Origin of the sequence: Thalassotalea algicola (genome assembly GCF_012932965.1) — a bacterium.
Classification (GTDB): domain Bacteria; phylum Pseudomonadota; class Gammaproteobacteria; order Enterobacterales; family Alteromonadaceae; genus Thalassotalea_F; species Thalassotalea_F algicola.
Genome location: NZ_JABBXH010000007.1, coordinates 115,344 through 157,241, shown reverse-complemented (window position 1 = coordinate 157,241; position 41,898 = coordinate 115,344). Strand labels below are relative to the sequence as shown.

50 protein-coding genes (1 of these 50 cut by a window edge) are annotated in these 41,898 nt (G+C 37.9%); 24 read left to right on the top strand and 26 right to left on the bottom strand.

Features of this window, described 5'->3' with window-relative positions:
* Nucleotides 1-329 precede the first annotated feature (329 nt).
* From HII17_RS19410 to HII17_RS17365, 6 genes are all read right to left on the bottom strand, one after another.
* The gene (locus tag HII17_RS19410; RefSeq protein ID WP_169076644.1) at nucleotides 330-446 is read right to left on the bottom strand and encodes an acyloxyacyl hydrolase; all 117 of its coding nucleotides are present in this window, start codon (nucleotides 444-446) and stop codon (nucleotides 330-332) included.
* A gap of 396 nt (nucleotides 447-842) precedes the next feature.
* Nucleotides 843-1,247 (bottom strand): ExbD/TolR family protein, encoded by a 405-nt coding sequence (locus HII17_RS17385; protein WP_169076643.1) that lies wholly within the window; start codon nucleotides 1,245-1,247, stop codon nucleotides 843-845.
* A 154-nt stretch (nucleotides 1,248-1,401) separates the two neighbouring features.
* Complete coding sequence (locus HII17_RS17380; protein WP_169076642.1) at nucleotides 1,402-2,199, bottom strand: YggN family protein; 798 nt, start codon at nucleotides 2,197-2,199, stop codon at nucleotides 1,402-1,404.
* A gap of 15 nt (nucleotides 2,200-2,214) precedes the next feature.
* Entirely contained in the window at nucleotides 2,215-3,906 is a 1,692-nt protein-coding gene (locus HII17_RS17375; RefSeq protein ID WP_169076641.1) for a DUF342 domain-containing protein, read from the bottom strand.
* A 40-nt stretch (nucleotides 3,907-3,946) separates the two neighbouring features.
* Nucleotides 3,947-4,273, bottom strand: a complete 327-nt coding sequence (locus HII17_RS17370; protein ID WP_169076640.1) for a hypothetical protein — start codon at nucleotides 4,271-4,273, stop codon at nucleotides 3,947-3,949.
* 160 nt (nucleotides 4,274-4,433) lie between these two features.
* Nucleotides 4,434-5,720, bottom strand: a complete 1,287-nt coding sequence (locus HII17_RS17365; protein ID WP_169076639.1) for a CinA family nicotinamide mononucleotide deamidase-related protein — start codon at nucleotides 5,718-5,720, stop codon at nucleotides 4,434-4,436.
* Nucleotides 5,721-5,810: 90 nt separating this feature from the next.
* Here HII17_RS17365 and HII17_RS17360 point away from each other — a divergent pair, with 90 nt between their 5' ends.
* The 4 genes from HII17_RS17360 to dapA all read left to right on the top strand — a co-directional run bounded on the left by HII17_RS17360 (nucleotide 5,811) and on the right by dapA (nucleotide 8,791).
* On the top strand, nucleotides 5,811-6,572 hold the full coding sequence (locus HII17_RS17360; protein ID WP_169076638.1) for a DUF4097 family beta strand repeat-containing protein: 762 nt from the start codon (nucleotides 5,811-5,813) through the stop codon (nucleotides 6,570-6,572).
* 111 nt (nucleotides 6,573-6,683) lie between these two features.
* The gene (locus HII17_RS17355) at nucleotides 6,684-7,427 is read left to right on the top strand and encodes a type 2 periplasmic-binding domain-containing protein (RefSeq protein WP_169076637.1); all 744 of its coding nucleotides are present in this window, start codon (nucleotides 6,684-6,686) and stop codon (nucleotides 7,425-7,427) included.
* 4 nt (nucleotides 7,428-7,431) lie between these two features.
* A complete protein-coding gene (locus tag HII17_RS17350; protein WP_328824566.1) occupies nucleotides 7,432-7,815 on the top strand; it encodes a hypothetical protein in 384 nt (127 codons plus the stop codon).
* A gap of 67 nt (nucleotides 7,816-7,882) precedes the next feature.
* Nucleotides 7,883-8,791, top strand: coding sequence for a 4-hydroxy-tetrahydrodipicolinate synthase (gene dapA, locus HII17_RS17345; protein WP_169076636.1), 909 nt, complete (start codon nucleotides 7,883-7,885; stop codon nucleotides 8,789-8,791).
* Here the strand turns inward: dapA and HII17_RS17340 are convergent.
* Nucleotides 8,775-9,659, bottom strand: coding sequence for an RluA family pseudouridine synthase (locus HII17_RS17340; protein WP_211185404.1), 885 nt, complete (start codon nucleotides 9,657-9,659; stop codon nucleotides 8,775-8,777). The genes dapA and HII17_RS17340 overlap by 17 nt on opposite strands.
* Nucleotides 9,660-9,743: 84 nt before the next feature.
* Between HII17_RS17340 and HII17_RS17335 the strand changes: the two genes are divergently transcribed.
* The 3 genes from HII17_RS17335 to HII17_RS17325 are packed head-to-tail and all read left to right on the top strand — an operon-like array spanning nucleotide 9,744 to nucleotide 10,892.
* The gene (locus HII17_RS17335; RefSeq protein ID WP_169076634.1) at nucleotides 9,744-10,085 is read left to right on the top strand and encodes a ribonuclease E inhibitor RraB; all 342 of its coding nucleotides are present in this window, start codon (nucleotides 9,744-9,746) and stop codon (nucleotides 10,083-10,085) included.
* Between the two features lie 2 nt (nucleotides 10,086-10,087).
* A complete protein-coding gene (locus tag HII17_RS17330) occupies nucleotides 10,088-10,297 on the top strand; it encodes a hypothetical protein (RefSeq protein WP_169076633.1) in 210 nt (69 codons plus the stop codon).
* 7 nt (nucleotides 10,298-10,304) lie between these two features.
* On the top strand, nucleotides 10,305-10,892 hold the full coding sequence (locus HII17_RS17325) for an acyl carrier protein phosphodiesterase (protein ID WP_169076632.1): 588 nt from the start codon (nucleotides 10,305-10,307) through the stop codon (nucleotides 10,890-10,892).
* On the opposite strand, the gene HII17_RS17320 is transcribed toward HII17_RS17325, so the two are convergent.
* The 9 genes from HII17_RS17320 to lolB form a co-directional block, all read right to left on the bottom strand.
* Nucleotides 10,887-11,561, bottom strand: coding sequence for a nitroreductase family protein (locus tag HII17_RS17320; RefSeq protein ID WP_169076631.1), 675 nt, complete (start codon nucleotides 11,559-11,561; stop codon nucleotides 10,887-10,889). The two genes, HII17_RS17325 and HII17_RS17320, sit on opposite strands and share 6 nt — an antisense overlap.
* 67 nt (nucleotides 11,562-11,628) lie before the next feature.
* Nucleotides 11,629-12,402, bottom strand: a complete 774-nt coding sequence (locus tag HII17_RS17315; RefSeq protein ID WP_169076630.1) for a substrate-binding periplasmic protein — start codon at nucleotides 12,400-12,402, stop codon at nucleotides 11,629-11,631.
* Between the two features lie 213 nt (nucleotides 12,403-12,615).
* Complete coding sequence (locus tag HII17_RS17310) at nucleotides 12,616-13,038, bottom strand: GNAT family N-acetyltransferase (protein ID WP_169076629.1); 423 nt, start codon at nucleotides 13,036-13,038, stop codon at nucleotides 12,616-12,618.
* A 20-nt stretch (nucleotides 13,039-13,058) separates the two neighbouring features.
* Nucleotides 13,059-13,505, bottom strand: coding sequence for a YaiI/YqxD family protein (locus tag HII17_RS17305; RefSeq protein ID WP_169076628.1), 447 nt, complete (start codon nucleotides 13,503-13,505; stop codon nucleotides 13,059-13,061).
* A 15-nt stretch (nucleotides 13,506-13,520) separates the two neighbouring features.
* Nucleotides 13,521-13,892, bottom strand: coding sequence for a DUF3224 domain-containing protein (locus tag HII17_RS17300; protein WP_169076627.1), 372 nt, complete (start codon nucleotides 13,890-13,892; stop codon nucleotides 13,521-13,523).
* A gap of 105 nt (nucleotides 13,893-13,997) precedes the next feature.
* On the bottom strand, nucleotides 13,998-15,155 hold the full coding sequence (locus HII17_RS17295) for a methyl-accepting chemotaxis protein (protein WP_169076626.1): 1,158 nt from the start codon (nucleotides 15,153-15,155) through the stop codon (nucleotides 13,998-14,000).
* 327 nt (nucleotides 15,156-15,482) lie between these two features.
* A complete protein-coding gene (locus HII17_RS17290) occupies nucleotides 15,483-16,433 on the bottom strand; it encodes a ribose-phosphate pyrophosphokinase (RefSeq protein ID WP_169076659.1) in 951 nt (316 codons plus the stop codon).
* A gap of 76 nt (nucleotides 16,434-16,509) precedes the next feature.
* Nucleotides 16,510-17,376 carry a 4-(cytidine 5'-diphospho)-2-C-methyl-D-erythritol kinase gene (gene ispE, locus HII17_RS17285; protein ID WP_169076625.1) on the bottom strand — a complete coding sequence of 289 codons (867 nt, stop codon included), beginning with the start codon at nucleotides 17,374-17,376 and terminating at the stop codon, nucleotides 16,510-16,512.
* A 14-nt stretch (nucleotides 17,377-17,390) separates the two neighbouring features.
* Nucleotides 17,391-18,029 (bottom strand): lipoprotein insertase outer membrane protein LolB, encoded by a 639-nt coding sequence (gene lolB / locus HII17_RS17280; protein ID WP_169076624.1) that lies wholly within the window; start codon nucleotides 18,027-18,029, stop codon nucleotides 17,391-17,393.
* 191 nt (nucleotides 18,030-18,220) lie between these two features.
* On the opposite strand from lolB, the gene hemA reads away from it, so the two are divergent.
* The 7 genes from hemA to kdsA all read left to right on the top strand — a co-directional run bounded on the left by hemA (nucleotide 18,221) and on the right by kdsA (nucleotide 24,938).
* Nucleotides 18,221-19,492 carry a glutamyl-tRNA reductase gene (gene hemA / locus HII17_RS17275; RefSeq protein WP_169076658.1) on the top strand — a complete coding sequence of 424 codons (1,272 nt, stop codon included), beginning with the start codon at nucleotides 18,221-18,223 and terminating at the stop codon, nucleotides 19,490-19,492.
* A gap of 74 nt (nucleotides 19,493-19,566) precedes the next feature.
* Nucleotides 19,567-20,655: a peptide chain release factor 1 gene (gene prfA, locus HII17_RS17270; protein WP_169076623.1), complete on the top strand. Its 1,089-nt coding sequence runs from the start codon at nucleotides 19,567-19,569 to the stop codon at nucleotides 20,653-20,655.
* A gap of 8 nt (nucleotides 20,656-20,663) precedes the next feature.
* Nucleotides 20,664-21,524 carry a peptide chain release factor N(5)-glutamine methyltransferase gene (prmC, locus tag HII17_RS17265; protein WP_328824565.1) on the top strand — a complete coding sequence of 287 codons (861 nt, stop codon included), beginning with the start codon at nucleotides 20,664-20,666 and terminating at the stop codon, nucleotides 21,522-21,524.
* A 17-nt stretch (nucleotides 21,525-21,541) separates the two neighbouring features.
* Nucleotides 21,542-21,904, top strand: a complete 363-nt coding sequence (locus tag HII17_RS17260; RefSeq protein WP_169076622.1) for a SirB2 family protein — start codon at nucleotides 21,542-21,544, stop codon at nucleotides 21,902-21,904.
* Nucleotides 21,905-22,016: 112 nt separating this feature from the next.
* A complete protein-coding gene (locus HII17_RS17255; protein ID WP_169076621.1) occupies nucleotides 22,017-22,814 on the top strand; it encodes a SirB1 family protein in 798 nt (265 codons plus the stop codon).
* Between the two features lie 14 nt (nucleotides 22,815-22,828).
* Entirely contained in the window at nucleotides 22,829-24,076 is a 1,248-nt protein-coding gene (locus HII17_RS17250; RefSeq protein WP_169076620.1) for a DUF819 family protein, read from the top strand.
* A gap of 16 nt (nucleotides 24,077-24,092) precedes the next feature.
* On the top strand, nucleotides 24,093-24,938 hold the full coding sequence (gene kdsA, locus HII17_RS17245; RefSeq protein WP_169076619.1) for a 3-deoxy-8-phosphooctulonate synthase: 846 nt from the start codon (nucleotides 24,093-24,095) through the stop codon (nucleotides 24,936-24,938).
* Nucleotides 24,939-25,019: 81 nt separating this feature from the next.
* Here kdsA and HII17_RS17240 read toward each other — a convergent pair whose 3' ends face one another.
* A complete protein-coding gene (locus tag HII17_RS17240; RefSeq protein WP_169076618.1) occupies nucleotides 25,020-25,298 on the bottom strand; it encodes a hypothetical protein in 279 nt (92 codons plus the stop codon).
* 283 nt (nucleotides 25,299-25,581) lie between these two features.
* On the opposite strand from HII17_RS17240, the gene HII17_RS17235 reads away from it, so the two are divergent.
* Genes HII17_RS17235 through rlmM form a run of 4 tightly spaced genes read left to right on the top strand, consistent with a single transcriptional unit; the run spans nucleotide 25,582 to nucleotide 28,643 of the window.
* Nucleotides 25,582-26,499, top strand: coding sequence for a transcriptional regulator GcvA (locus tag HII17_RS17235; RefSeq protein ID WP_169076617.1), 918 nt, complete (start codon nucleotides 25,582-25,584; stop codon nucleotides 26,497-26,499).
* Nucleotides 26,496-27,161, top strand: a complete 666-nt coding sequence (locus HII17_RS17230) for an alpha/beta family hydrolase (protein WP_169076616.1) — start codon at nucleotides 26,496-26,498, stop codon at nucleotides 27,159-27,161. The genes HII17_RS17235 and HII17_RS17230 overlap by 4 nt, the downstream gene beginning before the upstream one ends.
* A complete protein-coding gene (locus tag HII17_RS17225; protein WP_169076615.1) occupies nucleotides 27,151-27,555 on the top strand; it encodes a DUF423 domain-containing protein in 405 nt (134 codons plus the stop codon). Before HII17_RS17230 ends, HII17_RS17225 begins: the two co-directional genes overlap by 11 nt.
* The gene (gene rlmM, locus HII17_RS17220) at nucleotides 27,552-28,643 is read left to right on the top strand and encodes a 23S rRNA (cytidine(2498)-2'-O)-methyltransferase RlmM (RefSeq protein ID WP_169076614.1); all 1,092 of its coding nucleotides are present in this window, start codon (nucleotides 27,552-27,554) and stop codon (nucleotides 28,641-28,643) included. The genes HII17_RS17225 and rlmM overlap by 4 nt, the downstream gene beginning before the upstream one ends.
* 107 nt (nucleotides 28,644-28,750) lie before the next feature.
* Here the strand turns inward: rlmM and HII17_RS17215 are convergent, their stop codons facing one another.
* From HII17_RS17215 to HII17_RS17195, 5 genes are all read right to left on the bottom strand, one after another.
* Nucleotides 28,751-29,758 (bottom strand): isocitrate dehydrogenase, encoded by a 1,008-nt coding sequence (locus HII17_RS17215; protein WP_169076613.1) that lies wholly within the window; start codon nucleotides 29,756-29,758, stop codon nucleotides 28,751-28,753.
* A gap of 205 nt (nucleotides 29,759-29,963) precedes the next feature.
* Nucleotides 29,964-30,341: a DUF3192 domain-containing protein gene (locus HII17_RS17210; protein WP_169076612.1), complete on the bottom strand. Its 378-nt coding sequence runs from the start codon at nucleotides 30,339-30,341 to the stop codon at nucleotides 29,964-29,966.
* Nucleotides 30,342-30,442: 101 nt separating this feature from the next.
* A complete protein-coding gene (gene xni, locus HII17_RS17205) occupies nucleotides 30,443-31,240 on the bottom strand; it encodes a flap endonuclease Xni (RefSeq protein ID WP_169076611.1) in 798 nt (265 codons plus the stop codon).
* Entirely contained in the window at nucleotides 31,241-32,605 is a 1,365-nt protein-coding gene (gene ppnN / locus HII17_RS17200) for a nucleotide 5'-monophosphate nucleosidase PpnN (protein ID WP_169076610.1), read from the bottom strand.
* Between the two features lie 45 nt (nucleotides 32,606-32,650).
* Nucleotides 32,651-34,246: a GGDEF domain-containing protein gene (locus HII17_RS17195; RefSeq protein ID WP_169076609.1), complete on the bottom strand. Its 1,596-nt coding sequence runs from the start codon at nucleotides 34,244-34,246 to the stop codon at nucleotides 32,651-32,653.
* 235 nt (nucleotides 34,247-34,481) lie between these two features.
* Between HII17_RS17195 and HII17_RS17190 the strand changes: the two genes are divergently transcribed.
* A complete protein-coding gene (locus HII17_RS17190) occupies nucleotides 34,482-36,275 on the top strand; it encodes a M61 family metallopeptidase (RefSeq protein WP_169076608.1) in 1,794 nt (597 codons plus the stop codon).
* Between the two features lie 49 nt (nucleotides 36,276-36,324).
* On the opposite strand, the gene queF is transcribed toward HII17_RS17190, so the two are convergent.
* Nucleotides 36,325-37,176 (bottom strand): NADPH-dependent 7-cyano-7-deazaguanine reductase QueF, encoded by an 852-nt coding sequence (gene queF, locus HII17_RS17185; RefSeq protein ID WP_169076607.1) that lies wholly within the window; start codon nucleotides 37,174-37,176, stop codon nucleotides 36,325-36,327.
* Nucleotides 37,177-37,230: 54 nt separating this feature from the next.
* On the opposite strand from queF, the gene syd reads away from it, so the two are divergent.
* Nucleotides 37,231-37,794 carry a SecY-interacting protein gene (gene syd / locus HII17_RS17180; protein WP_169076606.1) on the top strand — a complete coding sequence of 188 codons (564 nt, stop codon included), beginning with the start codon at nucleotides 37,231-37,233 and terminating at the stop codon, nucleotides 37,792-37,794.
* Here the strand turns inward: syd and HII17_RS17175 are convergent.
* Entirely contained in the window at nucleotides 37,791-38,099 is a 309-nt protein-coding gene (locus tag HII17_RS17175) for a DNA-binding protein (RefSeq protein WP_169076605.1), read from the bottom strand. The two genes, syd and HII17_RS17175, sit on opposite strands and share 4 nt — an antisense overlap.
* A 170-nt stretch (nucleotides 38,100-38,269) precedes the next feature.
* On the opposite strand from HII17_RS17175, the gene HII17_RS17170 reads away from it, so the two are divergent.
* Nucleotides 38,270-38,638 (top strand): DUF3192 domain-containing protein, encoded by a 369-nt coding sequence (locus HII17_RS17170; RefSeq protein ID WP_169076604.1) that lies wholly within the window; start codon nucleotides 38,270-38,272, stop codon nucleotides 38,636-38,638.
* Between the two features lie 51 nt (nucleotides 38,639-38,689).
* Here HII17_RS17170 and HII17_RS17165 read toward each other — a convergent pair whose 3' ends face one another.
* Nucleotides 38,690-38,923, bottom strand: coding sequence for a DUF2789 domain-containing protein (locus HII17_RS17165; RefSeq protein ID WP_169076603.1), 234 nt, complete (start codon nucleotides 38,921-38,923; stop codon nucleotides 38,690-38,692).
* Between the two features lie 176 nt (nucleotides 38,924-39,099).
* Here HII17_RS17165 and HII17_RS17160 point away from each other — a divergent pair, with 176 nt between their 5' ends.
* Together HII17_RS17160 and HII17_RS17155 are read left to right on the top strand one after the other, a co-directional pair.
* On the top strand, nucleotides 39,100-39,753 hold the full coding sequence (locus tag HII17_RS17160; protein WP_169076602.1) for a GNAT family N-acetyltransferase: 654 nt from the start codon (nucleotides 39,100-39,102) through the stop codon (nucleotides 39,751-39,753).
* Nucleotides 39,746-40,051 (top strand): DUF962 domain-containing protein, encoded by a 306-nt coding sequence (locus HII17_RS17155; protein WP_169076601.1) that lies wholly within the window; start codon nucleotides 39,746-39,748, stop codon nucleotides 40,049-40,051. Before HII17_RS17160 ends, HII17_RS17155 begins: the two co-directional genes overlap by 8 nt.
* A gap of 594 nt (nucleotides 40,052-40,645) precedes the next feature.
* Here HII17_RS17155 and HII17_RS17150 read toward each other — a convergent pair.
* Entirely contained in the window at nucleotides 40,646-41,248 is a 603-nt protein-coding gene (locus HII17_RS17150) for a hypothetical protein (RefSeq protein WP_169076600.1), read from the bottom strand.
* A 147-nt stretch (nucleotides 41,249-41,395) separates the two neighbouring features.
* Between HII17_RS17150 and HII17_RS17145 the strand changes: the two genes are divergently transcribed.
* On the top strand, nucleotides 41,396-41,898 hold the 5' end (the start) of the coding sequence (locus tag HII17_RS17145) for an MATE family efflux transporter (RefSeq protein ID WP_169076599.1). 859 nt of this gene lie beyond the right edge of the window; the window shows 503 of its 1,362 coding nt (coding positions 1-503); its start codon is at nucleotides 41,396-41,398; the stop codon falls past the right edge of the window.

The following is a 41,898-nucleotide window of genomic DNA, read 5'->3' as shown; positions in this document are numbered from 1 at the left end:
ACTGCGCCGATGGTAGTGTGGGAGTTCCCATGTGAGAGTAGGACATTGCTAGGCACCTATTACTGAAAAGCCCGCTCTATTGAGCGGGCTTTTTGTTTTATACGCATAAGTAATTATTGTCTTACTCTCGGACGCTCCTTGCCATCTTTAGCAACACGACATTAGTGAGTCCATTCACGTCAGTAGAGAGTATACGTTGTTAAGAAAAGCCAATACTTTGGCTTAGTTCTCGTTTGTCGAATGAGCCCTGCGAATTCGTGGGCCATGCAAGTTACCTGTTATTGAAAAGCCTGCTCATTTGAGCGGGCTTTTTGCATTTCAACGTATACTCACCATGCAATACTATACTCCAATGACACGATATTAGTGCCGTCGTTATCCGAGTTAGTCGCTGCATTTGAATAATGAGATAATGAGAGCGCAAGCGCGTGATTGTTAAGCGGCAAAAACCGACTGTCAATTTATTTTCAAATATCCAGTTATCACCTAAATCTCTATTTCCCAACGCGTTTGATTTATATGAGCGAGACTATAGATAAGCCATTATACTCATTACCTATTTAATTATTGGTAGGCAATGCCTCCTAGAGATTAGTTAAGCAGTTTATACTGGCGACAAGGGTAGTGAATTAATTTTAAAAATAAAGGTTGCTTGGGGCTTTTAATGGCGTTGGTTTTTATCATGCTTATCTAGTAAGCGTAAGAGTGGCTTTCAAATAGGAAAGTTAGGTAAGGCTATTTACCTGGTTAAATAATAAAAAAGCCTATTCAAAAGAATAGGCTTTCGTTAAACAGCTATTATGGTTCACATTTATATACGTGAATTTTAGCTAAGTACTTGATTAAGACTTACTCTTACCAAAAGCGATGGTAAGTTGATCAAATTGTTTTATTTGATCAATTACTAGCACAACATCTTCGTGGCGCGTATCTGAAGAAGGAAGAATAATTGCCGTAGAAGTAATATTAGCAGCTAAAAAGTTTTCAATACGAGCAGGTAAACGCTCAATATCAACTCTTTTACCGTTGAAGCTAACAATTCCTGTATCCGATATGCTAACAACAATAGAAGGATCGTTGTTAGATTGTGTGCTATTTGACTTAGGTTTAGTCACTTCTAAGCCAAGCTCTTTAACGAATGATGTGGTAACAATAAAGAATATGAGTAGGATAAATACAATATCTAGCATAGGTGTCATATCTACGTCTGCTTCATTACCTTCTTCTGTCTTTCTTCTTCTACTCATTGGGAACCCTTGAATTTGTTATATTTTTACGATGCCTTTCGTAATATTAAACTAATTTAAACTAAAAAAGCTAACGAAAGGATATTAATTTTACTAAATAGTATCACAATCTGTAATCTGATGTAGACAGAAAAATGTGCTTCATCTTTCTCTTTTACTCGTGCAGTTTCCGTTCTGAAGAGATTAAGTTGTAATCTGCTAATTTCGGAATGGTTATCTGAATTTCTGTCTCTATTTGGTCTAAATCAGATAAAGCTTGGCAGAACTGCTGCGCTCGTTCTTCCAATTGGTGGGCTTTAGTGCCAATCTCAAGTTTTAAATCTTCACCCATACTTTCAATTCTGTCATCAAAAGTGTCTACACGTTGTTCTATTGTTTCTTCATCTCTATTGGCCATAGCTTCTCCGACGGCCATTAGGATTGTACCTATTGATTCTGACACTATTTCTTCAATTTCTTGCTCGAATTCACCAGCAAATATCTCATCAAAGTCGTCAAAATCTTGAGGAGCAATATAATAGTTTTCGTTACTATGGTTAAACTTCTTACGCAATCGCATTTGCATTTCATCAAACTTCTCTTGAAGCTTACGATGCGTAGCACTATTTTCGCCAGTAAGGCCACCGATAACTTTATTTACAGCCTTTAAGCCTATTTCAACACCCTCAATTGCAATTGAAACAATTTGAGGTACTTGGTCACGTATACCTTGGCTATAAGAATTAATTATGGTTTGTTGTTGCTCATTTAGAACTATTTCTCTTCCGCCGATAAATAGTTGCTCATTATTAGTGATTTGCACGTAAGTTTGACCGTGATTGAGAATTCTTACATGGCTAGGATCTATAATTACACCGTAGTTAAAATTTACATTACAGTGCTCAGCATTTACTGGAGTCGAAATTACACTAGCCGCTATCAGGCCTGCCAATATATAAATATTCGATTTCAAATCTTACCCTTTTAATTAACTAACAATGGGGTCAATAATAATCTTGCGCTCTTTATAACGCATTTTACTTGGTGGGTATTCTCGTTTAGTCCTTTCCTGAAAGTCTCCTACCGTAGTTTCAACACTTTGGTAGAATTTTTCAGTTGCCTCAACATAAACAGAGGCCATGAACTCTTGCTGCTTAAGCTCCACCGATTCTTTCTCTGCTAGTATCTCACCCATTCGTTTAGCATGGAACTGGTAAGTCGTAACAACTTTTTGCAGCATTGCTTTTGTTTTTGGGTCAGGAGGGAGTTTTTTTAATTTGTTACTTGCCGCTTGCAGTTCTGACGTCTTTTCATCTTCAACGGCCAATCTTTCATCAATTTCTGCGATTTGCTTTCTAAATACTTCTATTGGTTTATCAAAGTTTATTAATGTTTTACTACCTGCAGTTGCACCTATTATGCCTGCATGTACAGAAGAAGATGCATTCACTAATCCGCCAATTAATTTACCATTCGCGCTTTCTTCGGAACCAATCCATAGTGTCTCACCCACATCGATTAAGCTATGCATTAATTGATTTTCCATTCGGATATTGCCGCTACAGGTTATATCTGCGTATTGACAATATTTAGCAAAAAGATTTCCTTTTGCTTTTATTACAGCGCTCATTTGAAAGTCACGAATGTCACAATTTATATCTTCAACGTCTTGTTTCTTGCCTATGATACCGCTAGTAATGGTGATGTCGCCTCCAGCTTCTATGCGTGCAGACTCAACAAAGCCGCCTATAGTAATATCGCCACTAGCAACAACTCTCATTCCTTCACTGACATCACCCTCTATGATGACACTGCCTTGAAAGTCAATATGTCCTGTGCTGACGTCTACATTTTTTATCTTGTAGACCTCATCTACTTCCATACCGTTGTCAATTATTTTGGGTAGGCCGACCTTAGTAGAAATTAGTACATTTTCATTCTTTGGACTAATAGTGGTACCTTCACCCGGCACTAAACTAGTATCTTCACCAGGTTCTGGTGTTAAAGGGGTTGCGGTGACGGTATATCCTTTTATGCCTGGAGTTAACGGTATTTTTTTAGCTAAAGGGTCGCCTTCTTTAACACAAATGATATCGCCTAGATCTCGCATATCTACGCTACCATCTTCTCTTTCTTTTGGCTTTAATATTCGCTCTTGAGCACTTTGCACTAAGGGTTTGATTTTGGCGTCTTGGCCATTAATTGCTTCTTTACCTAGTGCAATTTTATGCTTAACAATAGTACCTGATTCCGCTTTAGCTGCCATATGAGCAACTCTAATTAAGTCATCCTTGCTGAAGCCTTTTTTGACTCCATAGGTTTTAGCGGTATCTAGAATTGCCTTAGCACTTAAATGAGCGCCACCCATAGCAGTGGTAATTTCAGCTTCAGCTGACATTTCATCTTTGTCGATATTAATTTTAACGGTTGCGTCTTTTCTAATTAAAATCTCATAGCGTACTTCTTTCCCTGTTTTACCTGCTTGTAGAGGTTTAAGTACATTATTGAGCTCTGCTACTGCATTTTTAATATTTGAAGTGTTTACGAATAAATCGGTATATTCAGACTCACTTATCATCTGGTCTATAGATGCATCAGTGATCGAATCGCCACCTTTTATAGGCTCTAAAAGTAAGTCTATATTATTCTTATCATTGGCTAATAAACTTGCTTTGGTCATTTGTATACCTAATTACTACTATGTCTATACAGATAATTGTTTATATATAATTGTCTTGATGTATTTTAATAAAATTTGGAGTTTCTTCTTTGGTGTAATCGATTTTATACTCTTTATTATCTAACGCTTGAACAAAGAGTAATTTTTTCTCTTCGCCAAAGACATCGATAGAGCCTAAATCAATTACTTCTTGATACGCTTTTTTAGCTTCAGACTTCTTGCGAGGTATCGGTCCATTATAGACGCCAATTCCACGATGACTGACAATTACTGTTTTATGAGGACCGTTAAGAATAATCAAGTCCATCTTTCTAATTTTGTGGATAATAGTGTTACGTCCACTCGTAATATAGTTTTTATCGATCAAAACGTTTCCCCATGTACATTCATACCTTTATCAATGATGATTATCAGAACATCTTAGTCAAAAAATTGCTCACGATGTTAAAAGTATAAGTTTGCTTTCCTTGAATATATTAATTTTTGTTAAAACACGCAAATTTTAAGCGAGTTATTTGTTGTATTTATTAAGCTTTTTGACGTTCTATCAAATATTTTGGTATTTCATTACTGTTTATTAACATTCTACGGACTAAATCTAGACTTATTGCAGTAACATAATGCTGAAAATAGTAGCGGTTACCAGGTATATACAAACAAGTAGTATTGAGGTTTTCCTTTTCTCCCCAAGCAATCCAAACGGTACCTACTGGTTTTTCGTCACTACCTCCAGTTGGACCCGCAACTCCTGATACTGATACAACAAGATTTGCTTGTGTTCGATCAAGTGCTCCCATCGCCATTTCAATGACTGTTTCTTTCGATACTGCACCATATTTTTCTAACGTTTGAGGAGAAACATTCACTATATTTTGTTTCATTAGGTTCGAGTATGTGACGAAGCTTGCGTCAAATACCTCAGATGCGCCAGAAATTCGTGTCATGGCACTTGCTAACATTCCGCCAGTACATGATTCAGCAAATGTAATTTTTTTATTTTGCGCTCTTAATAAATGTTGAATATGTTCACCAAAAGATTTCGGTTTATCGGTAATTTCACCAACGATATGATCGCCAATAAGTGCCCGAATCTTATCTAACCATTTAGCCTTGTTTAGCTTTGCCAGAGCCGTTTTAGAGGTTAATTTCAGTTCAAGTATTGGCATTGAAGCTCTAAAGCCTAATTCAATATCTTCGGGCCAATCAGGTAATTGTTCATCGACTAGTTTTTGCAAGCTTGATTCACCAATGCCAAATACTTGATAGCGAGATACATGGTGATGGCTAACAGTTGGCAACTGGCTTTCTACTGAAGGTATTATTTGTTCTGCAAGCATAAGTTTTAACTCAACAGGAACGCCAGGCGTGCAATATACGTCACATTGATTGATGTTAAGTTTAAAACCAACTGCACTGCCGATAGCATTGGGAACTACTTCACAACCATTTGGTAGCATGGTTTGTTTTAAGTTAGGTTCGTTTAACTTAAAGTTGCGTTTTTCACACCAGTCAGTTAAATGAGCCAAGGCCTCAGGGTGTTGAACAATTTCCAGTTTAGCTACTTCTGCTAAAGCAACCGCCGTTAAATCGTCGACTGTTGGGCCTAAGCCACCATTTATAATTAATAAGTCTGCTTGCTGACTCATTAGCTCGATTTCTGATACGAGATCGGAAAACTCGTCAGACACAGTAACTTTTCTTTTAATTGCTACCCCAATTTCTGCGAGGTTTTGTGCGATCATCGCAGAGTTACTATCGACAATGTCCCCAGACATTAACTCATTTCCTGTTAGCAATAATTGCACATTCAACATTTTTTCATCCTTAATTTAAACCTTTTGAGTTATTGATGACGTCTACCTATTTAACACATTAAAATCATAACAAATGAATGGGACAATAAAATGGAAAAATTCAATTTAAATATAGCGAGCCTAATTGTTGCTTCTTCACTTTTTGCTACTACAACACAAGCTGAAGAAACAAAAGTCATTGAAAAAAGTTTTATAGTAGAAAGTGGCGCTTCATTTTCGATAGAGAATATTAATGGTCGCGTTGAAATAGAGAAAGCTTCGGGTAATGAAATCGAAGTTATTGCAACGATAACGGCAAAAAATGCTGATGATATGGAACGAATTGCCGTTTTAATGGAGCAATCAGGCAGTGATGTTACGGTAGAAACGAAATATAAGGATTCTACCTGGGGGAACAATCACAGTTCAGGCAGTGTGGCGTATAAGGTTAAATTACCTGTTAGTGTAGCCGACAGTGAAGTTGATCTAGTAAATGGTTCGCTACTTCTTGATGAAGTGAGCGGCAAACTAGACGTAGATTTAGTTAACGGTTCCATTGAAGCCAATAACCTTTCAGGTAACAGTGAGCTTAACTCTGTAAATGGTAGCGTTATTGTTTCTTATTCTGAGCTTAACTCTGTAAATAAAATAGATGTGGATACTGTTAATGGCAGCATAAAGGTTTATCTACCTGTTGATGCGAATATTAAAGTCGATGCGGAAACTATGCATGGCAGTATAAAAAGTGATTTTGGTTTGTCGGTTGAGAAAAAGCTATTCGCTGGTAAATATATGAAAGGTAGTGTTGGCAATGCATCTACCAAGCTTTCTCTAGAAAGTGTAAATGGCAGTATAAAAGTGCTTACAAAATAAAATGTCACAAAAGAAAAACCGTACTTTCATTATTAAGTACGGTTTTTTGCGCTAGATCTTACTCTATCAGCTACAATAAAACTGATAATATTCACATCGTTATTAAGTTTTATGTCGCCGAAGCTAACAATATTTTTAATTTCCATTTTTTTTTCTCAAGCTGTTCTGGCAGAGAAAAAAGTATTTTTGGTAGGAGTTGAAGATGTAGATTACTACCCATTGTTTAGCTTTGATAGCAAAGGTCCTATCAGGCCAAGTTTTGCTCATGATGTATTAAAGGCGTTTTTTGACCATCATAATTTACCTTTCAAATTTGTCCCATTACCAATTAAGCGTTTCGATAAATGGTATTTAGAACATAATATCGATTTTAAATTTCCTGATAATTTCAGGTGGCGGAATGATTTCTCAAATAAACTTGGAATAACTTTTTCAGAACCCTTGTTAAAGCTCATGGCTGGTACCTATGTGCTTAAAAGCAATGCTGGTTTAAATAGAAGGGACATCACATCTATTTCAACAGTACGAGGTTTCTTTCCAACCTTATGGCTTAAAGAAGTTACGGATAAAAAAGTTCACCTTATAGAAGAATCAAAGCCGTTGGCTGTTGTTAGACATGTTATTGATGGAAACTCTTTAGCAACTAACATAGATCTTAATGTGATAAACAATTACTTGCGAGCAATAGGAAAGGAAGGGGAAATAATTTTAGCTGATGGCATTTACCACCAAGAATATCATTACCATTTTTCTTCTATTCAATATCCCGAGATAATAAAAAAATTTAATCAATTTCTTGTCAATCAAAAGGTTTTAGTTGATAAAATAAAACGCAAATATCACCTTAAAGAATAATAGTGTGAAAAATTTTGAACGACAGCTCTTGATCGGGCGATGGATTAGAAATTGCCATGATGAAGAGGGTAACCCTTTTGTCGAACAAGCAGATTTCTACCTCGATGGCAGTTTTGAATTTTGCTTTATGACTATGTCTAAAGATGGAATGATTAAAGAGCAAGTAATTGAATTAGGTGATTGGGGATTAGTGGGGGATATGCATTTTACTATCACTAAAAATGAAGTAATTGACGAAAAACTCTATGCCGCCGATTTATCAAATGAAGATAATTATCACGTTTATAGAGTAGTAAACTTGAATGCAGATAGTTTTGAATACCAACATATTGTCTCGAAAGAATCCTTTATCCTCAAACGGGTTATTGATAACATCGGTCATTGCTAACTTTTCATCTTAAGTTTAGAAAGTTCACAAGCGTAAATTCAATAACAAAACCCTTTAAGAGAGCCCGATGAAACCTATCATGCAAGCGAGTCTAATTACCGCAATAAAAACACCATTTGATCAACACGGTGAAATTGATTTGGCTGTTTATGATCAGCTTGTTGAACGCCAGATAAAATCTGGAGTAGATGGCATTATTGTTGGCGGCACAACCGGTGAAGGACATTTGCTTAGTTGGGAAGAGCACTTAATGCTGATTGCTCACAGTGCTCATAAATATAGTGAAAAACTGATAATCGTCGGGAATACTGGCAGTAATAACACACGAGAAGCAATTAAGGCGACAGAAAATGGATTTGCTACAGGTATGCATGCTGCGCTTCAAATTAATCCATACTATGGCCGCACTTCAACTGCAGGGGTAATTGAGCACTTTAATAAAGTGCTGGATATCGGGCCTGCCTTTATTTACAACGTGCCAGGGCGTACAGGACAAGATTTAACACCTAATATTATTGAAGCAATTGCTGATAGAGATAACTTTATTGGTGTAAAAGAATGTGCTGGTAATGAACGTATTGATTATTACGAACAACGCGGTATTGCATGTTGGTCGGGCAATGACGATGAAAGTTTTACCGGACGACATAAATTTAAGTCACATGGTGTGATCTCTGTTACGTCGAATATAGTACCAGAATTAATGCGTAGCCTGATGGATAGTGATAAACCTGAATTAAATGATCAATTACAAGGGTTAATGAAGTGGCTATTCTGTGAACCTAACCCTATTGCCATTAATACTGCTTTAATGATGACAGGCGCTGTTAATCCCAACTTTCGCTTGCCATACCAAGCATTAACTCAAACACAGCGAGAAGAAGGCTTTGCATTACTTAAACAATTTGAACAAGCTCATTTAGTTGGTGATGGTTTATCAATACTTGATGACCAACTGTTCAATTACTGTTGCTAGTAATCGCGTTTTGTTCTGCTGTTTGGATAGATAGATCAAGCGCTTTAGGTAATCGATAGTCTTTTGGCTGTCCAGATAAAGGGCAGCCGAATGCTAACCTGACTGCACATAGTTGCAAGTTTACCGGGTAATTTTGGTTAATAGAGTCCTCGCCATAAAGCCTATCACCAACAATCGGGCTACCTAGCCACTTGGCATGTTGTCTTATTTGATGCTTTCTTCCCGTTTCGATAGTGACTTCGTATAAACTAAGTGTTTGCGCTATGTTGGTCGCTAATTGTTTGAAGTGACTTACTGCATGTTTGTCGTTTACCGGCTCTGACACTGAAACTTCAAATGGTAATTTGTCGATATTTCCCGCTAACACAGCATGATAGCTTTTAGTTAATTCATGTTGTTCAAACAACTTGCTAAAGGCTCTAGCGGCATTTTTAGTGTGTGCAATTATTATCAGGCCAGAAGTAGCTCTATCTAAGCGGTGAACTAGGAAGCAAGCACGTTCATTGGGGAGATGTAATTGTGCCCACCTAGTGATAGTACAATGGTCACTCCATTTCGAGCCTTGAGATAGCATTCCATACGGTTTATACCAAACTGAGTATGATTGTTGATCATCAATTAATTTTGCTTCTGGGGGGGCTTGGCTGAGCACATCTTCATTGTAGTAAAAATGAAGTGTCTCATTGGTGTTTATGAGCTTTTTAACTCTTCTAAGGCGCTGAACAGACTTGCCTTTTTCTAGCCATAACGCACCTTTAGCAATTGCTGACTTCAATTCGGCATTGTTAAGGGAAGTTCTAGATTGAAGTAAGGTTAACGCCGACATTGGCAGTTCTGAATTTGTTATATGGATTTCAAAAGTGGACACAAAAATATCAGCTGTTTAAGGTTTAAAAATGGCTATAATGCCCAATAATAACATGTAAGAGAGTTTTCCAAAGAAAGATTGCACATGAGAGATAAAGAGTTATTCCCAGAAGATGAAATCGGTAACGCATTGTGGCAACTAAATGAGCAAGGTGTAACGCTTGATAAAGAGCATGAAGTGGCTTTTTCGGTAATTTTCCCTAGCCAAGAACAAGCGTTGAAGTTTGGACATTTGTTGTTAGAAAATGGGCAAAAACTTTCTTTCTGTAGCTATGAAGGAAACCCAGAGCTACCTTGGGAAATTACAGCTTACCCATTTATGCCGCTAAGCTACGAAAATATAATTGCTTATCAAGCGCTACTTCAAGAGCATTGCCCTGTTTTTGGGGGACAATATGATGGCTGGTATTGTCAGTCAGTGGTGTAAATATGGAATTGTCATCATTAGCGCATTTACAAAAACAGAGTAAAAAATCGTTTAATGATCAAAAAACGCTCATTAAAAAAGTGTTAGCCGGCAAAGAAGTTAAGTGCAGACATTGTCAACAATTGCTGCAATTTGAACTTAAGACTGAAGCAGTAACGGCAAAAGTCTATTGCCAAAAAGGCTGTACTGATATTGAATTAGATATTAGCTAGTTTCAATATGAACTATTTAGCTCACTTATTATTATCGCCGAATATATCTGCAGTACGAATTGGCAATTTAATGGGGGACTTTATAAAAGGGAATCAGTTAGGTCACTTGCCTGAACAGGTCCTTATTGGTATTCATTTGCATCGTGCAATTGATAAATTTACAGATAACCATGAGCAGGTTAGGGCGCTAAAATTGTTATTATCTTCGCGTAGAAAACGTTTTTCAGGAATTATTTCTGATATCGTTTTTGATCATTTATTAGCAAAGAATTGGCAAGCATATTCAGATATTTCGTTGGAAACATTTGCCAACCAGTGTTATCACGAGCTTAGTGTCAGTCATCAATTGATGCCAGAAAGAATGGCCAATGTCGTCTCAAAAATGACCGCGCAAAATTGGCTGCTCGCGTATCAATCTAGCCAATCAATCTCTGGCGCGATTAATGGTGTTAGTCGAAGAATTCGTTTTGAAAATAATTTGCTAGGTGCGGCTGATGAAGTAATGCCTGTTTTAGATGAGTATCAACAGGCATTTTTAACTTTTTTTCCTGAACTACAACGTTTTGTGGAACAGAAAATCGACGAGCTATTATAGGAAAGTAGCAATATCTTTAAGTGATTTTTTTACTTGTGCGTGTGCTGGAATTGTCGCATCTTCTGCTGGGTAGCCAGCAATCAAAAGCATGTAGGCCCGATCGTTGTCGCTACGCTGGCAAATTTTATTCAAAAATGACATAGGTTTAGGTGTATGTGTTAATGTAGCTAAGCCTGCGTTGTGTAGCGCTGTGATAAGCATACCTGTAGCGATTCCGACCGACTCATGTACATAATAATTATTATTTTTTTCTTCTTTAGTGATTCCGCCTTTTTTCTCACTAAAGATAGCGATTAGCCAAGGGGCAATTTCTAAATAAGGTTTTTCTGAGTCAGTACCTAAAGGTTTTAGTGCATCTAGCCATTCATCTCCTGCTCTACCTTCATAAAAACCGCGCTCATGATTTTCTGCTTGCTCTCTCACTTGACGTTTAATGTCAGCGTCTTGGATCGCCACAAACTGCCAGGGTTGGTGATTTGCACCACTTGGTGCCGTGCCTGCAGCTTTTATACAATTTTCAATGATTTCTTTAGCAACAGGTTTATCGCTAAATTTACGAATACTATGGCGGCGCTTTAAATCTTCATAAAATGCACTTGAACGTAACAACATTTCTTCTGGAGAATATTCAATAAAGTCAGCTAACGGTGAACAGTCGTGTGATTGCATTTATATTCCTTATTTATTATTTTTAACTGCATTGAGTATCAAATTTATAAGGTGATTATGCAAGTGGTCAAGGCGTATTTTTTGTTAAGTAAGTTTTTATAATGTCGTGATATTTAAACGTATTTTTCAAATTGATAAGCGCTTCATTGAAAGGCTGAGCTTGCGAGCCGTAACGACCTTTTTTGGCAAAGGCGAGATGTAAACTAGCCTCATATAAAGGCGGGCTCAAAATGGTAACTTTATAGGCTTTTTCTCCGCCCAGTTTATTAATATAGTATGGCAATACGTTGGTATCTAGAATGGCTAATGGAAATCTCCCAGCCAATAGCATTTTGACTTGTGTTTCTTCATTGGGTAATTCGATCGTATTTAAATTTGATGAACTATACGCTTCACCATAATAATAGCCCGCAATACCGGCAACATCATAATTTGAAAGTGTTGATAGGTCACCCGAAAACTCTATATTGAAAGCAGTCGTTGAAACAAAATTCATGCGTTCCATAATTAGCGGTTGTTCAACAAAATTTAAGTAATTTTGTCGCTCAGAATTCTTGTTGATGGGCATAATGGCATCGATATCACCTTTATTAGCTAATTCAAACATTCTTTTCCATGGCATGACGACGTAATTCACTTCGACATTTCCCATGAGTCTTGTTGTCGCTGCAATGATATCGGGGAGCAGTCCTTTAACTTCGCCGTTTTCTAACCAATGATAGGGAGGGTATGCTTGTTCAGGTTTAGCAATATTTAATGTGATAACACTAGCCTGTTCAGCCTTAAGGTTGACTGAATAAAAGGAAAAGAATATCAATAAGAGCGCTAGAGCAAACTTCAAAGCTAATCATATTTACTAGAATATAAGACAGTTTCAATTTAACATTTTTAATGGCTTAAAAGAAGGTACTATTTAGATAAAAACTTAATAAAGCCAAGGTGTTAGCGAGATTTATCTACTAAGTGATTAGTAGATAAAGTGCTCATGCTTAGTGTGTTTTATTAATATTAAATGGTTACAGGCAACGAAGTGTGTCGTTGAATATATAAATGTTCAAAAGGTAGTGTTTGAAAAATGATGGCTGGCAATATTAAATCCAGCGTTTAAATAGAAGCGATGGGCTGCAAAGCGCTGAACACCTGAGTCTAAATGAATTTGCTGGCAGTCATTGTCAATGGCGTAACGCTTTAACCAATCTAGCATTATTGAACCAACGCCTGTTCCACGTGCGTGCTCATCGGTTACTAGATCATCAATATACATGTGCTTTTGCCAAGCGAGCTTTTCACTTATAACAAAACCAGCAACACAGACTACTTGCTTTGCTTTTTCTATGTAAGCGACTTGGTAACCATTTTCTTGCTGTTTTTCAATTTGCTCAACAAGTTGAGATATTGAATATTGCGGCCTTAATTGGCAAAGGATCGGAGCAACTTTTTTTAATTCGTCGGCGCTATTAGCCAATTGAATATTCATACGAAACCTTTAGAGATGGGTTAACGTGCTTTAGTTAAAATTTTGTCGAGATTATCGGCAAACGCTTTTTTATCTTGCTGGTTTAATGCTGGGGGACCACCGGTATTAACTCCACTTGCTCGCATGGTATCCATAAAGTCTCGAATATTTAATCGAGATTTTATATTTGATTTTGTATATAGCTCTCCTCGAGGACTTAATGCTTGTCCTGACTTTTCAATTACTTCTGCCGCTAGCGGTATATCGCTGGTGATGACAAGATCTTCTGCATTAAGGCGTTTAACAATTTCGTTGTCCGCAACGTCAAACCCGGAAGAAACACGTAGCATTTTGATAAATGGTGAAGGTGGAATACGCATACCGTGATTTGCGACCAAAGTGGTTTCAATTTTAGTTCTATCTGCGGCACGAAAAATAATTTCTTTTATTACAGCGGGACAGGCATCAGCATCAACCCAGATTTTCATTTTATAAACCAATTATTAAAGTTGATAATGTAAAGTGTAGAAATGTACACCGTCTTTTTGTTCTATTTCACAATTACCAGAAATACTACTAAGTTGGCCTGTGCCGGAAGTTGGCATTATTTCAATGGACAATGACTGACCATCTGGGTTCATTAAACCTTTATGTAGTAGTGTAAAAGTGCCTGATTTGCCATCGATGGTAGCGGTAACTTCTTCTATTGCAAAATAAACAGCATGACCATTTTCAATGCGCTTGCTAACCATTTGCCCAACACCTGAACCTATAACGTCACCGTGATAAGTTTTATTAATGAGCATGCGCCCTGCAGGAGCTGAATCATCTTTTTGTGGTGTGAGTGATACATCAAATGTTCCCGTTGCCGTCATATTTATCGCCTTGTTGTTTGCATAGAGTGCACATGAAAATAATAGGGCCACAGCAACTACAAGTAAATAAATGATTTTTTGCATAATAATAAACCGATATTAGCTTTATGATTGGACAAACTTGGCTAAACGATTCTTCGTTTCCGAGGTTTCGTGCTGAAGCTCGATAGACTTGCCACTTATATTAGTCATTTGACTTTGTACTTGCTCGCTTATATTGGCAATTGACTCAACTACACTATGAGTTTGTTGATATAAGTCGTTGAGTTGATGAACGCTTTGGCAAATATCACCTAATTTTTGTGTATTTTGCTCATATTCGCCGACCATTTGATTAAAGTCTTGTTTTGCCTTATTTATTTCATCTAGCGTAGAGTCTGATTGTTTAATTAATTGTTCTGACTTGGTGTGAGTGGTGTTGACTAGGCTGTCCATATCATTGATAAAATTCGTGATCTTTTGAGTCGCATCGGCAACTTTACTTGATAATGAACGTACTTCATCTGCTACTACGGCAAAACCTCTTCCTGCATCACCTGCACGCGCTGCTTCGATAGCGGCATTTAAGGCTAATAAATTTGTTTGGTCGGCAAACTCTTCAACCATTTTTAATATATCGCGAATATTTGAAGCGTTTTCTTGTAAACCTGAAATAGTTGCGCCGAAATGGGTTAGCATATCGCTGGTAACGATAATTTGCTGATTGATTTGTTCAATTCCACTATTGGCCTGGTGGGCAATGGTCAAGTTTTCTTTATTTTGCACCAAAACGATATCAGAAGTTTCTGTGATCTGACTTAATTGATGATTCACTTGGTCGCTACCAGAAAATATATCGTCAGCTAGCTTTCGTTGCTGATCAGCACTTTGGTTAGTTTCTTTTACCGAATTTGTTACGTCAACATTGGCGCTGCTCGCTTTATCAGCATGTTGATAAATTCCCTTTAACAAGTCAGAAAGGTTTTGCGATAAAGCGTTATATTCTTCTGACAATTGTCTAAATTCATCATGGGTAAACGCTGGTAGTCGACTAGAAAGATCGGCTTCTGCCCCATTTATATTTTGAAAGCCCGATAGCAAAGCCTTTATTGGTCTGACAAATAAGTAATGTAAATAAAACAGAGTAAAAGCAAAACCAAGCACAGACAAAACTGCTAAAGCATTAATGGCAAATGCAAGAGAGTTATTTTCATCAGGTACACTATCAAGCATTTGATAGAGTAAATAAAAAGAACCTAGTTGGAACAAAAAGAGAAACGCCATATTTCCCCAAATTTTTCGACTCAATGTAAAGAAAAAAGTTTGTTCAATCTGTGTGTATAAGGCTTTAAAAATTTCCAAAGTCATCACCGTAAAATTCATGTAAAGCAATTGGTTATAAAAAGAAAAGTAGAGTTAATCTTTTGATTAGGTGTAAAAATAGCACAATCACTATTTTTTTTATATAAGAGTAATAAAGTGGGGGTAACTCTTTAGTAAATATTTATCGACTTGATAACACTTACCCAAATAAATTATTTGATACTAAAAAATAAAAAGCCCACTAGTACGTGGGCTTTTTAATTATTTGAGCTGTTGAGCTTAGAAGTATTAAGCTTCAAACATAGCAGAAATAGACTCTTCGTTGCTTACACGACGAATTGCTTCTGACAACATGCCACTTAGCGTAAGTTGTCTTACTCGGCTACCTAATGCTTTAATTTCATCAGATAATGGAATCGAGTCTGTAACGATCACTTCATCAATGACAGATTCTTTAAGGTTTTGTGCTGCATTACCTGAAAGTACTGGATGAGTTGCATATGCATAAACGTTTTTCGCGCCATGCTCTTTAAGTGCTGCTGCCGCTTTAGCTAAAGTGCCACCTGTATCAATCATGTCATCAACAATAATACAGTCGCGACCTTCAACGTCACCAATGATATGCATAACTTGTGCTACGTTCGCTTTAGGACGACGCTTATCGATAATCGCTAAGTCAGCGTCATCTAATAATTTAGCTACAGCGCGAGCACGAACAACACCGCCAATGTCAGGTGATACAACCACAGGGTTTTCTAAATTCTTCTCTTGCATATCTTCAAGTAAAATAGGCGTACCAAAGACATTGTCTACCGGTACGTCAAAGAAACCCTGAATTTGCTCAGCGTGAAGGTCAACAGTTAATACACGGTCAACACCTACACTTGAAAGAAAATCTGCAACTACTTTGGCTGTAATTGGAACACGTGCACTACGAACACGACGATCTTGGCGTGCATATCCGAAGTAAGGCATTACAGCAGTAATACGACCCGCAGAAGCGCGACGAAGAGCGTCAACCATGACGATAAGTTCCATTAAATTGTTATTTGTTGGAGCGCAAGTTGATTGGATAATAAATACGTCGGCACCACGTACGTTTTCAGTGATTTCAACACTGATTTCGCCATCGCTAAAGCTACCTACTTTTGCTTCGCCTAAACCAATATATAAACGATCTGCAATTTTCTTAGCCAGTTCAGGGGTGGCGTTACCCGCAAAAATCTTCATGTCAGGCACTGTCAGTTCCTCAGAAACTTGTGACATTAAAAGTTCACACTGATGAGTTAAGGTGTATTAACTATCAGCAAATTATTCATTTTTCGCCAGTTACCTGCGTAAGTTTTTCTAACGCTTGATGAACAGGCGATTGGTTGACACCTTTTGCGACAAACGTCTCAATATCTTTTGGCAGTTGAGATTGTATGTGGCGAGCCTCTTTTTCTGAGTTAAATGGCGTAAAAATACATGCGCCTGTACCCGTCATTCGAGACGGCGCGTATTCTACCAATGTCGCTAATAGGTTGGCAACCTCAGGATAATGTTTTGTTACTACATCTTCACAGTCATTTTGGCTATGCTTAGTATCCAAGTTTTCGGCCAAAATTTTAGGAGTATTACGTGGTAATTCATCACTTTGAAAAACCGCTTGGGTGGAAATATGAACTTCTGGTTTGCTTACTAAATACCAGCATTCCTCTGGGCTGGCAGGCATTAGCTTTTCCCCAACACCGTCAGCGAATGCGGCAAATCCGCTAACAAATATAGGTACGTCTGCACCTAAGGTTAAACCTAGTTTTGCTAGCTCAGGAAGTGGCAAGTTTATTTTCCATAATTTATTCAGTGCTAATAATATAGTTGCTGCATTAGAAGAGCCACCGCCTAAGCCACCGCCCATAGGTAGACGCTTATCGATGCTAATTTCAATACCTTGATGCGTCTTGTTCAATGGCAATAAAATTTTTGCAGCTTTTACAATTAAATTGTCTTCATGCTTAACCCCTTTTACAGGGGTTAATAATTTTATTTCTTTTGTTTGATTAAGTCTTAAGGTTATTTCATCGCCATAGGCTAAAAATTGGAACAAGGTTTGAAGTTCATGATACCCATCTTCGCGTCGACCATTGACGTGTAAGAACAAGTTGAGTTTCGCTGGCGATAATAAAGTTATTGTCTGGGTCATTTTTGTTGATTTAATTAGTTGAACTGCCAATGTCTAATCGCAAGTTTAATGGTAAAACCGTCTTGTTGAACGGTTAGTGATGTTGGTAAATCAATACCTTTGAATTGTTTGTAATTCTTGTATTGTATTTGCCATTGTCGGTTATTGTAATAGCTAGTTAGTTGTTTTGGCAGTGCAGTATTCTGATCGAGTTTAATTTGATCTTGTGGTGAAAATGGCACGCCTTTTATCCAATAAGGTAATGCTTGGCTAGGAAATAATAGACCAGTAAGTTGCCAAATCAATCTATCTAAATCATCTGAGTGATAGGTTTTACCATCCACTTCAAGTGTATGAATACCATCGGTCGTTTCTAAATTTAAAACATTAATTCCAAGGTAGGTGGTTAAATTTAACGTTTGATTATTATATTTTTTATGCCAATTTAAACTGGCTTTTTGGCGTTTGTTTTGTTGTAAGAAAGCAATTTGACCTTTTATTTGCCAGCTTTCCATTCCATTTACAATTTTTGCTCTGTTTGTAACATTGACTTTTTGCGGTGCTTGGGAATCCGGTAATTGCGTACAGCCCTGCAATAACAAAAGGATCAGCGTTGAAAGTTGTGTTTTAAAGCTATGCTTATAGAGAAAAGTGGGAGATAAATATTTGTACACAGACAAGCCTTAACTTTGAACTACATCATTAAATTGGGTTTTATATTTGAACACAGTCACTAAGCTACTTTCAATCATTGAGAATATTACGTAAAATTACCCACACTATTTATCAGAGAATATGCTGCTGATGTTTATATATTTGCATGAAGCGAATGTGTAAAGACATCGAAATTAGCTTAAATTACGAAATGTCCATTGTTGCTGTTGGTATAAATCATAAAACTGCTCCTGTTGCTGTTAGGGAAAAAATCTCTTTTAATCCGGATCAGTTAAGTCATGCCCTTCAAGAAATGCTCACTGCAGTACAATGTAAAGAAGCAGCAATTTTATCTACTTGTAACCGAACTGAACTCTATCTAGTTCAAGACGACAATGTAGAGGCAACTCAAGCTAGGGTTGTTAATTGGTTAGAGCAATACCATAGTGTTCCATCTTCTTCTATTACTCCAAGTCTCTATTGGCATACTGATAAACAAGCTGTAAATCATATGATGCGTGTAGCTTGTGGTTTGGACTCTTTAGTATTAGGTGAACCGCAGATATTAGGGCAAATGAAACAGGCTTATTCGCAAGCTAAAGCTGCTGGTTCTATGGCACTAATCATGGATCGCTTATTTCAGCGTACCTTTGGGGTAGCCAAACAAGTTCGTACAGAGACTGAAATTGGCGAAAGCGCAGTATCGGTAGCCTTTGCCGCAGTAAATCTAGCTAAGCATATCTTTGCAAGTCTATCCAAAGCACGTGTATTGTTGGTAGGAGCGGGTGAGACTATCGAGCTAGTTGCTAAACACCTCTATGATAATAATGTTGGTAGCATTACCGTTGCCAATAGAACTATTTCACGTGCAGAAGCAATGGCTGAGCAAATCGGTGCTGACGTAATAACATTGGCACAAATACCAGATCATCTTGCGAGAGCTGATATTGTCATTAGCTCGACTGGAAGTACTTTACCTATTATTGGTAAAGGTATGGTTGAAACTGCGCTTTTACAACGTAAACATCAGCCTATTTTTATGGTGGACTTAGCTGTTCCGCGAGACATTGAAGAGCAAGTAACGGAGCTTGAAGATGTTTTCTTATATACCGTAGATGACTTACAAAGCATTATTGCTCAAAATCTAGAAAACCGCCGTAAAGCAGCAGTGCAAGCCGAAGGTATTGTTGTCGAACAGTCTGATGTCTTTATGTCATGGCTTCGTGGTTTAAATACTCAAGATGCGGTGTTAAGTTACCGGCAGCAATGCATGAGTGAACGTGATGTGTTGATTGAAAGAGCATTGTCACAACTGGGTAATAGTAAAAATCCTGAAGCTGTGGTTGCAGAATTAGCCACGAAACTCACCAACAAATTAATGCATGCACCGACTAGGGCACTGCAATCAGCCGCTCAAGGCGGTGAACTCGATAAACTCATATATTTACGCGATATATTTGATCTTGATAAATCAGATAACTAAAACCTAAAATTAATACCTAAAATTTCGCTTTTAGTATAAAATCGCCGCCATTATAAATAAGACGACTTATTTTCATGAAAGAATCTGTATATAGAAAACTTGAAGGCTTAGTGGAGCGCTTCGAAGAAGTGCAGGCATTACTCTCTGATCCTGAAACCATTTCTGATCAAGACAAATTTAAAGCACTTTCAAAAGAATTTTCTCAGTTGGAAGGTACTACCAAAGTATTCCAACAATTCCAAGGCGCACAAGACGATCTTGAAATGGCAAATGAAATGCTAAAAGACAGTGATCCTGATATGCGCGAAATGGCGCAAGAAGAGCATAAAGCAGCCAAACAAGCGATTGAAGAATTAGAACAAGAACTACAAATTTTATTACTGCCAACAGATCCAAACGATAATAACAACTGTTTTGTTGAGATTAGAGCGGGTGCTGGTGGTGATGAAGCCGCTATTTTCGTTGGTGATATTTTCCGCATGTATTCTCGTTACGCAGAGAAGAAGGGTTGGAAAGTTGAAGTAATGAATATGAATGAAAGTGAGCAAGGCGGCTATAAAGAAATTATCGCTAAAATTAATGGCGAAGGTGTTTATGGCGAAATGAAGTTCGAATCAGGTGGTCACCGAGTACAGCGTGTTCCTGAAACTGAATCTCAAGGTCGTGTTCATACCTCAGCATGTACCGTCGTTGTAATGCCTGAAATTCCAGAATCTGAAGCAATTGAAATTAATAAAGCTGACTTGAAAGTTGATACATTCCGAGCGTCAGGCGCCGGTGGTCAGCACGTTAACAAAACAGACTCTGCGATACGTATCACCCATATTCCTACAGGTGTTGTGGTTGAATGTCAGGATCAGCGTTCACAACATAAAAACCGTGCACAAGCGATGTCTGTATTACAAGCGCGTTTACAACAAGCAGAAGATGATAAACGTCGAAGTGAAGAAGAGTCTTCGCGCCGTAGTCTTGTAGCAAGTGGCGATCGTTCTGAGCGAATCCGAACTTATAACTATCCACAAGGACGTATGACGGATCATCGTATTAACTTAACGTTATATAGACTTAATGAAGTGCTTGAAGGTAGTTTGCATTTGGTTATGGAGCCAATACTGCAAGAGAACCAAGCGGATCTATTAGCATCATTGGCTGAACAAAATTAACACGCCCTGTGTCAATTGAGCCTACCTACACAATCCAGCAAACATTAGTCTCAGCAAGCAAAAAACTTGCTGAGCTTTCCGATAGTGCATTATTAGATGCAAAAGTATTACTCGCGCATATCTTAGGCAAAGATCTGACTTACCTAGTTACATGGTCAGATAAAGAACTCTCTAATGAGCAGCTTAGCGAATTTGATAGCTTAGTTGATAAACGATTATCAGGAGAACCTGTTGCTTATATTGTTGGCGTGAAAGAGTTTTGGTCATTACCATTTTTTGTTGCTCCGTCAACATTGATACCGCGCCCCGATACGGAAACGCTTGTTGAGTTAGTGTTAGAGCATCATCAGAATGCAAACGTATCATTACTTGATTTAGGCACCGGGACAGGTGCAATAGCGTTGGCATTAGCGTCTGAGCAATCATCATGGCAAATAGAGGCCGTAGACTTTAATCTAGATGCGGTCAAATTAGCTAAGCGCAACGCGCTAAACTTGGAGCTTACTCAAGTCAAGGTGTATCAATCAGATTGGTTTGGCGCAATTGATGAAGATAAGTCTTTTGATGTTATTGTAAGTAACCCGCCTTATATTGATGAAACAGACAATCATTTGTCACAAGGGGATGTTAGATTTGAGCCTAAAACGGCGCTCGTGGCAGAAAATGAAGGGCTTGCGGATATTGAGCATATTTGCCGTTATGCCAAATCTTATCTAGCGCATAAAGGAACTTTGTATTTTGAACATGGCTTTGAGCAAGCCCATGCCGTACGAAGTATTTTGCAAAAGCATGGTTATAGTGAGGCAAAAACGGCAAAAGATCTTGCTGGTAATGATCGAATAACTTGGGCAAAATTATTTAAACAATAAAAATAAGAGTAATAAATATGAAACACTTTCACATGCTACTTGCTGTTATCAGCGTTAGCTTTTTTACATTACGTTTTTTCTGGCTAATTAAGTCTCCACAATTATTGGATAAAAAGTGGGTTAAAATTTCTCCGCATATTATCGATACTTTGTTACTTGCAATAGGTGTGGTGATGGCAGTTAAACTGGCAATTAACCCACTAGAGTATCTGTGGTTAGCAGAAAAAATAATGGCGATAGTCGCGTATATTTTTACAGGTATGTATACCTTAAAGTATGCTCGAAATCTAAAAATGCAGATATTTGGTTATATCGGTGCAATGGGTTGGATTATCCTTGTATTTAAGATTGCTCATACTAAACAAACCTTCTTCTTTTGATGAGTTTGTTGTGCATTTTGTGTGAGTAATAATTTTGTTGCTCACACTTTAAAAATCCCTTTTCATCCCCATCTATTTCCTTTGATTTTAAATTAAGTAACTTACATTACGAATGAACGATTTGCTGTTGTCTGAAATAAATACTGATCAGGAAGATTTGCTTAGAGCGGTTATGCTGATTGAAGAATTTATCTTTGAGCAAAAATCTGATGCTTTACCGCAGATTGAACAATTAGTTGAATACTGTGAACAAGAGTTAGCTGACGTTGAAGATCCGTTGGCTCAAGCCGAGCATTTGATTAATGTTTTATTTCTGGATTTATTATTGTTAGACACAAAGCGTAGTAGTTGGCCTGTTGGTGCATTTAAGCTAGAGACTGCTGTCGCTCAACGTGAAATTCATCCTGTATTAAAAGCTATTGTGATTAAATACATTGCTGAGCAGTGTGGCTTTGAAGTTGACTTAGTATTTGTTCCTGAAAAGATCATGTTGCGCTTAATTTGCGATCAGCAATTTGCGATTATCTTTGATCCTCTCAATGGTGAATCATTAAATTGGGAAGAGTTAGACCACCGCCTAGATGAACTTACTGAGGAGCCGAGCCAATACCTTGATGCTATGGACACAAAAGCGGTGCTTGTCGAATATTTAACTGCACTAAAAAATGCGCTAATTCATGAACAAAAACATAGTTTAGCGCTCCGTTGTGTTGATGTGCTTATTACGTTAAAACCGGAAGATCCTTTCGAACGTCGAGATCGAGGCTTTTTGCTTCATCAACTTGATTGCTTTAAAGTGGCATACGATGATTATCAATATTTTGTTAATCAATGTCCGCAAGATCCCGCGGCACAAATACTAAAATTACAATTAGATAATATAAAAATTTCCAATACAATTTTACATTAGTTCATGGAGCTTGAATGACTCACAATGCTTTAATAACCAACGATGCTGTGGTATTGGGGTTACTGGCCTTTATTTTGGGAGCAGTATTTAAAACTGCCCATAGTGCACACCCAATGTGCCGCAAGTTTTATAAATATGTTCCTGCTTTATTACTGTGTTACTTTATTCCATCGCTACTAAATACGTTTGGTATTGTCGATGGTCACAGTTCAAATGTTTATTATGTAGCGTCACGCTATTTACTGCCCGCTTGTTTAATTTTACTTACGATTAGTATCGATCTTAAAGCCATCATTAATTTAGGACCGAAAGCCCTTATTATGTTTTTAACGGGGACTTTTGGTATTGTCATCGGTGGTCCTATTGCGATTTTAGTGATGAGTGCGATTGTACCTGACGCTATTGGTGGTCATGGACCTGATGCTGTTTGGCGTGGCATGACAACGATTGCCGGCAGTTGGATTGGCGGTAGTGCCAATCAAGCATCGATGAAGGAAATGTTCGACGTAGGTGGTGACATATTTTCAGCTATGGTAACTGTTGATGTGATTGTGGCAAACCTATGGATGGCAGTACTACTGTTTATGACGGCAAAGCACAAAGAAATAGACGCTCGAACTGGTGCCGATACAACGGCAATAGAAGAACTCAAAGTAAAAGTTGAAGAATATCAGGCACAAAATAGCAAAACGCCAACGTTAAATGACTATATTCGAATGATCGCGATTGCGTTCACCATTACGGGCTTTGCTCATTTTTGTGCTGACTTTTTAGGACCGTACTTTGGTGAAACTTTCCCATGGGCGAAAGAGTTTAGTTTAAACAGTAAATTCTTCTGGTTAATAGTTATTGCAACGACAATTGGTATTTCATTGTCCTTTACTAAAATGCGAGACATAGAGGCAGTTGGTGCATCGAAAGTAGCGCAGAGCTTTATCTATATTTTAGTAGCTTCTATTGGCTTGCATATGAATATTCTCGCTATTGCTGAGACGCCAGTTTACTTTGTTATTGGTGCGATTTGGATGTTAATTCACGCTACATTAATGTTAACTGTAGCAAAATTTATTAAAGCGCCATTATTTTATATGGCTGTTGGTAGTCAGGCGAATGTAGGGGGGGCTGCCTCTGCTCCAGTTGTCGCTTCGGCTTTTCACCCTTCGCTGGCGCCAGTGGGTGTTTTATTGGCGGTACTTGGGTATGGTGTCGGCACCTATATGGCTTATATTTGTGGCTTGTTAATGCAAGCGGTATCAGGTTAGAAATTAAGGATTATAAATGACTATTCAAAATGTAGTAGTTAAAGGTATAGACGTAGCAAACGATAAGCCTTTTGTCTTGTTTGGAGGAATGAATGTGCTAGAGTCGAGAGACTTGGCGATGAAAATTTGTGAGCATTATGTACAAGTTACTCAAAAATTAAATATTCCTTTTGTTTTTAAAGCGTCATTTGATAAGGCAAATCGTTCATCTGTTAATTCATACCGTGGTCCAGGTTTAGATGAAGGTTTGAAAATATTTGAAGAAATCAAGTCTACCTTTAATGTGCCAATTATTACTGATGTACATGAACCTCATCAAGCACAGCCTGTTGCTGATATAGTCGATGTTATTCAATTACCTGCTTTTCTTGCTCGCCAAACAGACCTAGTTGTTGCTATGGCTAAAACAGGTGCGGCAATCAATGTGAAAAAGCCACAATTTTTAGCGGCGCATGAAATGCGTCATATCATCAAAAAATTTGGTGAAGCTGGTAATGAACAAGTGATGCTTTGTGAGCGTGGAAGTTGTTATGGATACAATAATTTAGTGGTTGATATGTTAGCAATGGATGAAATGACAAATTACGCACCTGTTATTTTTGATGCAACCCACGCCTTACAAAAGCCAGGCGGTCGCAGTGACTCTGCTGACGGTCGCAGAGCACAAGCAGCTCAACTCGCTCGTAGTGGCATGGCATTGGGTATTGCTGGTTTGTTTATTGAGGCACACCCAAACCCTAGTGAAGCTAAGTGTGACGGACCGTGCGCTTTACCATTAGATAAGCTTGAGCCTTACTTAGCACAAATGAAAGCGATTGATGACTTAGTAAAAGGCTTTGAATCATTAAATACTGAAGGCTAGAATTTACTTTTAGACAGACAAAAAAAGAGCACATAAGATATGTGCTCTTTTTTTCGCATTGTTACTAAGTAGGTTGGGGGGTTACTCAGCTTCAAATGCATTGTTAAACGTTAAAACCTCAGCAACCATTAAGTGCTTACTATCTGCTTCTAATGTACGAGCAGCCGTAAGTTTATTAGATGTTTCGAAGTTTAGCGTAGTTGTTGTTAACTGGTTTTTTGTTAAGTAACGGCTCGCCATGTTAACGAGTTGTTCTGTTTGTACTGTTGTTGCTTTTTCTACACTAATTGTTTCCTTTGCCGCGAGTTGGCCGGAAAAAGCAAGTGTTGAAGCAATAATAGCAATTGTTAATTTTGTCATGATGGTACCTTTAAATTCGTCAATATTCCTTATAGATTTAAAAGGACCAATCTCTATCGCATGTGATTGTGGGTTGGGCACACAATTCAAGTTAGTATAGTATTATCAATACTCAGAGATGCTGTCCTTCATCTACGGTGTTAATTCTACGTAAATATTTTGAAAATAAACAACGACATGATTTCATGTTATTCATTAGAAAAACTAATGAATAAAGTTGTGTGTATGTCATATCCTTGTCATACTCCATTGCTAGTAATTATATTTTTTTGGTTGAGTGATTGTGGCATCTCGTTTACCTCCATTAAATGCTCTACGGGCATTTGAAGCAGCTGCAAGGCAGTTAAGTTTTACAAGGGCTGCAGAAGAGTTATTTGTAACTCAGGCTGCAATAAGCCATCAAATTAAATCCTTGGAAGAGCACTTAGGCATAAAGCTATTTATGCGAAAAAATCGGGCGTTGCTATTAACAGAGGAAGGCCAAGCTTACTTTTTAGATATCAAAGATATTTTTAATGCGTTACATGAAGCCACAGAGAAGTTATTAGCACGAGGTGCAAAAGGCGCAATTACAGTAAGTTTACAACCGAGTTTTGCAATTCAGTGGTTAGTACCGCGACTGAATGCCTTTAATGTATTGCACCCTGATATTGATGTACGAATAAAAGCGGTAGATCAACCCGATAATTCGTTAACAGAAGATGTAGATGTCGCCATTTATTATGGACGAGGACGTTGGACAAATGTGTTAGCCGAAAAGTTACACACTGAGTATTTAATTCCTGTTTGTTCACCACTATTAATGAATGGTAAGAAATCATTGCAAACGGTGAATGATCTCGTGAACCATACCTTGCTTCACGATACCTCTCGTCGAGATTGGAAACGTTGGTTTAAAGAAGTAGGTGTCAAAGGGATGAATGTTAACCACGGGCCTATATTTAGCCACTCTTCAATGGTGCTGCAAGCCGCGATACATGGTCAGGGTATCGCATTAGCTCACAGCGTACTTGCTAAGCCAGATATTGATGCTGGGCGGCTAGTTTGTCCATTCAATGATGTGCTTGTAAGCAAAAATGGCTACTATATTGTGTGTCGAGAGCATCAAGCGGATGTCGGTAAAATTTCTGCATTTAGAGATTGGGTGCTAGATACGGTGAGTGAAGAGCAAGAGCAGATAGCAGGTGGGCAACTAGGATGAGTAGCTCTATTATTCGCGATAATGCTAAGGAGCCTATTGCTAATGTTCTTTTTGCTCATGGCGCTGGCGCAGATAAGTCATCAGACTTTATGAATGCAATAACAAGTCACTTAGTCACTAATCAGGTCTCAGTTATTCGATTTAATTTTCCTTATATGGATAAACGCATTGAAGACGGAAAAAGGCGCCCGCCAGATCGTATGCCTAAACTTTTGCAATGCTTTATAGAACAAATAAACTTAGTTGACGATGATTTACCGTTATTTATCGGTGGTAAATCAATGGGGAGCAGGGTTGCTGCAACAATAACGAGCAATGAGCTTATCGATGACATGCCTTCAATAACAAAAGAGATTAGCGGTTCATTTGCCTTTGGTTATCCGTTTCATCCTATTGGAAAGCCTGAAAACACACGCTTGCCACCATTAACAGCGCGAAGCAAAGAAATATTAATTGTGCAGGGCACCCGAGATAAGCTAGGTGATGAACATGAGATTATTGGCTATCAGCTAGAAGACATGTGCACCGTTAATTTTTTAGCGGATGGCGATCATGATTTAAAACCAAGAGTTAAGTCCGGTTTTACGCATCAACAGCATATTCAAACAGCAGCTCAACAATTAGTTGATTATATAAAGAGAGTCATTGAACATGACAGGTAATTGGCAAGTAAAAGTTTTAACCTTATTTGTTGGTATTAGTGGCTGCTTTTGCGTATTATTCGGCGCCTGGTTGGCTCATGCTGGAAGTCATTTAGCTTCAGAAGTCACCAATAGGCTTAGTACTGCACATATATATCAATTTATCCATACACTCGCGTTGTTTGCGACAGTTGTTTGGATTCAGGTTAAGCCAGATAAATGGAAATTAGTCACCGCGTGGTTATTTCTCATTGGAATAGTAGGGTTTAGTGTCAGCTTATATCTAAAAACGTTATTTGCTGTGCCGTTTATTGGTAAAGTAACTCCCTTAGGTGGTGTTACCCTCTCACTAGCTTGGCTTAGTCTATTTTTTTATGCGATGTTAACTCGCACTCCTACAGGTAAGAATGAATGAAAACCTCCATTGTTTTATATTGTCGTCCAGGCTTTGAAAAAGAGTGTGGTGCGGAAATACAAGAGAAAGCTGCTTGGAATGAGATGTATGGTTACATCGAAATTCTTAAACGTGAAGGAATTGTCTATTTTCATCTTCATAATAGTGAAGATGCCGAGAAGCTTATCGAGAAGCTCCCATTAAAACGCTTAATTTTTACTAGGCAGTGGTTTGTTACGTTAACGGACAAAATTGAGTTGCCTGATTACAACCGTGTAGAAGCAATTGTCGAATCGCTTGGTACTGAATGGCAATACGCAGATTTACGTATGGAAACTGCGGACACAAATGATGGTAAAGCATTATCTAAGTTTTGCAGGAAGCTCGCTGTACCGCTTCGTCAAAGCCTTAGAAAGAATAAGATTCTAACTGAAAAAGGTGATAACGAAGGGGCGGTACTTCATGCTTTGTTCTTTTCTGGCAATGAAGTACAACTTGGCTATTCATTAGGGACCAACACTTCTCCTTATGTGATGGGAATTAATCGTTTAAAGTTTCCTTCAAATGCGCCAAGCCGCTCAACGCTTAAGTTAGATGAGGCGTTCTTATATTTTATACCTAAAGATGAACGAGAAAGCCGTTTAAGCTCTGGCTTAAATGCTGTTGATTTAGGCGCTGCACCCGGTGGCTGGACATATCAACTTGTCCGCCGTGGAATGATGGTGCAATCAATTGATAATGGCCCTATGGCTGAGTCTTTGATGGAAACCGGGCAAGTGAAGCATCGAATGGTTGACGGTTTCAAATTCATACCAGTGAAAAAAAATGTATATTGGCTTGTTTGTGACATGGTGGAGAAGCCACATCGTGTTGCCTACCTGATGGCGCAGTGGCTATTACATGGCTATTGTAAAGAAGCTATGTTCAACCTTAAATTGCCGATGAAAGGGCGTTACCAACAAGTACAAAAAGATCTACAAATGATCAAAGATACTTTTGCTGAGCATAAAGTGAAATATGAAATGTATGCTAAGCACTTATATTACGATCGCGAAGAGATCACTGTGCATGCGAGATTACTATCGCCGCCGCCATTAGCTAAAGATTAATGAAGTGTACTTTGTATAAATAGAATTTAAGAAATTACACATATAAGAAGGGCGCTATTTTAGCGCCCTTTGTTTAATTACTGAATGTTAAGCGTATAACTAACTTCTTATAAACGCTCTAATAAAGCTTCAGTAAAGTCTGTAGTACCGTGCTCACCACCTAGATCGCGTGTCGTACGGTCGCCTGACTCAATTACTTCGGTAATTGCTTTACGAATTGCATCAGCTTTATCACCCATTTCCAAATACTCAAGCATTTGAATCGCAGCAAGAATAACTGAAGTAGGGTTTGCTAAGTTTTTACCTGCGATATCCGGCGCACTGCCGTGAACGGCTTCAAAAATTGCACAATCTTGACCAATATTTGCACCTGGAGCCATACCTAAACCGCCAACTAAGCCAGCACATAAGTCAGATAAGATATCACCGAATAGGTTAGTCGTTACGATAACGTCGAATTGTTCAGGGTTCATTACTAACTGCATACAACAGTTATCTACGATCATTTCAGTAGATTCGATATCAGGGTAACGTTCACCGACTTCACGCGCCACTTTTAAGAAAAGGCCTGAAGTCGATTTCAAGATATTTGCTTTATGAACAGCGGTTACCTTTTTACGACCTTCTTTACGTGCAGTCTCGTAAGCAAACTCTACAATACGCTCAGCACCTTCTCGAGTGATTTGGCTCATCGCTTCAGCTGTTTCACCACAATCAGATACTGTTTGGCCAAGACCTGAGTACATGCCTTGTGTATTTTCACGAATAGTAATGATATCGATGTTTTCGTAGCGTGCTTTAGTACCTTTAAATGAAAGTACAGGGCGAACGTTTGCATATAACTGGAATTGTTTACGTAATGTTACGTTGATTGACGTAAAACCTTCACCAACTGGTGTAGTTAATGGGCCTTTTAACGTGATTTTGTTTTTCTTGATTAACTCTAAGGTCTCTTCAGGAACTAGTTCACCATGTTTTTCTAATGCTACTAAACCTGCATCAGCGAACTCATAGTCAAAATCACAGCCTGCTTTATCTAATACTTTGATTGTTGCATCAATAATATCGGGACCGATACCGTCACCTGGAATTACTGTGATAGTTTGCTTAGCCATTTAATTTACCTTTAAATATTTAAAAGAAGTGCTTTCAAAGCATAGCTGAAAAGTGCAACTTTGCAGCTCGTCATACCACTTTGAAAAATTGCGCGTTTTATACCATGGCTTTGTCGTGTAAGCCAGTGTTAAAACTTTCAGCCATACATTTATTTACGCATGCTTTTAAGCATACGTAAATTAGACTAAAGCATAATAGGGAAGGTTAAAGGGACTTAAATTGTTCATAGGCGACATTACCTATCGCCGTTAGCAAACCATTGCTAAATAATAATGGCGTGCACTCTTCTTGAGTCGTGATGCCGTCAGACTTCATATGCTGTGTACGGTAGAACATAACCTGATAATTAGTCTCACCTACTTTTTTAGCTTCGGTAATATCTGGACTACCTAGGTTTTCTATTGCTTGTTCAAAGGTGAAACTGTCTAACTTTAATTTAGCTATATATTGACGATTGAATGCTTCGCGATCTTCCCATTTCATATTAGCTGGGTTGTCGTCGTAAAAATTAACTACAAGCAGCACAAATACGCCGTAAACGGCAAGTGCCATAAGAATGCGAAAAATAACTTTTTTGTTCATAAGCTTTGATTTTATAAGCCTTCATTCAATCTGCGCTTAGCATAGCGATTTGGCAGATATTTTTAAATAGCTTGTTTACGTTTTGTTAATTATTTTATCAATTAATTTAATCGAATATCTTTTAAATTAAAACCAAGTGGAATGTTTTGCTTTAATGTCAGCAATTGGTGGCTAAGCTGCAACATATCTTTACCTTGGTCCAGTTTTTCTTGAATTGAAGACTTTAATTTATCTGCAGACAAAATGGCATTAACTGAGCCATACGTATTAATCAGCTCTGCTGCCGTTATTTGCCCAATACCTGCTACTCCAGGAATTTTATTAGTGCTATCACCAGTCAGTGCCCACAAATCAATTAATTGACTTGATTTAACACTAAATTTATCTTCGATATATTGATTATCAAGAAATCGTCGATTGAAGTAGTCATAAACCTCGATATTTTCGTTAAGTAGCGACAAAAAGCATTTATCAGTAGATACAATGGACACCCTTTGATTTCTTAACGCAACTTTAATCGCTAACGTTGCTATTACGTCATCGGCTTCATCTTCTTCAGGCTCGATAGAGTCGACTCCAACGGAGAGAAATTGATCCTGAATATCCGGCAGTGTAGCCGATAAATGTTCAGGCATCTTTTTTCTCCCCTTTTTGTAATCGGGATAAATATCATAACGCCAACAAGGCTTTTCGCTATCAAATACGGCCACAGCGTGTGTTGGCTGTAACGTACTTAAAATGTTAGACAGTGCAGTAGTAGAAGCTTGCGCTGTGTTATATAGCACTTGCTGCTTTGTATTATCAGATAGCTCATTATTTAATAAAAAAGGACGTTCTTGTACCGCATATATTCGGCGTATTAAATTAAGCGCATCTATTAATACAACGTGTGCGGTCATTTAATTAACATCCTTTGATATTTGATAACATGGAATATATTTGCTGCCTGGCAATTTCATCCGTTGCTGCTCTACAAATGAATTAAGCAGTTTGTCCATTAATGCCATAATTTTTTGCTCGCCCGTAATAATAAATGGACCGTGTTCCCTAATTGCTTTAATGCCATTAGACTTAACGTTACCTGCAACAATGCCAGAGAAAATACGTCTTAAATTGGCGGCTAATGTTGCAGTGTCCATATCACTCTTAACTGTTAAGTTTGCCATGTTTTCGTGATTAGGTTCAAACGGTTGTTGAAATTCACTAGTAATGGCGAGGGTCCAATTAAAATGAAATGCATCACCTTTATCTTTTCGGAAGGTTAAAACCTCCTCTAAAGCTTGTTTCATTGTTTTAGCAACTTGTGGGGCATCATCAATAATTATCTTATATAGCTTTCTGACTTCTTCTCCTAAAGTTGCAACAACAAATGCGTCAATTTCCATAAAGTAATCAGCGCTTTCTTTAGGGCCAGTCAATATAATGGGCAGTTGTTGCATAGCATTTTGGTTGTTTAATAAAATGCCTAAGATATAAAGAAATTCTTCAGCGGTGCCGGCGCCGCCTGGAAAAATAATGATGCCGTGTGATAAACGTACAAAAGCTTCTAATCGTTTTTCGATATCCGGCATGATAATGAGTTCATTAACGATAGGGTTTGGAGGCTCTGCTGCAATGATGCTAGGCTCGGTAAGGCCTAAGTAACGACCTGTTTGGTTACGTTGCTTAGCATGACCGATAGTTGCGCCTTTCATGGGGCCTTTCATTGCACCTGGACCACAACCAGTGCAAATATTAAAACCACGTAATCCAAGTTGATAGCCAACTTCTTTAGTGTATTGGTATTCATTGGTGTTAATTGAATGACCACCCCAACAGGTAATAAGATTTGGCTGGCTATCGGGTAAAATAGCGTTAGCATTTCTTAAAATATCAAAGACAATATGCGTTGTTTTTTCAGTTTCACACTTAAGGGTTTCACACAGCGTAGAATACTTGTCATTGATAAATAATATATCCCTAAGCACTGCAGATAGGTGTTCCCTTATACCTAAAATAATCTTGCCATCAACGAATGCTTCTTTGGGGGGATTGAATAACTCTAGCTTTACGCCACGCTCTCTTCTTAATACCTTGATATTGAAGTCTTGGTACTGCTGATAGATTTGTTCAGCATCATCAGTATGGCTACCCGCATTTAACACGGCGAGTGAGCAATTGCGATATAATTGATAAAGTTTGCTGCCAGCAGATTCTTGTAATTGATCGACTTCTATTTGTGATAACAAGTTCATGTTACCAACAGGGTTTACTAATGTATGCATAACGATCCCCTTTGCTCAGATGAAAGTAGACAATAGGAAAGTAATTTATTGTGAGTAAATAACCTGATTCTTTCCTTTGTTCTTGGCTTGGTACAGTGCTTGGTCTGCGCGTTCAAACGCTTTATGAATGTTATCTCCCTTCCTAATGTGAGTAACACCTATTGAAGTAGTCATACTGACTTTATTGTTTTTAAACTTAAAAGGTAGCTTAGCAATATTGTTACGTAAACTATCTAACGCCACCATTAAATCACCATAGCTTAAACTATCAAACACTAATACAAACTCTTCTCCGCCATAGCGCGCAATAAATACATTATCATCAAGTGATTTAACTAATGTAGAGGCGATAACTTGTAGTGTTTTATCACCCGCAGTATGGCCATAGGTGTCATTAATTCGCTTAAAGTCGTCTATATCGAGTACAGCTATCGCTAACTCAAATGGCTTATGATGATAACGAACCATTTGTTTTGCGATATGTTCGTCAAAAGAAGCACGATTGTTCAGTTTGGTTAAAGCATCAAGCATGCTTTTTTGCTGTTGTTCTATCAAGCGCTTCTCGAAAGTTTGACTTTGTTTTTCCAGCTCAATCACTTTTAGTTGCATGGTTTTGAGTTGCTGCTCGAGAGAAGTAAAATACTCTAATTCATTAAGTGATTTTGCTTCTACAGTTTGGGCAATTCCTTCTATTTTGTCGTTAAGTTCAGCTTTCGCTTCAGTTAAAGACGTTGCCGACTCCACAACACTCGTCATTTCGCCAATTTGAATGGTTAATTTTTGATTAATTTTCTCATGTAATTCCTTTTGTTCATCAGAATCTGTAATCGTTGATTTAACAGCACGTTGAACCTTGGATAGGGCTCCAGATAATGTGGATAAAAAAGTCTTAGCTGTTTTTCGCTCCTGCTCCATATCTGCGGCAACAATGTTGAATACTTCAACTATTTTACTGAGCAGTGTTTCATCCATCGATGAGGAATTGGCGAAATCACTTTTAAGCTTGTTAAGCTTTTGCTGTTGTTTATCTGAAAGTGTAATGCCATTTAGGATACTAATAAATTTATTAATATAACTCGCGAGATCAATATTGTTTGTATGAGCCGAGTTGCCGTTTGTCGCAGCAAAATCCTTACCTGATACTTTAATATTATCTTTTGCAGCGACTACTTCTGAATAAATAGATAATAACTCACTAAGTTTAGGCACATATTGAATTAAGGCGTCTTTACTTTCTGTATTTTCAGTTAATAAACTGCGTAATTCTCGTCGAGCTTGCGGTGGTAAACCTTTCGCTTTTTGCAACATAGCACCAGCTTGGTGAAACTCATTGTGCATATTACGAATATTATTTTCATTTTTTGACGCTTGCTTGTTTAACAATTTGGATAAATTAGTGATTTCTTTTTCAATATCAGGAAGTGGAGCTGCTTTTTTCAAAAGCGCTCTAAGTTTAGCTAAGCGGTTGTCTAGCTCTAGATCTAACCCTTTACATAATCGTGAAAGCTTTGCGATAAATTCGGTCAACAAAATAGAGCGTTTATTAAAGTCGTCTTCAATCTGTGAGCGAGCATTAATTGAAGCATCAAGCTTAGTTTTTAACTGTTTTAATTGATTTTGAATTACAGACTTTTCACTCATTCTGAGAGGTTTCCCTAAATACATTTGTTTTTCATGCAGTTGCAGCGAAAAACTAATGTGACATACGTGTTCGATATACCTTTCACTTTATATCAGAACCTCCAATAAAACTATGATATTGGTTATAAATTTGTAAATAGATATCACATTTAACTTAAATTTATTCGTAGAGCATAGAAATTGTATACTAAATAGGTAAACTAACGTCATTTTTCAAAATGAAATTAGGTTCAAAATGCCCAACGGTTTACGACGCTTTAGCTTACCATTTTATTTATTAACCGGTGTTTTTTCAGCAGGTACGCTTGCTGATGTAAAAGTGAAAATCGATTTATCTGAAGCAGAGCATCATTATGCTCAAGTTGGAATTTCTCTTCCTGAAACTAAGCAAAAATCAATAGATTTGAAACTTCCAACGTGGCGAACGGGACGGTATGAAATATTGAATTTGGCTAATGGAATTAGAGAGTTTTCACTCGCTGATCAGAAACTGCAATGGCATAAAATTGACAAAGACACTTGGCGAATTACGGGTGACTTATCCGATGGAGTGACTGTTAATTATCAAGTGTATGCTAATCAACTGGGCTTTAGGACACGCCATGTTGATGACAGCCATGCCTTTATTGACGCCTCTGGTGTCGTTATGTACACCGATGAAACTCGCGACGATAAATACATTGTTCAGTTAAAAGTTCCCAAGAAGTGGCGCAGTGTTTCTGGCTTAAAGAAAGGGCGGAATAAACATCAATTTATCGCACCGGATTATGACGTACTAATCGATTCACCGATTGAGACTGGTATCAATGAATTTCATCAATTTGAGGTTGATGGCAGAGATTATGAGCTGGTGATATGGGGCAAAGGTAATTACGACAGTAAAAAAATGGTTGCAGACCTTAAAGCGCTAGTTGCACAGGGAAGTAGTATTTGGTCTGACTACCCATTTGAACGATATGTGTTTATGGTTCATGCAACAAGTGGCGCAAGAGGGGCTACTGAACATCTAAATTCAACCATTATTCAACGTTCTCGTTTTAGCTTTGCAGAACGCAAAGATTATTTAGGCTTTATTGGTACGGCCGCGCATGAGTTTGTACACACGTGGAATGTTAAACAATACCGCCCTGAAGGTTTGGTTCCTTACAATTATCAAGGTGAAAATTACTCAAACCTCTTATGGCTTTCTGAAGGTTCAACCAGCTATTTGCAAAACCAATTATTAATGCGTGGCGACATTATGACGGCTAAAGAGTGGCTTAATAATTTAGCTAAACGTATTAACGGATATCTGCACAAACCTGGCCGGGAAAGTCAAACAGTCGCAGAGGCTAGCTTTGATAAATGGATCAGTGAAGGTGGGGACTATGGCCGAAATCACAGTGTTAATATTTATTCTGAAGGTTTCTTAGTTTCTTGGGTGTTGGATTTTGATATTTTATCAAAAACTAATTTATCGCAAAGCTACCGTAATGTTCATGACATTCTGTACAAGGAATACAGCATTCCAAAAACATTTAATGATCAAGATATGCTGAATATCTTAGAGCGAGTAACCGGTGAAGATTACCAAGATTGGTGGCAACAAAATATTGATGGCTATGCTAAACCTGACTTTGATAAATTACTATCAAAAGCCGGTTTAGAAATAAATTACGGGAAAGGCAATAAGAAAAAAGCTTGGTCTGGTATTAGTACTAAGCCTCATGCAAACGGGCTTATTATAACCTCGGTTGAAAAAGGAAGCCCTGCATGGCAAGCAGGATTAACAACAGACGATATTATTATTGCTATCGATGGCCTTAGAGTAGCTGATAAAGACCTGAAAAAGCGTTTGAAAAACTTTAAACCTAAACAAAAAATAGACGTTACCTTCTTTAGACGTGATGCCTTAAATACTAAAACTGTTAAGCTTGGCGAAACACCTGCCGAGCAGTTAAAAATTAATGCGATAAAAGAGGCTAGTGAACAGCAGAAAGCATTCTTTAAAGCATGGACAGGTTTAGAATTACCTAGGGTTAGTAAGTAAATAAAAATTAGCCGTTTGACAATAAAAAAAGCACCGAGAGGTGCTTTTTTTATTGTCTAAATGTTCGAAGCGCTGGTGGCTTGCTTTGCTCTGAGCTTCGGTACGGGTTGATATCCAGTCCACCTCGTCTTGTATATCGAGCAAATACAGTTAGCTGTTGTGGCTTACAAAAATGCATTAGGTCGCAATATATACGTTCTACGCATTGTTCATGAAATTCGTTATGCTGGCGAAAAGATACGACGTATTGCAACAGCTTTTCATGGTCAATTTGGGGACCATAATAACTAATATAAACGCTGGCCCAATCCGGTTGGTTTGTGATTAAACAGTTAGACTTTAATAAATGGCTAACAAGGTTTTCATTAACCAGCGGACCTGACTTTTCACTACTAGTTGCTAGTAAAGTTGGTTGATAATCATAGTGAGTGATCTCAACATCCAATTCATCGATACATTGGGCATTACTATGAGCAATTTCTAGTACAGGGCATTTATCAACGGCAAATAGTTTTACGCGAACCGTCGCTTTTGCAGTCAAAGATAAATCCTTTACTAAAAGCGCTTCAACTTCATCAAACGAAGAGAACTTTGTTTGGTTGAAGCTATTTAAGTAAAGTTTGAAAGATTTAGATTCGATCAAATTTTCACTGCTACATGGAAAGCTGAACTCGGCAATAGCCACTTGAGGCTTCCCTTTCTGGTTTAACCATGAAAGTTCATAGCCATACCAAATATCTTCACCATTAAAAGGTAACTTATTTTGATTAATTTCAAGATCGTCGCGGTTCAAGCTACGTGGAACACCTTGTAATAACTCAGGTTGGTAATTACTTGCGTATTCAGTTGCTTTCCCAAGCGTTAGTCCTTGCAAAAGCTTGCTGTTTTGGTATTTTGCCATGTCATATCATATATAAAACTTAATACGCTCCATTTTACTAGGAATCTTCTGTCGATGACATGCCTTAATGCTGAATTAACACATCAATTAACAACTTTATGCCAACACTATGTTCAGCAATTTAGAGAAAAGCATGGCCACTTACCTGTTGTAGAAAAAGATGACCAATGGCTTTCGCCTTGTGAACAAGGAGAATACTCTCAAGACGCTAATTACTGGCAGCCGGTGGAAATAACTGATGAATTATCTTTTGAAAATGTAGAGCAAGCATTAGGCTTTAGTTTACATAACGACATTAAAGTGTTTTTCACGTCCGTTTATAGTGAAAGCTTTGATTTAACTTGTGAAGAAGGCCAGCTTTCTTTTGTGTTACCTTGGAATAAAGATGATTTTGATAGATTGCAGGAAAATGTAATCGGCCATATTTTAATGAAGCAAAAGTTAAAGCAACCGATAACGGTATTTTTTGGGCTAACCGATCAAGATGACTTTATCCTATCTGTTAATAACGACTCTGGTGAAGTTTGGGTTGAGCAAGTTGGTAAAACTGCTCATAAAAAATTGGCCAACAATTTATCCGAATTTCTTGGACAATTAACCCCTGTTATCTATGACTAGCAATCTAACTTTTCATTAATGGCAATAAGTAGTTGTTTAATTTCGGCTATTTCTTCTTTTAATGGCTGTAGCGCTTTTGTTATAGCCACGTCTAATTCACTTACGTTAATTTCACTCTCTATAGGTGTATCTGGCTTTTTCACCTCAGTGTTTTCTGGCTGATGTTGCCAACTTTTTAGGGTGTTAATAATGGTAGGTAAGGACGCTGATTCGCTTAATCGAGCCTTAACTTTAGCCACACTAGGATTTATGCCTTCGTTAGCAAGTTGGTTAGCTATGGATAATATTTCATCTTTTATAGTCATTATGCGCAATCACTTAAGTTATTTAATAAATATTAGTAAAAATGACCAACCTGCAAATTGTGCAATTGTTTTAAAAATTAATATTTTTTTATAAAACAATGGCTTATTAAGTTGGTGCAAAGTTTGCTGTAAGTTAGTCAATAATAAACAATCTCAGGGATTTATAAAATATGAAAAAGTCACTTGTCGTACTATTAGCTGCTTTACCTTTAACGTTTGGCTTAACTGGATGTGTTGTTTCTGTTGGTGGAGACGACGATGGTCATTACAGCTATGACTTTAATGATCGTGAATATGATAACCGCAAAAAAATTGCTAGCCTGCAAGTTAACTCTAGTTTTGGTGATGTACAAGGTCGCCTAGGTGTGGCAGATTTCAATGAAGTTTACCAAAAAGATGGTGAAAGTATTCAGGTGCTTTATTACCGTACAAACAGAAAGCATAAAGATGGCGTCACTACAAAAGATGAATGTACTCCGCTTATCTTCAAAAATGGCATGTTGGTGAGCTGGGGCGATACCGCATACGCACAGCTATAAAATACTAATACTGTGTTAAGAAAAGGGCGCTACAAGCGCCTTTTTTTGTTGCTAATCTCTCAACATAGAGTTAAGTATATCTACGACTTCTGCCCAATCTGCATCTTCATTTATTGCTTGAGTAATAAAACTTGCTTGAGAACTATTCCAAAAGTTTGCTTTTGCTAATGATACATTGCTTGGAAGCCCTTTATTTTCAGCAATAAATTTGTCGATATCTTGTGAACTATTTGCCAAACCTAGTTGAGCAAATAGATTTGCCATATTGTGCTCGAAAGTATCCATAACTCTACCTATTGGGCGTATAAGTCAATAAAAGATAAGTATAGCTGTTTATTTATGTAAACTGATTGAATATTGACCTACTTCTTACCTTACTGCTAAGGTGAGCTAACAACAAAAATAAAAATAGTCAAAAATTGAAGGGTGAGGTTTTGTGCACTCAATCAATGGGGGAGCTTATGAACGATACTGCAACCGCAGCAGACACTAATGTAGAGATACGAGCCACATATTTGGCCGCAGAAGATATGAAGCTTGCGGCTTCTCTGCTATATCAGGCATATCATGATGATCCGGTTTTTTTAGAAATTTTCAACGGTGACAAAGAAGATTACGAGCAACGATTACGTGCATCGATCAGAGAAGAATTAGGCGTGTTTTGGCAAGCAAAACAACCAATGGTCGGCCTATACCTAGGTGAGGCTATGGTGGGAGTCGCTTGTTTAAATGGACCAGATGACGGTGTAGGTTTTGAACGATTTTGGCATTGGCGATTAAAAATGCTGTTAAGTGCAGGCTACTTTTCAACTAAGCAAATGATGGAAAAAGAAAGAATCATTATGTCTGCTGTGCCCCTAAAAAAATTTCATATGTTAAGTTTTATCGCTATTCACCCGTTGCATCAACATCATGGCTTTGGTCATTACTTAATGGCTGCGGTAAATACAGTGTTGGAAGAACATCCCGATAGTGAAGGTGTGGCAGTGTATGCAACAAATGATAAGTACCGTGAATTTTTTAAAGATGTGGATTACGAGTATATTGAGGAGGTCCAGGTCGGCAAGGTTAGTGGTGCGCTGATGCTTCATTATCGTGGAGACAAAAATGACTAGCGAAAAAAAGTATAAGAGCTTTGAAGACTTTTATCCGTTTTATTTATCGCAACATCAGAATAAAATTTGTCGAGTGCTACATTATATTGGTAGCGGCCTTGCACTATGTTGGCTGGTGTTGGCTGTAATCCAATTAAAACCAATGTATTTATTTTATGGTTTGATTAATGGGTACACTTTCGCTTGGCTTGGGCATTTCTTTTTTGAAAAAAATAGGCCTGCTACCTTTACCTATCCTTGGTACAGCTTTATTGGGGATTGGCGAATGCTAAAAGACTTCTTAACGAAAAAGCACTGATTTATAGTGCTTTTTTTATAACTACTCAATTTGAACTTCCTCTTAAAGTATACAATGACTGATTTGGAAGTAACTCTGTAAGACATATCGCACAAAGCTGTGAGAGATAAAGGAATGTTCAGTGGAAATAATGAAATTGCATGAAATAAAGCCCTTTTAAAACAATGCGTTGTTGTTTTTTGGTTGAGTTTGCATGCTAATTTTCTAAGAAAGTTTTATTTGACTAGGTAGTTTATTACAACTGATAACGTAATATTACAACTGTCAGGACGACACAGGAAATGATTTCCTGTCAATGGAGGCTCTAGGATGGAGTCATGCAACAAGGTGTTGCATAGGATGATACAACATGGATGTGAGTTAACAAAGGAAAGTTAACGTCAGGAAGACTAAAGGGATTAGCTTTAACACAAGGTGTGTGGTGCATGTGGACATGCATTCTCTAGGACGGGGTGAAGGAAAGCAGACGGAATTGCTAGGATATACTAGGGACAGCTTTTTTATGGATGAAGCGGGAAACACTATTGTGTGCAGGATGCACGACAAAGCTAGATAAAGAAATGCGGCTCTTTCGAGCCGCATTTTTTATGTTTGTTAATCAACATAACCCCAAGGCGCTTTAGGAGGAGTTATAGATTTGGTTAAATCGAAGTCCACCTTAAACTCTCTTCCTTGTCTGACAAGTCGATAACTAAACTTGCCAGGATAAATAAACATTTGCCATGTATTTCCAATGGATTGTGGTATTCCTTGCTCAACAAATATTTCTTTTGAGTATTGATCTGCCGGAAATGACTGTGCTTCATTCCACCCAGCGTCGAGTGTGTGACCACCGTACATCGTTTGTCTATCAAAACTGCCATCTTTATGTCTGTGATCATGCTTTAAAGAGAGCCCTGAGCCGGTTTTAGTGATTATCCAGGTGCGCGATGCGTCGTCACCTATATGAAATGGAATTTGAAGCTCTTGCTCATTGCAACGCCTAACGTGCATAACTAATTTTTTGTTCAAGAATGAATTACTATTTGCAGTATCTACTGTGACTTTTCCTTCATATGCCTTTCCGCAATGTTGTTTTATCGCATTGAAAAACGCATCGTGAGTATCAATTGATACAAGTGGTGCTGGCGCTGTTGAGGCTGTTGTTGACAGAGAAAAAAAGACGGCAGAGAGGAAAGTTGAATATTTCAGGTACATAATGACTCCTTGTTTGACGCTAATATATGTATCTATTGGCATTTGTGCAATTTTTACTTATCAATTAATACGTATTCAGCGCTACTTTATTTATCATTCGAGTTAAAATCTTATTTTTAAACGTTTATTTCTGCACTTAAATCATTAATGACTAATCCTGGATCGCCACAATTAACGCAAATCAAGCAAACTTTTAAACTTGCGTGGCCTATTTCACTGCAAAACGTATTGGTGACTTTGCTTAGTATGATAGATGTCGTGATGGTTGGTCATCTAGGTGATGCTGCTGTCGCATCAGTCGGTCTTGGCAACAGAATACAATTTGTTGTTTTAGTCATTGCTATAGGCCTTTCATGGGGAGTAGGTGTGTTATCTGCTCAATATTTTGGCGCAGGAAAATCTGAAAAAATTAGACAAACGATTCAAATGGCGTCTATTTTTGCAGTTATTGCGTTTACACCAATTGCAGTTGCTAGTTTTTTCTTTGCTGCCGATGTGATCGGCTGGGCGTCAAGTGATATTGATGTAATTGCCCTTGGAGAAGGGTACTTATGGATAACAATGCCAAGCCTCGTTTGTGTTGGGGTAATTTTAAATATTGAAAATGCGCTACGAAGTATTGGTCAGGTGAAACTGCCAATGATATTTAG

Bases quoted from the DNA above. Each gene is read 5' to 3' on its own strand.
- HII17_RS17240 (WP_169076618.1), bottom strand. From the start codon at position 25,298: ATGACAAAATTAACAATTGCTATTATTGCTTCAACACTTGCTTTTTCC.
- HII17_RS17175 (WP_169076605.1), bottom strand. From the start codon at position 38,099: ATGACTATAAAAGATGAAATATTATCCATAGCTAACCAACTTGCTAAC.
- HII17_RS17155 (WP_169076601.1), top strand. From the start codon at position 39,746: ATGACTAGCGAAAAAAAGTATAAGAGCTTTGAAGACTTTTATCCGTTT.
- HII17_RS17375 (WP_169076641.1), bottom strand. From the start codon at position 3,906: ATGACCAAAGCAAGTTTATTAGCCAATGATAAGAATAATATAGACTTA.
- HII17_RS17160 (WP_169076602.1), top strand. From the start codon at position 39,100: ATGAACGATACTGCAACCGCAGCAGACACTAATGTAGAGATACGAGCC.
- HII17_RS17295 (WP_169076626.1), bottom strand. From the start codon at position 15,155: ATGGCGTTTCTCTTTTTGTTCCAACTAGGTTCTTTTTATTTACTCTAT.
- HII17_RS17215 (WP_169076613.1), bottom strand. From the start codon at position 29,758: ATGGCTAAGCAAACTATCACAGTAATTCCAGGTGACGGTATCGGTCCC.
- xni (WP_169076611.1), bottom strand. From the start codon at position 31,240: ATGACCGCACACGTTGTATTAATAGATGCGCTTAATTTAATACGCCGA.
- HII17_RS17320 (WP_169076631.1), bottom strand. From the start codon at position 11,561: ATGCAATCACACGACTGTTCACCGTTAGCTGACTTTATTGAATATTCT.
- dapA (WP_169076636.1), top strand. From the start codon at position 7,883: ATGAAACCTATCATGCAAGCGAGTCTAATTACCGCAATAAAAACACCA.
- rlmM (WP_169076614.1), top strand. From the start codon at position 27,552: ATGAAAACCTCCATTGTTTTATATTGTCGTCCAGGCTTTGAAAAAGAG.
- HII17_RS17230 (WP_169076616.1), top strand. From the start codon at position 26,496: ATGAGTAGCTCTATTATTCGCGATAATGCTAAGGAGCCTATTGCTAAT.
- HII17_RS17360 (WP_169076638.1), top strand. From the start codon at position 5,811: ATGGAAAAATTCAATTTAAATATAGCGAGCCTAATTGTTGCTTCTTCA.
- HII17_RS17210 (WP_169076612.1), bottom strand. From the start codon at position 30,341: ATGAACAAAAAAGTTATTTTTCGCATTCTTATGGCACTTGCCGTTTAC.
- HII17_RS17385 (WP_169076643.1), bottom strand. From the start codon at position 1,247: ATGAGTAGAAGAAGAAAGACAGAAGAAGGTAATGAAGCAGACGTAGAT.
- syd (WP_169076606.1), top strand. From the start codon at position 37,231: ATGACATGCCTTAATGCTGAATTAACACATCAATTAACAACTTTATGC.
- HII17_RS17310 (WP_169076629.1), bottom strand. From the start codon at position 13,038: ATGAATATTCAATTGGCTAATAGCGCCGACGAATTAAAAAAAGTTGCT.
- ppnN (WP_169076610.1), bottom strand. From the start codon at position 32,605: ATGCATACATTAGTAAACCCTGTTGGTAACATGAACTTGTTATCACAA.
- HII17_RS17305 (WP_169076628.1), bottom strand. From the start codon at position 13,505: ATGAAAATCTGGGTTGATGCTGATGCCTGTCCCGCTGTAATAAAAGAA.
- HII17_RS17190 (WP_169076608.1), top strand. From the start codon at position 34,482: ATGCCCAACGGTTTACGACGCTTTAGCTTACCATTTTATTTATTAACC.
- HII17_RS17325 (WP_169076632.1), top strand. From the start codon at position 10,305: ATGAACTATTTAGCTCACTTATTATTATCGCCGAATATATCTGCAGTA.
- queF (WP_169076607.1), bottom strand. From the start codon at position 37,176: ATGGCAAAATACCAAAACAGCAAGCTTTTGCAAGGACTAACGCTTGGG.
- HII17_RS17260 (WP_169076622.1), top strand. From the start codon at position 21,542: ATGAAACACTTTCACATGCTACTTGCTGTTATCAGCGTTAGCTTTTTT.
- HII17_RS17330 (WP_169076633.1), top strand. From the start codon at position 10,088: ATGGAATTGTCATCATTAGCGCATTTACAAAAACAGAGTAAAAAATCG.
- HII17_RS17150 (WP_169076600.1), bottom strand. From the start codon at position 41,248: ATGTACCTGAAATATTCAACTTTCCTCTCTGCCGTCTTTTTTTCTCTG.
- HII17_RS17250 (WP_169076620.1), top strand. From the start codon at position 22,829: ATGACTCACAATGCTTTAATAACCAACGATGCTGTGGTATTGGGGTTA.
- HII17_RS17365 (WP_169076639.1), bottom strand. From the start codon at position 5,720: ATGTTGAATGTGCAATTATTGCTAACAGGAAATGAGTTAATGTCTGGG.
- HII17_RS17170 (WP_169076604.1), top strand. From the start codon at position 38,270: ATGAAAAAGTCACTTGTCGTACTATTAGCTGCTTTACCTTTAACGTTT.
- ispE (WP_169076625.1), bottom strand. From the start codon at position 17,376: ATGACCCAGACAATAACTTTATTATCGCCAGCGAAACTCAACTTGTTC.
- HII17_RS17300 (WP_169076627.1), bottom strand. From the start codon at position 13,892: ATGACGGCAACGGGAACATTTGATGTATCACTCACACCACAAAAAGAT.
- hemA (WP_169076658.1), top strand. From the start codon at position 18,221: ATGTCCATTGTTGCTGTTGGTATAAATCATAAAACTGCTCCTGTTGCT.
- prfA (WP_169076623.1), top strand. From the start codon at position 19,567: ATGAAAGAATCTGTATATAGAAAACTTGAAGGCTTAGTGGAGCGCTTC.
- HII17_RS17165 (WP_169076603.1), bottom strand. From the start codon at position 38,923: ATGGATACTTTCGAGCACAATATGGCAAATCTATTTGCTCAACTAGGT.
- HII17_RS17355 (WP_169076637.1), top strand. From the start codon at position 6,684: ATGTCGCCGAAGCTAACAATATTTTTAATTTCCATTTTTTTTTCTCAA.
- HII17_RS17225 (WP_169076615.1), top strand. From the start codon at position 27,151: ATGACAGGTAATTGGCAAGTAAAAGTTTTAACCTTATTTGTTGGTATT.
- HII17_RS17255 (WP_169076621.1), top strand. From the start codon at position 22,017: ATGAACGATTTGCTGTTGTCTGAAATAAATACTGATCAGGAAGATTTG.
- HII17_RS17195 (WP_169076609.1), bottom strand. From the start codon at position 34,246: ATGAGTGAAAAGTCTGTAATTCAAAATCAATTAAAACAGTTAAAAACT.
- kdsA (WP_169076619.1), top strand. From the start codon at position 24,093: ATGACTATTCAAAATGTAGTAGTTAAAGGTATAGACGTAGCAAACGAT.
- HII17_RS17335 (WP_169076634.1), top strand. From the start codon at position 9,744: ATGAGAGATAAAGAGTTATTCCCAGAAGATGAAATCGGTAACGCATTG.